This window comes from Arenibacter algicola, assembly GCF_018860365.1.
GTDB lineage: Bacteria > Bacteroidota > Bacteroidia > Flavobacteriales > Flavobacteriaceae > Arenibacter > Arenibacter algicola_B.
Genome location: NZ_JAHKPO010000011.1, coordinates 34,493 through 92,163, shown reverse-complemented (window position 1 = coordinate 92,163; position 57,671 = coordinate 34,493). Strand labels below are relative to the sequence as shown.

The window sequence follows — 57,671 nt, the reverse complement described above, 5'->3', positions numbered from 1 at the left end:
GGGAAGCAGATAATTGCCGTGGTTAATTTTCCTAAAAAGCAAATTGCAAATTTTATGAGCGAATGTCTTATATTAGGGGCTGTTGATGGATCCGATGTAATATTGTTACGTCCGGAAGCCGAAGTTGACAATGGACTTAAAATTTCATAACTTTTTGGTAACTACCCCCCTCGATAAGATACATATAGACTTTAACGAACAATCACTTTGGGTGCTTAACGTGGCTTTGGCCTTGGTGATGTTCGGTATAGCACTGGATATATCCATAGATGACTTTAGGCGTTTGGCAAGAAATCCAAAAGCTCTTTTTGTAGGTGTTTTGAGCCAGTTTATTTTATTGCCGGCGGTAACCTTTGTTCTGGTTTTGCTAGTGGAGCCCTTGCCCAGTATTGCACTGGGTATGTTTATGGTCGCCGCTTGTCCCGGGGGTAATATTTCTAATTTTATTACACACTTGGCCAGGGGAAATACGGCTTTGTCCGTTAGCTTAACAGCTGTAGCTACCTTATTGGCAGTGGTGATGACCCCTTTGAACCTTCAATTATGGGGGGCATTATATGGCCCTACCGCTTCAATCCTTAAAGATGTTGCCATTGACCCTTCTGCTATGATCAAACTGGTGGCGTTACTCTTGGGGTTGCCACTAATTTTGGGCATGTGGATAAACCATATCAGGCCAAAATTTGCGTTCAAAATAGCCAAAGTTTTAAAGGTACTTTCCCTGGTGTTTTTTGTAACCCTTATTTTTATTGCATTATATGACAATAGGGATATTTTTATGGAATATGTGCTCTATGTATTCTGGATAGTAGTTATGCATAACCTCTTGGCTTTTGCTACGGGCTATTCGGTGGCTAAATTTTTAGGGCTTTCCCAAATGGATAAAAGAACAATTGGCATAGAAACCGGGATTCAGAATTCAGGCCTGGGACTCTTGTTGATATTTACTTTTTTTGACGGAATGGGGGGGATGGCTCTTCTGGCTGCTTTTTGGGGTATATGGCACTTGATATCTGGTTTGGCGATAGCTACGTTTTGGGGGTATTTTCCAATTGATAAAGAAGAACTTGTTTGAGAAGAATAGGATATCTTGTTATTTGGGTTTGGATGCGTTTGGCATTGACTTTCTATTTTTCCAAAATAAAAATTGAAGGGTTGCACAATGTGCCTTCGGGTAAACCCATTATGTTTTTGGCAAATCATCAAAATGCTTTGCTTGATGCCTTATTGATAGCAACCCATTGCAGTCGGAAGCCTTATTTTTTAACTAGGTCCGATGTATTTAAGACGGTGTTGTTGAAAGTGTTTTTCGAGTTTTTACAGATGATTCCCGTGTATAGGATTAGGGACGGTAAGGATTCCTTGGCGAGAAATAACGCCATTTTTAAACGTTGCTCCGAACTGCTGCAAGGGGCTGAGGCCATACTTGTTTTTCCAGAGGGGAACCATTCTTTAAAACGTCGGGTCCGACCATTGAGTAAAGGATTTACCCGTATTTTATTTCTGGCTTTGGAAAACAATCCGTCATTGGATATAGGTATTGTTCCCATTGGAGTAAATTATGCCAATGCCGCAAAGTTTCCGGATAAGGCCGCACTACATTATGGTAAAGAGATAAGGGTCCAGGAATTTTTTGACAAAGAGGATTTATCAGGATCGGCAAGCAGACTGAAGTCGGAAGTGTATCATCACATAACAAAGCTTACCACCCATATTGAAGGGGAAGCAGGTTATGAGGATACAGTGCGTAAATTGGATAACGCCAAGGTGGATTATTTGGATCCTGTGGAGGTAAATCTAATTTTGGAAAAAGGAGCTTCACCAGATCATAAAGCATTTGGACAAGAAAAAGTTGAGCTAAAGAAGTACATTTTTAGAGGGGTATTTTTTATTTTGAATTTTCCTATGACCATTTTATGGTCAAAGTTCATTAAACCAAAGGTAAGCGAACCGGAATTTTTGAGTACAACCCGATTTATGTTTGCTTTATTGTTTTATCCCTTCTTTTATCTTCTAATGATATTGGGTGTGCTAACGTTCCTCAATTGGCCAGCTACCTTAACTATCTGCATTGCCCATTTAACATTAAACGTCGTCCTGGTTAAATTGTGGAGGGAAGGCTGAAACAGGGTAAAAATAAAAACGGCCCCTATTTACAGGGACCGTGATGTTTTTAAAAAAAATAAGTCGATTATATATCGTCAAAGCTTACATCTGTAAAACTATCCGTAGAACTGATAGATCCATTTTCTTCAGAATCTTCCTTCTTGAAATCTTTTTGGTGACGTTCGGAAATAACCTCTGAACCTTTTTCATCGATAATGTAATTCATCATCTCATCCAAATTCTCCTTAAAGGCGGTAAAGTCTTCTTTGTACAAATAAATCTTGTGTTTTTTATAATGAAAAGAACCATCATCATGGGTGAACTTTTTGCTTTCAGTAACAGTTAAGTAGTAATCTCCTGCCTTTGTGCTTCTAACATCGAAAAAATAAGTTCTTCTTCCTGCTCTTAAAACTTTAGAATAAATTTCTTCTTGGTCCATTAAATCTTTATCGCTCATTTCGTCTAGTGTATAGTTAATTTTTCATAGGTATATATCTGTCAAAAGTGGAAAAAAAAACCTAATATAACAACATTTTTCTATTTTTCTTTCTCAGAAAGTTGGTGCATATAAAGCTCTTTGTAGTATCCTTCAACGGAATTTAATTCTTCATGTGTACCTTCCTGCATTAATTTTCCGTCCTCCAAAACTATAATTTTGTCTGCGTTTTTAGCTGATGAAACCCTATGGCTTACAATGAGAGTAGTCTTGTTTTTGGATTCTTTTTTCAGTTGGTTCAAAATCTCTTCTTCCGTTTCGGTATCCACTGCGGAAAGGCAATCATCAAAGAGGTAGATCTGAGGGTCCTTAAGTAGGGCGCGAGCAATTGAAACACGTTGTTTTTGTCCTCCACTTAAAGTGATGCCCCTTTCTCCCAAGATAGTCTCGTACTGTTTGTTAAAGCCCATGATATTCTCATGTACTACCGCTTTCTTGGCCACGGCAATAATTTCCTCATCAGTTGAATTTTCTTTACCAAACTTAATATTGTTCTTTATGGTGTCGGAGAAAAGGAAAGCATCCTGGGGTACTGCCCCTATGGATTGTCTCAGGCTTTGTAGATTTAATTCCTTAATTGGAATATCATCTATCAGAATTTGTCCGGAGTCAATATCGTACAAACGGGCAATCAGATCCAATATGGTAGATTTCCCGGATCCCGTTTTTCCCAATATGGCAACTGTCTCGCCTTTGTTTATGGTAAATGATATGTTGTTTAGGGCCGTAATGTTGGTGTCCTCGTAGGTAAAGGTTACATTCTTAAACTCAATTTTCCCTTTTATAGGGGTTTCCTCCTTAACTGTACTTACAATGTTGGGTTCTTCCTGCAAAAATTGATTAATCCGCTTTTGCGAGGCTTCCGCCCGTTGTACTATAGAGGTAACCCAACCTACAACGGCTACCGGCCAGGTGAGCATGTTTACATACAGAATAAACTCGGCGATGATTCCAATCGACGCTATTTCCCCATCTATATATTGTTTGCCGCCGATATAGATCACGAAAATATTACTGATCCCGATCAATAGGATCATCAGTGGGAAGAACCAGGCATTGACCTTGGCCAGATCCATACTTTTGTTTTGTCCGTCCAGTGCCAAATTTTTTAATTCGGCATTTACCTTGGGTTCCAAGGCATACGCTTTAATAACCGAAATTCCTGAAAAGGATTCCTGGGTAAAAGTGGAAAGGGTTGACAAAAACTCCTGTACAATTGTACTGCGTTTATGAATTACTTTACTGATCTGATAGATCAATACAGAAAGAATAGGTAAGGGCAACAATGCATATAAGGCAAGAACGGGTGCCTTTATAAACATCAGCGGAACCAGACAAACAAAAAGAGTTAGTGTTTGTATGCCGTACATAATGGCCGGTCCGCCATACAATCTTACCTGGTTTACATCTTCGCTGATCCTGTTCATTAAATCCCCTGTTCTATTTTTTTTGTAAAAATTGAGACTCAATAGTTGATAGTGGTCAAATACTTCATTCTTTAAATCGTACTCAATGTACCTAGAAACATTAATAATGGTCTGCCTCATCAGAAATGTAAAAAAACCTGACAGCAATGCCGCGCCCACAATAATCAGGATGTATTCCATAAGCATTTCCTTGGCATCTGCCTTCAGAATATCATTACCTATAAAACCTTCAACAACTTCAATGGATTTTTTCACATAAGAGGGCATGACCAATTGGAAAACACGGGCTATCATGGTAATTATAATACCAATAAGGAGTTTAAATCGGTACTTCCTAAAATATTTATTTAGATGTTGAAGTTCTTTCATTATATATGAAACAGAAATTGCAGGAATTTGGATTACAATTCGGCAAAGATAGTTTTTTGGATCTAAACCAAATGTTATAAAACACATAAGATAATACCCAAAAAGGTAGTTCGGATTAAAAAATATAATCCTATTTTTGTACCCGAATAGTTTTATATATTTTACTAAAGTTCTTTAAAAATGCTTACAAGAAGGCACATTAGGGTTAAAGTTATGCAATGTATTTATGCATTGACACAATCGAAGGATGATTCCCTTGAAAAACAAGAGAAATTTTTGAAAGTAAGCATAGAGAACATGTACACTCTTTACCTGTTAATGCTGAGTCTTTTTATAGAGTTACATGAAAGGGCGGAGAATCAGTTAAGCCTTTCCTCAAAAAAATATCTGAAAAACAGCGCGGATTCCTATCCCAATAAGGAAAAATTCCTAAGGAATAAGCTTTTGCTTCAAATTGCCGAAAACAAGACATTAAAGGATGAATTGTCCAAAAGAAAATTGAACAACTGGTATTTGAACGAAGAGTACATCAGGATAATTTACAATGAGGTCATGGAAAGTGATATATATGCCAAATATATGTCCAATCCCGATAGTACTTATGAGGAGGACAAAAGGCTGATCATCGATTTGTTCAGGGATATAATTGCGCCCAACGAAAAGATTTACGATTATTTTGAAGATGATAAATTAACTTGGGTAGATGATATCCCCATTGTAAATACCTTTCTCCTAAAGCAGTTTAAAAAAGTAAAGGAAAGTACTGTTCCTTCATATTTTTTACCACCTCTTTTTAAGGATGAGGACGATATGGTATATGCCAATAGGCTTTTGACAAAAACATTGCTTAACAATTCCAAATTGGAACAGGAGATCGAAGGTAAAACCCCTAATTGGGACAAAGATCGAATTGCGGATATTGATGCCATACTTTTGAAAATGGCAATTTGCGAACTACTCAATTTTCCATCGATACCGGAACGGGTTACCATAAACGAGTTTTTAGAAATTGCAAAGGAGTATTCCACACCTAAAAGTAGCATATTCATCAATGGAATTCTGGATAAGCTGGTGAGGGAATATAAGGAGGAAGGGAAACTAAAAAAAGTTGGTAGGGGTTTGTTATAAACAAATATTCCTTAATTTTGCGCAAATAAAAATTAATAGGGATGAAATGAGCCTTAGTAATTCTTGGAAATAACCAAGATAGTTAATGGCGATTTGCATCTTACCTCTTAATAAATAATTAAATTTAAACAGATGAAAAGAATATTCTTAACCTTAAGTATTATTTCTGTTCTTGTCCTTTCTTCCTGTAAGGAAAAGGCCTCCAGTAAAATTGAAGCTTCCAATGTAGAAGTTGCTGCCGAAAGGGATGCAGCTGCCAAAAGTCTTCCTGTGATGGAGTTCGATAAAGTAGAGCACGATTTTGGTTCAATCGATCAAAACGCACCACAAGAAACTATTTTTACATTTACAAATACTGGTGATGCTCCATTGATTATTACCGATGCAAAAAGTAGCTGTGGCTGTACTATACCGGAATTTCCAAAAAATACTCCTATAGCTCCAGGTGAAAAAGGTGAAATGTTGGTAAAGTTTAACGGTTCCGGTCAAAACCAGGTTACCAAAACTATAACTGTTACGGCCAATACCAGTAAAGGAACTGAAACACTTAGAATAAAGGCATTTGTAACTCCAAAAGGAGCAGGTCCTGTAGGTCCTGTTAAATAAGTAGATAAAATTATGTTAGAACAATATCCATATCTTCCGCTAATATTAATGTTTGTAGTGGTGTATTTTTTTATGATCGCACCACAGAGAAAACGTCAAAAACAAGAGAAGAAATTTACCGAAGAATTAAAAAAGGGAGATAAAGTTGTTACCAAGAGTGGTATGCACGGAAAAGTAGTCGATTTAAATGACAGTGATTTTTCTTGTGTTATAGAAACCATGGCGGGAAAAATAAAATTTGATCGTACTGCCATATCAATGGAGATGAGCAAAAAAGTAAACGCGCCCGAAAAGAAGTAATTTTTTTCCTGAATGATTTAAAAAGCACCAACCAAAAGTTGGTGCTTTTTTGTTATAATATTTTGTACATTAAGGGTTTATAAATTCCATATTACCATGATACAGAATAGAAGAAAATTCATAAAAAAGAGCTCGCTTTTGGCCATGGGTACAGGGGCTGCATTTTTAATTCCAATGGACCTATTGGCTTCCATTAGAAGGAATATTAGTCCAAACGACAAAATCGGGGTGGGGTTGATCGGTTGCAATGGCATGGGATTTAGCGATTTGAGTTCCATGCTTAAAATGAGCGAAATTGAGGTTGTAGCCCTTTGTGATGTGGATGATAGTGTACTGAAAAAGAGAACGGCCGATTTGGAAAAGGCAGGAATAAAAAAACCAAAGTTATACAAGGACTATAGAAAATTATTGGAGGATAAGGATGTTGATGTGGTAATTATTGGCACTCCGGATCATTGGCATTGCCTACAACTTTCAGATGCTGTAAAGGCAGGGAAAGATGTGTATTGCGAAAAACCTTTGGCCAATTCCATAGAGGAATGTAACCTTATGTTAAGTTCTGTACAGGCAAGTGATCGAATGGTGCAAATAGGGCAATGGCAAAGGAGTCAGCCCCATTTCGTGGATGCCATAGACTTTGTCCATTCCGGAAAATTGGGGGAAATTCGTTTGGCAAAAGCCTGGGCCTATCAGGGTTGGATGGGGTCTATCCCAGTTTTGCCGGATACCGCTACTCCTGCTGGAGTGGATTATGATATGTGGTTGGGGCCAGCACCCAAGAAACCTTTTAATGCCAATAGGTTCCATTTTAATTTTAGATGGTACTGGGATTATGCAGGAGGATTAATGACAGATTGGGGAGTGCACCTTATGGACTATGCACTATATGGAATGAAGGCCAATACTCCAAAATCGGTGATGGCCCTTGGGGGCAAGTTCGCCTATCCCGATGATGCATCGGAAACACCGGATACCTTACAGACCGTTTATGAGTACGATGGTTTTTCAATTTTGTGGGAACATGCTACAGGGATAGATAATGGTAATTACGGACGTAACCATGGTATATCTTTTATTGGCAATAATGGAACCCTAGTTTTGGATCGCGGTGGTTGGGAGGTAATATCGGAAAAGGATAAGATGCAAAGTATACCGTTACAAAAAAACCAAGGGAACGGATTGGATAAACATACTGTGAATTTTATTGAAGCCGTGAAATCCAGAGATGGCTCCAAATTAAAAGCTCCCTTAAAAGTAGGATATGATGCGGCATTGGTGTGCCATATGGGAAATATAGCTTTTAAAACAGGTAATAGGATATACTGGGACAATTATTCCGGACAGTTTTCGGATGATGCTTCAAATGCATTGATAAATGCCCGTTACCATAACGGCTGGGTGTTGCCCAAGGGATAATAAAATCATCCAGATTTAGATACTTTGGGTTGTGGACATGTTGATCGGGTTTTGCCTTGCCAACTGCCTTTATTTTGAACGTTATGGCGTAAAATAAGTGAATTGAAACAATTTCTTCTCTTTTGTTTTCTACAATTTCCGCGATACTTTGTAGTCTATATCCATCAGGATTGTTGCCGATAAAGATTGTAAGGTAACTTCGCAATTGGAGTATAAGTAAAATTTTGTCTAATTTACCCAGGAAATAGAGACTGAATTTGAGATCCTATTGTCTCCATGACAAACAAGTGTTTTTAAAACAATTAAAATAAATTTTTATGAAATATTTAGTTCTGATTTTGTGCTTCTTCGGTATAAATTTTATGATATCCCAAGATTTGTTACTGGAAGCGGAAAGTTTTGACGAAAAAGGGGGGTGGGTCGTTGATCCTCAATTCATTGAACAAATGGGTTCTTCCTATCTCCTGGCCCATGGTATGGGTGTACCTGTGGAAAATGCGCAAACCCAGGTAAATTTTAAAAAGAATGGAGAATATAAGGTTTGGGTACGAACCAAGAATTGGGTACCGGGAGAATGGGAAGCACCGGGAAAATTCCAGATAAAGGTGAATGGCTTGGTGTTGGAAAATACATTAGGCCTCCGTTCTGGATGGGGTTGGGAGTATGCCGGAGCTGTTCAGATAACGAATAAAAAGAATATTTTGGAACTTGTAGACCTTACAGGTTTTAATGGTCGATGTGATGCCATCTATTTTACTACTTCTGACGTTGAACCACCTTCATCCATGAAAAAGTTGGCTACTTGGAGGAAAACTGTAGTTATGGAGCCGTTGGCACCCAAAATCACCAAGAAATATGATTTAGTTGTTGTTGGTGGAGGAATTGCTGGTTGCGCAGCGGCTATAGCGGCAGCAGAGCAAGGGCTTCAGGTTGCGCTAATTCATGACCGACCTGTTTTGGGAGGTAATGCCAGTAGTGAAATTAGGGTACACACTCTGGGTATATATGGCAATTTTGAACGGATCCTAAAAAAGTTGGATACGGAACATTATCCCAATGGCTCTCCCGAAGCACATAACGACCAAATAAAAAGGGATAACAATGTAAAAAGTTACGAGAATATTTCCCTCTTTTTAAATTGGAGGGCCTATGATGCAAAAGCAGTTGAAAATAAAATCAGTTATGTGGATGCACGTCAAACTGCATCAGCGGAACGCATTCGCTTTGAGGCCCCGCTATTTGTAGATTCAACCGGAGATGGTTGGATAGGTTTTTGGGCCGGAGCAGAATTTTCTTATGGTAGGGAAAGTGTGGACCAATACGGGGAAGAATGGAAAGAGCATGGGGAATTATGGAGTCCGAAACAGCCAGATAATGCCGTGATGGGATCTTCCGTACTTTGGCGTTCCTATGAGGCAGAAGAAGTGGCAGAATTTCCAGAGGTACCTTGGGCAATGCCAGTGGCTAGGGATTATGCCAAGGTGAAAGGGGAATGGCAGTGGGAGTTTAGCCGTAATGATCTTAATCAAATAGACGATGCCGAGGAAATCCGCGATCATATGCTAAGAGCTATATATGGTTCTTTTGGTAACGCGAAAAAACTACCTGAACATGCCCATCGAAAATTGGAATGGGTATCTTATCTAGTTGGTAAACGCGAATCCCGCAGATTGGTCGGGGATTATATTTTTACATTGAACGATGCCAAATCTGGTCGCACTTTTCCCGATGGTGTTGTTGAGGAAACCAGGGAGGTAGACGTACATTATCAGACGGTGTTGGAGGATGAGAAAAATCCTGACTTTATTTCCGAGGCCCTTTTTTATAAGACTCCTAAATATTATATCCCTTACCGAAGCTTGTATTCCAAAAATATAAGTAATTTATTTATGGCCGGAAGAAATTTCAGTACCAGCCATGTTGGGCTGGGTGGACCAAGGGTTATGAGGACAACAGGGCAAATGGGGGCAGCTGTAGGTTTTGCAGCATCACTTTGTAAAAAGTACGATGTAAACCCTAGGGATATTTATACGGGGTATTTGGATGAATATATGGATTTAATTGAAAATCAAAAATATACCCCTATTCCAGAATCCAAGAAATAGTAGGGTTAACCTTTAAAAGATCCATGTAACTGTTCCCATTCCATAAAAGGAGTAAGTAAATTATCATGAAAATAATAGTTGTCACCATATTAATTTGCGGATTCGGACTTTTATCGACCCAAAAATTGGTCAGGAACTACAGCATTGATGAGCAAAATAAAACTTTGAGCAAAAAACCGGAGTTCTTTGCAATGGAATGGCAGGAGGGTGTGGTGTTAAAAAATAAACCAACTCCATTTTTTATTGAGGTAGAGACCATGGGTAATCAAAATATTGATATTCTGGTTACCCAGCAGAATAGACCAGTACTTTATACAGCTGATATTTGCACTCCGGTCTGTGCGGATGGGGAATGCAGGTTAATGTATATTACACTTTATTGGAATTTATTAGGAGCGTATGCGGGTTATGATAAGGTGGAGGGCCAGACATTGACAAAACATGACCATGTGGAATTCTTGGAACAGGATTATGAAAAATTGCACCATTTATTAATGGATGACAATTCAATTCTGAAAAGAAAGAAAATTGATGAGTTGGTTTTAAAACCAAAAGAGTCCGAATTGGATGGTGTAGATGCCATAGCGGGTGCCACCATAGCAGAGGTAAAGGAATCTGTGGTAGATGGAGCGCTCTATTCCTGTTATGTTGCTTGGAATATTGCACATGGACCAATTAAGGCAGAGCTACAGGAATATACCACCTCCATGTTCGATAATAAATTAAAGGGTTACATGCTCATGAGCAGCGAGGTGGATTATCAAATGTATGCCCTTAATTCTTTGAGCGAATCGGAGTATCTTGATTATAAGGATCGAATAGTACAAATCTTTAAATTAGGTATTCCCTTGGTACGTACTTATATTGTACAAAATCTTCCTAAATTGTTCTGGGAAAGCGAAAGCTTACAAAGACCTTTTTGGGAGAGCTTTGCCGAGGTTGATATAAATAATAGAAGCTTGTTGCTGAATCATATTCAGGAAGCTCCGCTTGAGGTTTTGGTGTTATTGGCCAGCAATTTGGAGATAATGACAAAAAATCAGTTGAAATTATATCTTTCGGCCATTGAAAATATTGCAATGACCAACCCTGATATTAACGCACAGCTTTTACGCTTCGCCGAGTCGGGTAACCATATATACGCTTATATTGTAGCCGAATTTTTGGAGGAAATGGAATAGGGGCATCAGGGGTATAACGTTTGTGATAAAATTAAAATTATAAAATTTTTTAGATGATATCATTTTTATTATCAATTGGAGTTTTAATACTAGGTTATTTTACCTACGGCAAGTTTATGGAACGGATATTTGGCGTGGATAAGGATAGGGAAACCCCGGCCATTAGGCTTAGGGATGATGTAGATTTTATGACATTGCCCACTTGGAAGGTTTTTCTGATCCAATTTTTGAATATAGCAGGCTTGGGGCCAATTTTTGGCGCTATCGCAGGAGCCATGTTTGGACCAGCGGCCTTTTTGTGGATCGTTTTAGGAAGCATATTTGCAGGGGCAGTTCATGACTATTTTTCAGGAATGTTGTCTATAAGACACGATGGATTGAGCATTAGTGAAGTGGTCGGGATATACCTTGGACCTACTGCAAAACAGTTTATGCGTCTTTTCTCGGTAGTGCTTTTAATATTTGTTGGGACCGTCTTTTTGGTAGGTCCGGCGAAAATAATAGATGGTATGACAGGGAATATGTGGAATGTTTGGATTTGGGTAGCCATTATTTTGGTTTACTATATTCTGTCTACTTTATTGCCTATAGATAAATTAATAAGCAAGCTCTACCCAATATTCGGAGTGGCTATGTTGCTAATGGCAATAGGACTGCTATTTGCACTTTTTTTTGGAGACTATAATATTCCCGAATTGGTACCAGGGAATTTAAGAAATATGACCAGCGATCCAGAGGCAACACCCTTGTTTCCTATTCTTTTTATAACCATTGCATGTGGTGCTATTTCCGGTTTCCATGCAACCCAATCCCCACTAATGGCGCGCTGTATGAAGAACGAAACTCTAGGGAGAAAGATATTTTACGGTACTATGGTCACAGAGGGCATCGTAGCCTTGATATGGGCTGCGGCTGCTATGACGTTTTTTGGCAATGTAGAAGGTTTAAACGGTGCTATGATAGCCAATAACAACAATGCAGCTTGGGCGGCCAACGAAATATCGCTTAACATGTTGGGCCAAATAGGGGGAGTACTGGCTTTATTGGGAATTGTGGCTGCACCCATTACATCTGGCGATACCGCTTTCAGGTCTGCACGTTTAATACTATCCGATATATTTAAGTCCAACCAAAAGAAAATAGTGAACAGGCTACTTATAAGTTTGCCTTTGTTTGTCATTGCCTTTATACTGACTCAGATCGATTTTGGAATTATATGGCGTTATTTTGCATGGAGCAACCAAACCCTGGCCATGATCGTACTTTGGACTATAACTGCCTATCTAATCTATGAAAACAAGGCATATTGGGTTACCCTTTTGCCGGCAATTTTTATGACAATGGTGTGTAGTACCTATATTTTAATTGCCCCGGAAGGTTTCCAATTGCCAAACGAAATTTCTTATATAGGAGGTACACTAATAACCTTGACCATTACTATTGCTTTTTGGGTATATACTTCCCAAAAGAAAAAAGTTTTTGTTGGGGTATAAGAATTATAGGTCATATGGTTCATATGAAGATGGGCAACAAATCTTCCTTATAAATAGCTCAACCACCATTTATCCCGATTGTTTGCCTTATAAATCATGTATTTTTTGCATAGGGGATAGAGGGCAAGTATTATCCCGATCCAAACCATATAGGTGATCCAAAGGGGATATCCATAGGTAGCCAATGTTTCATTCATAAATACATCGGCAGTTAATATCATGTCTTTCCAATTGCCGCCAAAAATTAGAATTCCAATTATAGCCACAAGATGAATTACAAGTACATGTAGAAAATAATAGAAGAAGGGAACTCGCCCAAAGACCATAAAGAAATTGGAAATAGAGTTTTTTACATTTTCTATGGCATATAGGAAAAGAAGGGCCGGACCAATGGTAATAAGAACAAATGCCAAGGAAGGAGGGTACTTGGTAACGTTAAAAAAGGAAATAATTGTTTTAGTATTGGTGTCCTCAAGGGTCCATGGCACCAAATCCCCGTAGACATTCAACCCCCGGATTACAAAGAATAGGGTCAAGGCTCCTAAGCCCATGCGCAACAGCCATGTCCGTCTTAGTTTTGCATCAAAGCCTTTTATGTAAAGCTGTCCCAAGCAATACCCCAATGCCATCAATCCAATCCAAGGGATAACAGGGTAATGAAACAAAATCATTTTATCGGGGCCGATTACCAAGGCGTGGTTCTGGTGCAAAAGATACCAGATTATAGATTGCAGACTGTTCCCCTGCATTACAACACCGTCCAAAAGATTATGTCCCACAATAATAACCAAACCAATAACAAGGATAATTTTTTTTGGTAAATAGATAAGAAATGATAAACATATCATACTAAAGCCTATGGCCCAAATAACTTGGAGTATGGGAAAACTGTAAGTAAGGTCAAAGGTCCAGATTAAGTTGTTGACCACAATTTCCATAAAAATCAACCAAATGCCCCTAGTGAGCAGGAATTTGAAGAGCTGTGGTCTTGTCTTGTTTCTTCCGTATAGAAAAGCGGAAGTTCCGGCAAGAAAAACAAATACCGGGGCACAGTAATGAGTAATAAAACGCGTAAAGAACAAAATGGGTGTTGTGGTTTCCACATCGGTAGGGTCAATAAAAAATGAACCATAGTTAAAATAATCGCGAACATGATCCAAGGCCATAATAACCATCACCAAACCTCTTAATATGTCAATGGATTCTATTCGGTTGGTTTTTGGTTGCATAGATTAAGTGTTGTGTTCAATACATGGCTTCAGCTAAACCAAGCTAAATATAAAGGCGGTCATATTTTTCAATTATTGTATTTTCTAGGATTCGTTCTGCTTTCATAGTTTTTAGATATTGAACAGGGGTGTTGTTATGATTTAAAAATCACATTTTGCTCGGCTTCGAACCAAGTTTTATATAAGGGCTGGAATACCCTTTCCAAACTGTTCCTTTTTATTTTTAACGACGGAGTGGAGAATCCATTAGCTACATTCCATTCCTCTTGCATTACTACCACTTTGGCTATTTTCTCATGTTTTTGCAGACTTGGATTAATTTCCAAAATAGATTGATACAAACTTTTGCTTAGATCATCTTTAGATTTGGACTTCCCTAAGGATGAGACCGTCACTAAAGCTATAGGCTGAGGTATACCGGTGCCAACAACGCAGATCTGTTCAATGTCCGTATTTTTTGAAATTTGCAGTTCAATGGGGGCAGGGGATATGTATTTACCTTTATCGGTTTTAAATTGATCTTTTACCCTGCCGGTGATGGTTAAATAACCTTCATGGTCGTATTCGCCAATATCCCCGGTTTTAAAATATCCTTCTTCATCAAAAACTGTTGCTGTTATCTCTGGTTCTTTAAAATAACCTTTAAAAAGACAGTTATTTAAAATTAAAATTTCACCTTCCTCAGAAAATTTAATTTTCACCCCTTCCAATGCTTTGCCTACAGTACCTATTTTACTTTGATTGGATAAATTGGCATGTGAAATACAACAATCTTCCGTCATACCATAGGCTTGTTGAATGGTGATACCAATAGTATTATACCATTTAACCAAACTGCTAGCAATGGGTGCAGCCGCCGAGGCAATGAATGATGCGTTGGACAATCCCAATTTGGTCTGGATTTTTTTCTTTACTGATTTGTTTACGAATGGGATGGATAATAGTAAGGACAATTTCCTTTGTGGAAGGCTTTCCAAAATTTTTTCTTGAAATTTGGTCCAAATTCTAGGTACGCCAAAGAAAATATCCGGTTGTAATTTTTCTAAGTTCCCGGCGAATGTTTCCAAGGAATAAGGAAAGGTTATCTGGCCGCCATAAAAAAGTATTCCATTACAAAAAGCACGTTCCGCAACATGTGCCAAGGGCAAATAAGAAAAAAATTTGGGATTTTTTGGGAGATTTATAACCTGTGTAAATGTAGTTGAACTATTGGTGAAATTCCCTGAAGTATGCATTACTCCTTTAGGTTGTCCCGTAGTTCCGGAGGTGTAAATAATAGTTCGAAGGTCTTCAGTTTTAGGTCTATTCAAATCCATCAACTCCAATTCCTGGTTCATAATGTCTTCCCAAGATTTACCTGTATTTCCTCCAAATGTTTTAACACTGATAATGGGAATATTGGGAATGCCTTCTTTCTGAGATTCAAAATCATCCAATTTGCCAACAATGATTGCTTTGGATTCACTATGTGTTAAAATTTGGTTTATCCCTTCAGAAGTTAAGGTGGGATAAATTGGAATGGAAATAAATCCTGCCATGGATATGGCTAAATCTGCCATAATCCAGTGGGGGCAATTTTTGGACAGCAAGGCAATATGACTTTTTTCAGGAAGACCTAATTTTAATAAATAAGAGGCTAATTTTCTCATTTCAATCCCGGCATCGGAATATGAGATGGTCTTTTGATGGCTCTCAAAATTCTGAATCAAGAACGGGTAACTTGGTGTTTCCTTTTCCCAATAGAGAAAAGCCTCTATTGAAGAATTGAAATTATTCATGACGGTTCTTTTTAATTAAAAATTATTGTCGTCAACATCTTTAATGAATCTTATCAATCCATTGAAATAGGTCTTTTGGTCATCGTATTGCGATAAATGGCTGCCATTTGGGCATAGCAAAAATCGACCCGTGGGCAATTCATTGGACATCCATTCCATGTATTTTGGATCCATGGTATCATGGGTAGCACCTATAACCAAGGTAGGAACTGTAATTGTCTTTAATCTCTCGGAGACATCCCAACCCTTTAGGGATGCATTTCCAGTTACCCCAAATTCACTATATCCTTGCATAAAAACATAAATATTGGGGTTGAGGTGGGCCATGGCCCTATTAATGGATTCTGGCCATTTATCCACAGGCAATCTTAAAAAGTGTTCCGTATAGTAATTTTGTGTTACGAGTTCCGAATATTTGGGATTTTCAAAATCATTATTCGCCTCCATAGCCTTGATTTCCTTATAGACATCAGGGGGCAATTGTGGACCTAGAACTTCAGCGGCATACTTCTCATATTCTGGGATGCTGGCCATCATATTGGAAATAATAAGTCCTTTTAAATTATCCTGATATTTTAAGGCATATTCCATTCCCAAGATACCGCCCCAAGATTGCCCAAGAAGATAAAAGTTATCTTTATTTAGGTTTAGGGCTTTTCTAACTTGTTCCACCTCCTCAACAAAATGTTCTGTAGTCCAAAGAGTGGAGTCATTGGGCTTGTCGCTATAATAGGAATCCAGTTGGTCATAATAAATATATTCAATTTCTTCCTTCGGCAAATAACCATCAAAACATTCAAAAAATTCGTGTGTACCCCCTGGACCGCCATGAAGCAATAAAACTTTCATTTTTGGATTGTTACCTACCCGTTTGGTCCATACCTTAAAAGTACCTTTGGGTGTAGTGATTGGTATCATATTAATACCGCCTGTAAATTGATCTTCGCTGTTGGAGTAATCCATATAGGTGGATGTAGGCTCCGTTTCCAATTTTGATTGTTGATTTTCCGCACAGGAAACTAAACAAGCCAAAAAAATGTTGGTGAATAAAAATACCGTTCTCATAATTACAGCATGTTTTTATTTTATGGCTATCGCCGCACTTGTTGGTCCTTTCAATGGCATTATTGAAGTTGATTTAAATCCGGCTTCCTTGACAATTTTGTCAAAATCTGAAAAGGAGAAATCATAGCCTTCTTCTGTCTCAATTAGCATATTCAAGGACATTAAAAGTCCAAAGGCATTTTTACTTCTGTCATTATCTATAATATTTTCGATGACGACAAAGGCACCACCTTTAGGTAGGGCATTATATGCTTTTTTTATAAGGGTCTTTTTATCCTTGGTACCCCAGTCATGTAAAATGTTACCCATGGTAATTATGTCCGATTTTGGAAAATCATCCGAAAAGAAATCCCCTGAGGTAATTTTCACCTTATCCTGTAAACCCATATTCCGGACGTTTTCCTTTGCAATTGGTTCTACCTGGGGCAGATCCATGGATGTACATTGCATATGTTGATTGTTCATGGCTACGTGAGCCGCTAAAAATCCTCCCGCCCCACCAATATCGCACAGGGTTTTGTAATTCGAAAAATTAAATACTTTGGCAAATTCTATAAAATTTCCCATTTGTACCCCGGCCATAGCTCCAACAAATTCCCGTAGTTTCTTAGGATCTGCATAGACCGCTTCAAAAATGGGTTTCCCGCCATTTTTAGTTTCATTTTGCGGCAACCCTGTTTTTAACCCATCCTCCAAATCATTCCAAAAGGGGTACAGACGGTTGTTGCACATTTCCAGCATACCCCCCATATAACTTGGTTTGTTCTTGTCCAGAAAGAAATTGGTATCCTCTGCATTGCTGTAAAGGGCACTTTCCTTTATTCCTTTTCTTTTTAAAAAGTCCATGGCTACCAATGCATCCAAAAAATCATAAAGACTTCGCGAATGTAAACCTAGTACGGATTGAATATCCTTGCCAGATAATTCCCGTTTGGCCAAAACGGTAAATAGTTCCATATTCACTGCCGTGAGCAAGGTCTTTGTGCCGAAAAATCCGGTACCGACCTGCATAATTTTTGAGGGATCTACTGTAACCTGTGTTGTTGTTTCCATGATGCATAGTATTTAGGTTAATATGTCAGTTGTATTTTTTAAAAGTTGGTAATCACTATTAAATATGTCCTGTATTTCTTCTGAAATTTTCATTTCATTAATTGTAACACCACAATTTTTAAATATCATCTCTAAATCCTGTGCTTTCTTGCCTTTCCAAAAAGCGGCTTTTGTATAGCCAATGGCACACACTTGGTTATTTTGTTCAAAAACCTGACTGTGATATACCCATTTGTCATCCCATCCTTCCAGGATAAGGGTGATTGTGAATGTTGACCACATTTGTAAAGGTTTTTTATAGATGATTTTTTGAGACCCTAAAACAGCATACATCCCTTTTTTTACAGTATTATCAAATAGTTTTGACCGAAACATTTTTTCAAATCGAATGAAGTCCATATAATAAGCGTACTTGGCATTGGACATATACCTGAAGGTGTCGCAATCTAAAATGCTTACCCTTCGTTTTCTTGTTTGATTTGAAGTAAGATCAACTTCCTTCCAGAATAATTTGGAACCTATAAAAATATATAATAGATGCAACCAATAATAAACCATTTAAAATTTGTTATTTTTCTATTCTAGTGGATTCAATTGTGGATTTTATATTTTATTCTATGGGGGAGGGTAATGCAATCTCTTTCAATTTAGTACTTTGTTTTTAAATCATGAATAATATTGGGATTTAAGATTTGTTTTATAGGGTTATTTGCATCGACAATATAATTGGTTCCAAAACGGTATACCGATTTTTAATGGCTTTATACTAGGGGTCGTTAATAATAGGTACCGAAGTAACCATTTGGTTTTAGAATACAATACAGGCTTAAAGCATAGTTGGTTTAATCATGATTTTATGGATTTACCTTAATGTTATTCCGCTTTATGAACCTCCAATTCTATTTCGATCATAAATTCCGGAAGTGCCAGTTCCTTGACGCCTAGCCAAGAACCTGTTGGATATTGATTTTTATAAATCTCATTTCTATAGGCGGCAACTTCTAGAAACTTGGGCATGTTAGTGGTGAAAACATTTTCTACCACTACATCTTGAAAGGTACATCCATAGTGCGCTAAAACCTTTTCCAAATCGGAGTAACAATTTTTCATTTGCTGTTCAAGATCACCTATTGCGGTCGGGTTGCCTTCATCGTCCATACTCACTGCTCCGGAAATCTTTATTTCGTTCCCTATTTTTACGGCATGTGAGTAGCCATAGGCCTTCTCTACTTCAGGACGGAGTAGAAAATATTCGGGAATTTCCTTTTCTGTAGTGTGTTTTGGCAGCTCCGCTTTTTCTTTGATAATTTTTTCCTTGCAACTTAAGTTTGTTGTCAGGACAACTATTAAGAAACCAACTGTTAAATTCCATTTAAGGTTCATTGTGTTATTAGCTTTGCTGGGTTTTTTATTTTGGCATGGGCATTGAATACCCCAACTGTTCGTAAACTACGAGATTGTCATAAAAGGCATCCTCTCTAATGGCCTTGTTTGCCTTGTCGAACATCCAAACACTAAAACCATGGGTTTTAATTTTTTTGTTGGTAGGCGGGTTTCCCATGAATTCACCTTTGTTGGTCCCGGTACATGTCCAGTTGAGATAGGCCTTATTGCCATCAATGACCGTTTTGTCCAAGCTTACCTTAAAATCAGGAAATGCGTTGTGGTAGATATCCATAAAGTCTCCGTAATCGGATTGTTTTTTGGCGATGGTGACCCCATTGGCCGTTCTCGTGACATTTTTGGCCAAATTGGCGTACATTAATTCCTTGTCATTTGCATTCCAAGCCTTGGTGACATTGTCTATGGTAGTCTGTATAGCTTTTTCATCGGCGGACATGCTGTTTTTCATCTCCATTTCCTGAAGGGCATGCATTATCGCGGTGGGATCCCACATCCCAACTTCCCGAACAATTTTGCCATCTGCGAAACGATATGTTAAGTGGATAGGGATATTGACTACCTGATCATTTCCTGCAAGGGTACCTTGCCAGTCCAACCAACAATTTACCCATGTTTCGCCATCATCAGTGAGCACCATTTCATATTCTTGGTCCTTATCAAGGAAACTTCTATTGGAATAGGCCATATCCCTTTCTTTGTGGTAGGCAATTACCTCTTTCGGCGACAAAGGGTTTTCCTTGGCATTGTAATAAGTCTTTGAAGTATCAGCATAGATACTGGCGTCATAGGTTTTATTATTGTAATTGCCTATCAATTTCTTTACGGTATTAATTTCAGGAGAATTTTGAGTGTAACGTTGTGGTGCCTTTTCTTGACAGGCCGTTATAAAAACTACTGCAAGCCCAATAATTATATATTTTTTCATGACGCTTTAGTTTTTTATTTGTACCTGACGGGATTATAACTCCCGTCAGGTTTTGAACCAATACTATTTTTTGGTCAATTCCGGATTTTCTTGATATATCTCGTCAGAATGGGTAATCACGTATTTATTCCAGGACTTAAAAAAGGCATTGCGATCTTCCTCCTTGGGCCAGGCTTTATTGATTAATTCATTTTGCATATTGGAAGCGGCATCAATGTCGTTCCAAGAGGCATGTTCACTAATGATGACCAAATCCCGTAAGTCTGCCCCGGATATATGATGTAGCACCCGTTCACTGATGATCTTATCGTTCTTGAAGGATATTTTTTCAGTAAATTCTTTTAAAAGTCCATTGAGCTCGGCCCGGGTACCATTTTCAGGTATACTTAGCTTCCAAGTGGTTACCGTGAAATAGTTTCCTTCTTGTGCAGATCCTAAAGTAGGGATAAACAGGGCAACGATCATTAGTGCTCCTAAAATTGATTTCATAGTTCTCATACTGTTGTTTTTAATGGTTATTACTCTTATTTAATTGTTTTAAAAACAGGTAGGGGGGGCTGTAGTAATGGTTTGGTCTATTTTCTTTACGAAATTGCTAATTCAAATTGAAAATCTGCAAACTACTTGTTACCCTGAGGTTTTTTTTGAAACCTAGCGCCTACCTGTTTATGAATTTAATTTGAAGGTGTATAGGCTAAATCGGGATGCATCTGTCCGCTCTCCGTTTCGTATTTTTGGACATAGCTGAACACTTCATCAAAAAGCTTTTTCCCTTCTTCCCCCAATAAGGCTTCATTTTCTTTGGATTTTTTGGCATAGTCTTCAGCGTCTACGGCCGAAATCACAGCGAGATAGTAATCGCCCATATTACCAAACCCATTGTGGTATATGCGATAGTACTCCTTGGATCCTTTTGAAGTATAAAGGGCTTTTAATTCCTTCAGCTTTCCCTTAAGATTCTGAATGTTGCTTGGGGTAACATTTAAGAAATGCCATTTTCTGTAGTTCTGACCCTCGGTGGTGGTACTGATTCCTTCTGGCATATAGGTGAGCTCTTTGTTCAGATAGATAACGTAATCCCCGTGTTTGTCATAACATTCATTATACCGCTTAAAAAGATTTCTAAAAGCTTCCTCTCCCATTTTTTCAGCCAAGGGGGCCATAACGTTCTTATCCAGTTCCGCCATATTTTCTATAGGGGAAATGTTAAAATACCTTCCGGTGTCGGTAGAGCCTACCTGCCAGCTCATGTCCCGTAGATTATGTTTTTTACATGCTTCCATAAAATCCTTGGATACTTGGTTGTATTTTTGAATCATGGAAGGTTTTACTTGGTCCTCATGTACGTAGTACGCTTGGTTTTTTTCGCCCTGTGCTGTGCTTGTAAGTGGTAATAATGTAGCTGCCAGGGCAATAAAAATGGTTTTTCTTAGTGTTCTCATGATATTTGTTGTTTTATGGTTTAGACATTTAATTTTACTGAGTGGTTTATATGTTGAACTACTTTAGAATAGGGGCTTCCAACGAGTACCCCAATTGTTGCAAGAATTCCAGTTCATTGTAAAACATATCCTCTTGGTATATTCGGCCTTCCTCATTAAAATAGAAATGTGAAAATCCGCTTATTCTTACTTTTTTGCCGGTGGCCATTACTTCGGCAAATTCACCGGTATTGGTCCCTGTAAATATCCAGTTAACATAGCCTTGGTTATTACAAACAATGCTGTTGTTCAAGGTTATATTATAGTCTGGAAATCCATTACCGTATAACTTAAGTCTTGCTTTTAGCTCTGCTTTATTGGTAACAACGGGTATTCCGTTCATGTTTCGTAAATAATCTTCGGTGACCAGACTATCAATTTCTTTTTCTCCCTTGTGGTTCAGATAGGCGTTAATGGTTGTTTCAAGGTTGTTTTTTGTCGCAACCATTATGTTGTTACTGGATATTTCCAGGTTTTCATTGCCTTTTTGAGCCTTGTTGTTTTTACATGAAACACAGCCTATAACCATAAAAATTAAAAACATCATTGGTGATTTCATGACTTTCAAATAACTACATACTTTGAACTAATTAATTGTTTTTTATGTTGATCAACAATTTGATTAGGACGGAGGCCGTGTTTTAATGTCCGAACAACTAGTTTTATTTAGCCTGTGATTTATGCCAATAATATCGTATCTTGAACTTCCCCGGATTTTTAAGATATATCATTGTTTAAAAAAAATGGGCAATCAGCACTTCATAGCAATTTTCATCAGTATTCTTTGCAGCCCTTTGTTATTTGGTCAACTCATAGACTTTGATCGAGAGACTCCATATGAAAAGGTATTTGTTGATACCGATAATTTTGGAGTTTCCTATCTACAACAATTGGAAGATTTTTATGCACAGGCTCCATCCGATGCCCTACAGTTCGAAATACTGAATGATCTAGCCTATTATTGGCATACCCGTAATTTAACAAAGGCCCTAAATTTCACCGAGGAAGGGTTGAAGTGTACATTGGCAAAGGATGATATGCTTTGGCATGGCAGATTTCAAATTACCCAAGGTGCCATTCTATTGCGAATGGAAAAACTGGATGAAGCCCAAGAAGTTTTGGAAGAGGCAAAAGCAAAGGTACTTACCAAAGATCTACCTTTTTTAAATACACAATTGGGCTATGTTTATGAACGTCGAGGGCAGCTGGACAAGGCCGCCGATTATGCCATGGAAGCATTGGGATTAGGGGAGGAATTAAACGATAAAAGGGCTATAGCCCTTGCTTATAGCGACTTAAGTAATATTTTTTGGAAACAGGCAAAATATGATAAGGGTTTAAAATACGGGATTAAATCCATTGTCATTTTTGAGGAACGGGGAATAATTGACCTGGATTATGATTTTACCTTGTATGTGGTGGCCAACAATTTCTTGGAACTTAATAGATATGACGAAGCGCTGAAATATTACGAACATTCTTTGGCAATAGGTGAGCGATACGGATTCTATAATAATTTAAGTGATGTTTATATATCCCTTGTAGATCTCTATGCCTATCTAGGCCAGTACAGGAAGGCGGAAAGTGCCGGCAACAATGCGGTTAAGTACGCCACCATCTTGGATAATGATTTTATGTTGATGAGATCTTGGCTTTCTATTGGAAAACTGCAAAACCTTCAGGGTAAATATAAAAATGCTATAGAAAGTCTTCAGAAATCCCTGGATGTGGCTACCACCGAATTCGGAGATGAATACTATTTGAGTCAGTTGTATGAAGCCTTGGGAAAGGCTTACGCCGGGGACCATGATTATATGGAGGCCTATAAGGCATTTTCCAAGTATGATGGGCTAAAAAAGGAAATCTTTACTGCAGAATCCGATCAACGAATAGCCCTATTGCAAACGGAATTTGAAGTTGCCCAGAAGGAAGACACCATACTTCTACAACAGGGTACCATCCGCAAGCAAAAAAGCAACCAGATGTTAACTTCCACTATCACGGGACTATTGTTGTTTCTCCTGATTTTGGGCTTTGTAGCTATTAGAGTTAACCGCAGAAAGAATAAACTACTGCAGCAACAAAACCAGGAAAAAGAATTTCTTATAAAGGAAATCCATCACCGGGTAAAGAATAACTTGGAGGTTGTCTCCAGTTTGCTTTCGCTCCAATCTACTCATATAGAGGACAACAAAATAAAGGACAATATGCTCCAAATCCAAAATCGGATTCAGAGTATGAGTATGATCCATCAAAATTTGTATCAGGGAAAGAATCTAGGAAGCATTGAGATGAAGAATTATTTCAAAATCTTAGGGGATTATGTATTGCAATCCTACGGTGCAGGGCAAAAAATAGTTATGGTTTATGACATGGAGGAGATAGAACTAAATGTAGACATAGCAACCCCTATAGGGTTAATAGTTAACGAGTTGATTACAAATTCTTTGAAATATGCCTTTCCTAAAAAACTAAACGGAATAATTACAATTGGTCTTGTGCAGGGGCCTGCTCATTTGGAGCTTAAAGTTACCGACAATGGTATAGGTTACCAAAATGGCAATAAGGTAAATGGAACAGGGTTTGGCACTCAATTGATATCACTTTTAACCAGACAATTGGATGGCAAAATGGTACTTCACCATGAAAAGGGAACTTCTGTTTCCTTTGAATTTCAATATCATAAAGCAGCATAATTATGGAACAAAAGACCCACATTTTAATTGTAGAGGATGATATGATCATCGCTGCCAATATTTCTGTGCAACTCTCCAATTTGGGTTATGAGGTAATGGGAATTGAAACTAGGGGAGAGGAAGCAATTTTACATGCTACTACCAATTGTCCCGATATTATTTTGTTGGACATTAACCTAAGGGGCAATATAAATGGAATTGAAGCAGCCAAACAAATCCAGAAATACAAAAGGATTCCCATTATTTATCTCACGGCCAATAGCGACGAGGCTACTTTTACCAAGGCCAAGGCTACACGCCCCCATGCTTTTATCTCAAAGCCATTTAATAGTCTAAATCTGCAACGGACAATTGCCTTGGTAGAAGATCAAATAAGGGATAAGGATTTGGGGTCCAATGTGGAGTCTGACGATTTGGAGGTTCTTTTGGATCGAATTTTTGTTAGGCATAATGGAAAAATGGTAAAACTGCTTCTGGATGATATTTTATATATAGAAGCGGATAGGAATTATAGTAATATAGTTACTTCAACCGGAAATTATTTGGTGAGTACCACCCTTAAGGCGGTGGAGAATGAAATGAAAAATCACATGTTTCTTAGGGTCCACAGATCTTATATGGTGAATATTTCCAAATTGGATGTAGTTGCGGATAACCATTTGGAAATAAACAGGAAAGTAATTCCCCTTAGTAAATCCTTTAAGGAACATCTACTGAAACATTTGCACACTATTTAATTTAGTTAATTCAAAACTTCGGTAAATTTAAGTTTATCTACGGACAATAGTAACCTTCATTCGTCCTGTCCTTCTACATATATTGGGATTTATTGATTAATATAATAAGATATACGGTTATAGCCAGCCTTATATCCAAATTCGCTTTTAGGGTATTATTCTAATGCAGTGTTAATAATCCCAAAAGAACTTTATTAATCCATAACACCTGATTATTATGAAAAATCTATTAATTTTTATCGCATTATTGATGGTGGGCAATACGGTCGTGGCCCAGGAAAAATTGTATCTGCTTTTTGAGTTTATGCATGTAGACAATGAGCAGGAGGTGGAGTATAGCGCAACGGAAGAGTTTTGGGAGAAAATTCAGGCCCAGCGCGTTAAAGGTGGTGATATTATGGGTTGGGATCTCTGGGCCCTTAGCCCAGGGGGCGAGATGCAAGACTTCCAATATCTCACGGTAACGGTTTATAACGATCCCGTAAAGATGATGGATGGCAGCAGTTGGGCACATCTAATGGATAGGGCCAAAGCAGCCTATCCCGGCATGTCCGAAGCCGATCTGAATAAAAAATTAAATCATTCCTCCACTACTAGGGATTTGGCGGTAAGAATATTTTCAGAAGAAATAGCTACAACCAAGGGAGATTTTGATATGCCGATTGGTACAATAGCCCAAATGGATATGATGAAGGTAGGTTTAATGGAGTATGAATCTTATGAAAAAGCAGAAATGGAAATCTTTCAGCCCATCCACCAAAAGGCAGTCGATTCTGGAGGTAAAGCCAATTGGGGATTAATCCGCTTTATTTCTCCAATAGGAAGTGATACTTATGCTTCGCATATGACTGTAAGTATGTTCAAGGATTATAAGCAGGCCCTAAACCAAAATATTAATTGGGCTGAGGGGGCAACGCCGGCATCCACCAAGGCAATGCAGGATGGCATAGCGTTGAGGGATATGAAATATGTTTATATGGCCAAATTAATACGCAAGGTGCGTTAATGATTTATACTTTCTTTCACATAAATAATAATAAAACCTATAATTTTAATATTATAGGTTTTATGTTCATGAAAATAATGGATCCTGTTTATGGCCAAGCACCTTTATATAGGAAGGTGATGTCGACTTACTTTTTTAGGGTAATGGTAGTTTCTCCTTTACCAATTATTATGATATCGGCCATATCTAAAAATAGGCCGGTCTCCACAATACCCGGAATTTGCTTTAGGTTGCTTTCCAATAATTGGATATTTGAAACGTGTCCAATATTAAGGTCCAAAATAAAGTTACCCTCATCGGTGACAAAATTTCCCCCATCCTTTACTCTTAATTTTGGCTGTAGCCCCATTTTTTGGAGCAACCGTTCAATTTTTTTGGTAGCAAAAGGAATGGTTTCCACGGGCAGTTTAAAATCGCCCAACCTTTTTACTTCTTTCTGGGAATCTGCAATGATGATGACCAAATCGGAATTGTAGGTCAATATTTTCTCCCTTAATAGGGCGCCACCCCCTCCTTTAATAAGTTGCATATAGGGATCAAATTCATCGGCACCATCAATATAAACATCAATAGCATTGGTTTCTTCCAAGGTAGTAAGGGGTATCCCTATTTCCGTTGCCAATTTTTTGGTGTTTTCAGAGGAAGGTACCCCAACTATTTCTAGTCCGTTTTGTACCATACTACCTAGTTCTTTCACCATGTGGGCTGCGGTGGAACCAGTACCCAAACCAACGGTCATTCCACTTTTAACAAATTTTACGGCTTCTTTGGCTGCAAGTTGTTTTTCTCTATCCAGATTCATTTCTATATTAATTGTGTATAAGAATTTTAAATACTATTCTGCTATTATTTTTTTTGTTTTATCATGTTTGCAATTTCATGGGAACCTGGATTATTGGTCTTTTGTAATTCCTCGATTATTTTTGGATGGTCCTCTGGCCTTGTTTGCGATAACTTATAGGTTGCTTGTATGTCAGATATAATGATTTGGAACCCGACAATGCCCTTAATTTGTTTCATGGTTTTATGGGACAGATTATGGATCGAAATCGGGTTGGTGGATGCTTTTTCGTATTTGTCCACTAATTTATGCAAGGAATCCAAGACCGCCTCATCATTTAGTATTTGTATTTTACCATAGACATGTACCGCTATATAGTTCCATGTAGGTACTTCCTCCTCCTTATACCAGGATGAGGAAACGTAGCTATGCGGACCATTAAAAATGGTTAAGACTTCTTCGTTATCCACAAAAGATTTCCATTGGGGATTGGCCTTGGAGATATGACCGACCAAAACATCCTCTCCTCCGGCATTTGTATCCAATTCCAAAGGGATATGGGTTGCCCAAGGGCGGCCATTGGTCTGGTTGATCAAAATGCCAAAACTGTTGTGCTTAAGGAATTCCCGAACTTCATCCAGGTTTTCGTTTCTGTAATGGGATGGGGTGTACATTTTTTAGGTGTTTAGTAGTCAAATGTTATGGACCCAATTTAATCCTTTACGGTCATCAAAACGGGCAAATGGTCCGAAATATGCATGTTATTGGGCATTCTGTCATCAATATGGGTGTAGGACAGGACGTCTATATTATTTACAAAGATATAGTCTATTCTATTTTCCATAATTCTGTCCTGATCAAAACCATTAAAAGTGCCTATTGGTCCATAGAAAGGTTTTTGTGATATTTCCAAGGCATCTGTCAGGTTCTTTTTCAAGAATTGTATAGGCTCGGTGTCAGGGGTTAAATTTAGATCTCCCATTAGGATTACGGGAAGGTCGGTAGTGTTTATTTCCTTAATATTTTTATAAATGAGTTGGGCAGAATTTACTCTGGCCTGCTTTCCCCTGTGATCAAAATGGGTGTTAAAGACCCAAAATTGTTTTTTGGTCCTAACATTTTCAAACAAGGCATAGGTACAGATTCTCTCCAAAGAGGCATCCCAACCCACCGATACTTTCTCTGGGGTTTCGGATAACCAGAAGGTATTCGTTTTTAGCACTTTGAATTTATCACTATTGTAGAAAATTGCCGAGTATTCACCTTTTTGCTGACCATCGTCCCGACCCACTCCCACATAGGAATAACCATTGAGGGCATTATTCAAATAATCCACCTGATTGTGCAGGCCTTCCTGAATACCTATAATATCGGCATCATAGTGCTGAATTAATTTTGCTAATGAGGCCTTACGTTTGTTCCAATTATTGATCGTATCAGACGTATTGTCGTATTTTATGTTAAAACTGATAAGATTGGTGGTTTGGGAAAATGAGGCTTCCGGAATTATAAGGAAGGCCAATCCCATCAGTACGGTAGTAAATAGGTTTTTCATTAGATATTTATTTTTTGACTTCAAGGGTAAATCCTTTAAAAGAATAAATATCCTGAATTTTTTAAATACCTACTAATCCTTTGGGGTATATATCATTAAAATAAAAGAAAAAAGGGAACTGATTTTTTTAAAATCAATCCCTTTTTGGTCTATTATTCCTGTTTCTGTTACGGTTGTTATTTCTACCGCCTCTAGGATTGGAGTGTCCAGTCCTTTGTTTTTGTCTATTATTGTGATGTTTTTTCTCTTCCAAGGGTATCTCTTCCGATCCATCATCCACATAAGGGTGGTCCGTAATAACGGGTACCTGCTGGTTAATTAATTTTTGAATATCCTTAAGGTAAGGTCGTTCTTCAGCATCACAAAATGATAGTGCAACCCCACTGGCGCTTGCCCTTCCTGTTCTACCTATTCGGTGTACATAAGTTTCCGGAACGTTGGGCAGGTCGTAATTGATTACCAATGAAAGTTCTTCAACGTCTATTCCTCTAGCCGCAATATCGGTTGCGATTAGGACCTTTAATTCCCCATCTTTAAAATCGCCCAGAGCTTTTTGACGTGCATTCTGCGATTTATTGCCGTGAATGGCATCTGCCTTTATATCGGCCTTGGCCAATTGTTTTACTATTTTGTTGGCACCGTGCTTGGTACGGGAAAAAACAAGGGCGGAATCATTTGGATCTTTTTCCAAAAGATGGATCAGGAGGCTGGGTTTATTTTTTTTGGTAACAAAATAAACGCCCTGTTCTACTTTTTCCGCTGTGGCTTGCTGAGGTTTTATGGTAACGCGTTCAAAATCTCCCAATATTTTCTTTGAGAGTTCCACTATGGCAGGTGGCATGGTAGCGGAAAAGAAAAGGGATTGTCGATTTTCCGGTAGTTTGGCAATTATCTTTTTAATATCATGGATAAAGCCCATGTCCAACATTTGATCGGCCTCGTCCAATACGGCATATTTAATATCCTTTAAAGAAATAAAGCCTTGGTTCATTAGGTCCAATAACCTTCCGGGAGTAGCAATAAGTACATCTACACCCTTTCTAAGGGCATCCGTTTGTCTTCCCTGTTTAATACCACCGAAAATAACGGTGTTTTTTATTCCTGTGAATCGTGAATATGAGGTGAAATTTTCCCCGATCTGTATGGCCAACTCCCGTGTAGGAGTTACCACCAAGGTTCTTATTTTTCGCTGTTGTTGATTGGCTTCCCTATCCATCACCAATTGTTGTATGATGGGTATGGAAAATGCTGCCGTTTTGCCGGTTCCTGTTTGTGCGCAACCCAATAGATCCTTTCCTTTTAGTAATATGGGTATGGATTTTTCTTGTATTGGGGTTGGATTTGTATAGCCTTCAGCCGTCAAGGCTTTTAGGATAGGCTCTATAATACCTAATTCTTTGAATGTCATGTAGTATGTAAAATAAGCGGCAAAGGTAGGGGATTAGTTTGGATAAACCGTTTAAATGCAAAAATAGACCTTAGAATCCAGCTGCAGCGGCCTCTGCACATCGTTCCCCGTCCATAGCTGCCGATACAATGCCCCCAGCGTAACCTCCACCTTCCCCACAGGGAAAAAGTCCTTTTATTTCCGGATGTTCCAATTTTTCATTTCTTGGAATATTAACAGGGGAGGAGGTCCTCGATTCCACCCCCACCACATTGGCCTCCGAAGTGTAATAGCCCTTCATTTTTTCCCCAAAGGCGGTAAAACCCGAGCGCAGCCTGCTGCCAATCAGTTTGGGTAAAAGCGAATGCAGAGGAGCGGATTTTAAACCTGGTTGATAAGAGGTTGGATTCAGATCGTTGGACAATTTGCCTTCCACAAAGTCGGTAAGTCGCTGTGCAGGCGCAGTTTGTGTCCGCCCACCTGAAGTAAAAGCCAATCGCTCCAAATCCTTTTGATATTCAAGGCCCTTCAATGCGCCATGGTGCTCATATTTGTGAATATCGAGATCTACATTTATTTCCACAACTATACCGGAATTGGCGAATAGGTTATTTCTTTTGGAAGGGGACATACCGTTGACGACTACTTCTCCCGGCGATGTTGCTGCGGGAACAATAAATCCGCCAGGGCACATACAGAACGAGTATACGCCCCTGTCCTTCACCTGTTCTACCAGACTGTAGGAAGCAGCTGGTAGCAATTCGTTGCGTTGCCCTTTACAGTGGTATTGAATACTATCTATAATATGTTGAGGGTGTTCTACCCGGACACCCATGGCAAATGATTTGGCCTGTATTGCAATTTTTTTGTTGTTCAATAAATAGTAAATATCCCTTGCAGAATGCCCAGTAGCCAAAATAATCCTGTCAGCAGGCATTTCGGAACCATCTTGCAAAACAATGGCCTTTATGGCGTTATTGGCAATGGTGAAATCGACCACCTTGGTTTGAAAGTGTATTTCACCACCATATTTAATAATGGTTTCCCTTATGTTTTGCACTAGCTTGGGCAATTTGTTGGTGCCTATATGGGGGTGTGCGTCTATAAGTATTTGTTCAGTTGCGCCGTGAAAGACCAAATTTTCAAAAATTCGCCGTACATCTCCTCTTTTAAGACTTCGGGTGTACAACTTGCCATCGGAATAAGTACCGGCACCTCCTTCTCCAAAGCAATAATTGGAGTCCTCATTTACTATATGATCCCTATTGATGGCCTTTAGGTCCCGTCTACGATCTTTTACATTTTTGCCCCTTTCAAGGACTATGGGCCTATATCCCAATTCGATACAGCGCAGAGCGGCGTACATTCCGGCGGGTCCAAAACCTATGATATGTATTTTTTTTGCTTTGGAAACATCCTTGTAATCAAAGTTGTACTCCTTGTTTTTAGGAGCAGGTTCATTGATGTAAACCGAAACCTTATAATTGAAGTAAATGGTGGATTTACGGGCATCGATCGATTTCCTAAGTACGTTTACCGTTGAAATTTCCTCCATGGGAATTCCCAAATATTTTGAAGCTTTCTTTCTTAGGATATCATCTACCGATTCTTCCAATAAAGTGGTCCTGAGCTGAATGTTTCTTACCATAGCGCAAAATTACTTTAATTAAAGTAATTATTTATTCAAAAAAACACGACCGGCCATTGTGTTCTAGGTTTGTTTATGAGCTATACTCCTTTTTATAGGACAACGGGGTTCTCTTGGTAATTGCCTTGAACTGTTTGTTGAAATTGGATAGTGTTTGAAATCCGCTCTCATAGCATGCCTCGCCAATATTCATTTTATTTTCGATCAGTAATTTACAGGCATGGCCAATTCTAATTTCACTTAAAAATTCGGAAAAGGTCTTATTGGCATGGATCTTAAAGTATCTGCTAAAGGAGGTAGGGGTCATATTGGCCAAAGAGGCAACCGTGCCCAATTCTATCTTGTCTTTGAAATTCTTCATCACATAGGCGTGTACATTATTCATCCTTTCCGTATCCCCTTCCTTTAAAGAGTTGGTATAGCCAGGACTGGCCAGTATGGTGTTTTCGGTGGTATTGGCAAGGCAGTTTAGAATTTTAAACAATTCCAAAACACTTTCCATTCCTTCAAGATGTATAAGGTTTTTGATCATGACACGAATGGTATCTGCGGTTTTGCCCATAACATCCAGGCCTCGCAAGCTCTTTTGGAATAACTGCCTTAATTTGATCATTTCTTCCTTTTGCAATAGACTCTGGCCAATGAAATCGTCGTGAAAGTAAACTACGATTCCCTCGGACCATAAATTTTCCTCAACAGCGTACCCTTCATTATCGCTACGCCACATATGAGGTAAATTTGGTCCTGTAAAGGTGATATCCCCTTCCTTAAAATGTTTTACGTGGTCACCAATAAAGCGGGTGCCACTACCTTTTAAAACCATAAACAGTTGATATTCCGGATGGAAATGCCAAATAGGGTCAAAATTGGGCTGTCTCAACAATTTGGCCACAAAGGCATGGGAATTGGGAATGGGCGATTTTTGTAATGCAGATTTCACTTATGGGCAAGGATTTAATTATTCATAAATATAGTGGCCAATCCTAGTTATACATCTACAATCTTGTAGTTATTTGTCAATAAATATAAGTAAAATTCATATTCAATGGTATAATACAGTCAATTGTAGATAACATCGAGGATTCTTTGTGCTGTATTAATTGTTATAATTGTTGAACATAAATACAACTAAATCATGAAAACCATACAGGCCCGTATTTTTTGTTTGTTTATCACTATCATTACTCTTTCAGGTTGTAATTCTTTCGAAAAGAAAAAAAAAGACGACCAGCCAAGACGTGTGGAAATGTTGTTCCTAGGGCATGCCTTAGAGCACCATAATTCACGGGTATATATGCCTATTTTGGCCTCAGCCTTAACCAAAAGTGGTATAAACATTACTTATACGGAAGAGGTGGAAGACCTTAATCCAGAAAATTTAGCGCTTTATGATGGAGTAATAATTTACGCCAATCATGAAAATAGGTTTCCAGAACAGGAAAAAGCCTTGCTGGATTATGTTGCAGCAGGCCATGCATTTGTGCCTATTCATTGTGCTAGTTTTTGTTTTAACGAGTCCGAACAATATGTGGACCTTGTGGGTGGACAATTTAAAACCCACGGCAAGGATACTTTTACGGCCAAAATTATTGATAAGTCGCACCCCATCATGCAAAAGTTTGAAGAATTCTCCACATGGGACGAAACCTATGTTCATGATAAATTGGCCAGTGATATTACCGTTTTGATGGAAAGGGTGGAAGGGGAACATCATGAACCATGGACTTGGGTAAAGCAATTTGGTAAAGGGAAGGTATTCTATACAGCTTACGGACATGATGAACGAACTTGGAGTAAACCCGGATTTCATAATCTCATAAAAGAGGGTATTTTATGGGCAGTGGCCGACCGGGTAAAAAAGAATTGGGAAGAATTTGCCAAAGACATACCAACCCTGGAATATAAGGAAATGGCCAATATCCCCAATTATGAGAAAAGGGATCCTGCACCTAAATATCAAATGCCTTTAACGCCGGAGGAATCGGCAAAATTAATCCAGGTCCCAAGTGGGTTTAAGTTGGAGCTGTTTGCTTCGGAACCCAATATTATTAACCCTATAGCTATGAATTGGGATGAAAAAGGTAGGCTATGGGTAATAGAGACCGTAGACTATCCTAATACGGTGCGCGACGATAAAGGCTCGGGAGACGACAGAATAAAAATATGTGAAGACACCGATGGGGATGGCAAAGCGGACAAGTTTACCGTATTCGCCGAAAAATTAAATATCCCTACCAGTTTTACTTTTGTAAATGGGGGTATTTTGGTTTCCCAGGCACCGTATTTTTTATTTTTAAAGGATACGGATGGAGATGACAAGGCAGATGTAAAGGAAGTTGTAATCGATGGATGGGGTGTATTCGATACCCACGCCGGGCCATCGAACCTTCAGCGTGGTATAGACAACAATATCTATGGTGTAGTGGGTTATTCAGGATTTAATGGAAATATTTCGGGTGAAAACTTCGAATTTGGTCAAGGAATATATCGTTTCAATAGCGACTTTGGCAATTTTGAATTTTTGACCAATACGAGTAACAATACTTGGGGATTGGGGATAACTGAGGATAATTCCATTTTTGCTTCCACAGCCAATAATACCCATAGTGTTTTTATGGGCATACCCAATAAGAGCTTAAAAGATGTGGCAGGTATTTCCTTGAAGGGGAGTGTAAAAATAGACGGCCATTACGCCATGTTGCCTATTACCCAAAACGTTCGGCAAGTTGATGTTTTTGGAGGCTTTACGGCTGCCGCAGGACACCATTTTTACACCGCCAGGAGCTTTCCAAAACAGTATTGGAACAAGTATGCCTTTGTGTGCGAACCCACGGGAGGGGTAGTGCATATTGCTAAAATTGAAAAAGATGGTGCTGGGTATTTGGAAAAGGATGGGGGCAATTTAATAGCTAGTTCGGATGAATGGTTTTCCCCGGTGGAGGCGAAAGTAGGTCCGGACGGTGCAGTTTGGGTATTGGATTGGTATAATTTTATCATTCAACATAATCCCACGCCCAATGTAGATAGAGGGGGCTATGATGCTGTGAACGGACTAGGGAATGCCTATGAAAATCCCTTACGTGATAAATCCAAGGGACGTATTTGGCGCATTTTTCCTCTAGATAGTGAGGACAAAAAATCCGTTACCTTGGATAAGGGCGATTCAAAAGGCTTGGTAAAAGCCCTTTCCAATGATAATATGTTTTGGAGAATGACCGCCCAGCGTTTATTGGTTGAAAATGGAAATACCGATATTGTGCCAAATCTTATCAAATTGGTTAAGAACACAGAATTGGACGCTTTGGGGCTTAACCCGGGCGCCTTGCATGCCTTATGGACTCTTAATGGACTTGCTGTTGTTTCTTCCAATGCCGAAGCTATGGAGGCGGTGAAGAGCGCCTTAAAGCATCCATCAGGAGCGGTTAGAAAAGCCGCCATTCAGATCTTGCCAAAAAATGAAACTGTAGATGCGTTGCTATTGGAATCCAATTTGTTGACAGATCAGGATCCTCAGGTGCAATTGGCAGCACTTATATATTTTTCAGAAAGGGAGCCTAGTGCTGAAATTGGGAGTCGATTGTTTGAGTTGAGTAAGAACGAACAAGTTGTGGCCGATGATTGGTTGGCAAAGGCTCTTTACGTAGCCGGTAGCAAGCATCATCAAGGATTTATCACTGCCTTCATGGCTTCCAATCCTAATTTTGAAATAGGATCTTCGGTTAAAGATCAAAGGCAAGCCGTAGGGCTAGATGATTCCAAGTGGGAAACAATGCTCCTTCCACAGCTTATAGAAGATGCTGGGTTGCAGATGGATGGTGTAATTTGGTTCCGCAAAAATGTTGATGTTCCATCCAACAGAGTTGGTAAGTCGGGTACTATTTCTTTAGGACCCATTGATGATTCTGACAAGGTGTATATCAATGGTACGTTGGTTGGGGGAACCGAGAAGGATTATCGGGCCAATAGGGTGTATCAAATTCCATCAGGGATTTTGAAAGCTGGTAAAAATTCCATAGCCGTCCGGGTAGAGGATACTGGCGGTGGCGGAGGGATCTGGGGCAAAAAAGAACAAATGTTTTTAAAGACAGGCCAATATCAGGTCTCGTTGGCCGGGGATTGGAAATATGAAGTTGAATTGGATTTCTCGAAGGCTGCACAGAACCTCTTTTCAGATAAGTCGCTAGCGGAACAATTGGTGGAAACCTATATAAATGAGGTTGAATTAGGTGCTGATAATAGTTTGTCCCGTAATTCGCATGCCATTGTTGTTAATGTCAAGACTATTAAAAACGAAATGAAATACGACCTAACCGAATTTGTGGTAGAAGCGGGAAAGGCGGTTGAGCTAGTTTTTGAGAATACGGATTTTATGCAGCACAACCTGGTAATTACCAAAGCCGGTGAAAAGGAAAAAGTAGGTATGGCAGCCGATAAATTGGCTATGGAACCCAATGGAGCAGAGAAAAATTATGTTCCAGACATGGCTGAAGTACTATATGCCACCGCCATTATTAACCCTGAAGAAAAGGTTGTCTTAAAATTTACAGCTCCCGAAGAACCAGGAGATTATCCTTTTATCTGCACCTTTCCCGGCCATTGGCGAATTATGCAAGGGGTTATGAAGGTAGTCAAGGCAAAATAGATGGTATAATGGCCTAAAATTTATTAGGTATACTATTGTATGGTAAACTATTACTATAACTTATTTAAAGTAATTATTCTATAATGACAAATGATATAAAATACGGTGTAAGCACCTGGCTTTGGGAGTCACCTTTTAATACACAATCCATTGCCCTGTTCCCTAAAATTAAAAAGATGGGGTATGATTTGGTGGAAATCCCAGTGGAGGATCCGGAACTTATCAATGGGCAAATTGTAAAAAAAGCATTGAAAGACAATGGGCTGCAAGCGGTTGTTTGTGGAGCCTTTGGGCCAACAAAAGATCTGACCCATAAGGATACCGCAGTACATCAAAATTGCTTCAACTACATAGAAAAGTGTTTTCAACTATGTAATCTATGGGAAGTAGATTTTTTGGCTGGACCCATGTATGCTGCCGTAGGTAAGGCTCGAATGCTTCCAAGGGAAGAGCGCAAACGGGAGTGGTGCCTAGCGGTAAGCAATGTTGCCAAGGTTTGTGCCATGGCCCAGGATTATGGGGTGTCCGTAGCCTTGGAACCGTTAAACCGTTTTGAGTCGGACATGATCAACACGGCGGAAGATGTAATGCGTTTTATTGCAGATGTTAACCACGGTTGTGCTAAAGTTTTACTAGATGGTTTTCATATGACCATTGAGGAAAAGAATATTGCGGAAGCCATAAAGACTGTAGGTGACAAGTTGGTGCATGTGCAGGTTTCTGAGAACCACAGGGGAATTCCTGGTACCGGATTAACACCTTGGGCTGATTTTGCAGATGGCTTAAGGGCTATTGACTATAAAGGGGCTATCGTCATCGAAAGTTTTACTCCGGAGATCAAAGAGTTGGCTGGAGCCGTGTGCATTTGGAAAAATTTGGCCGAGAGTCAGGACGAATTCGCCTCCCAAGGGATTGATTTTTTAAAAAGGACATTTAATTAAATATAGAAAAAGATGAGCAGTAAGAAAGTAAACATCGCCATTGTAGGCTTGGGATTTGGAGCGGAATTCATCCCTATCTACCAAAAGCACCCAAGCGCCAATTTGGTGGCTGTATCCCAAAGGAATCCAGATAAACTAAAACAGTTGGCCGATGCGTTCAATATCGAAAAAAGATATACTTCCTATGATGAATTATTGCTGGATCCGGAAATAGATGCGGTACATATCAACACACCTATTCCAGATCATGGTATACAGTCCATTAAAGCGTTAAGGGCAGGGAAACATGTAGCTTGTACCGTACCCATGGCAACTTCGGTAGAAGAATGCGAGGAAATTGTACGCTTAACGGAAGAAACAGGACTCACCTATATGATGATGGAAACCGTGGTCTACGCCAGGGAGTTTCTGTTTATGAAGGAGTTGTACGAAAAAGGCGAGCTGGGCAAGGTGCAGTTTTTAAAAGCAAGCCATCAGCAGGATATGGACGGATGGCCCAATTATTGGCCGGGTTTGCCGCCAATGCACTACGCTACACATTGTGTAGGGCCTGTTCTGGGCCTTTTGAGAGGCGAAGCTGAATACGTTTCCTGTTTTGGGTCGGGAACTATACGGGAGGAGTTAATACCGCATTACAACTCACCATTTGCAGTGGAGACGACGCATATTAAATTTCGGAATTCCGATCTAAGCGCTCAGGTATATCGTTCGCTATTTGATGTAGCCAGACAATACAGGGAAAGCTTTGAGGTGTATGGTTCGAAGAAATCGGTAGAGTGGCCCCTTATCGAAGGAAAGCCATTGGTGGTGCACACGGCCAAAAAACCGGAACCTGAAATTCCGGAGGAAGTGGAAAGCCCGGATTTCGCAAAATTATTGCCGAAGGAAATACAACACTTTACGACCCAAGGCGTGTATGATTCAGAAGAGCATCAACATCTTTCATTTACACAGGGGGCTGGTCATGGGGGCTCCCATCCACATTTGGTGCACGAATTTGTAAATGCCCTGATTCAGAATAAAGCGCCATACCCCAATGCCAAACAGTCCGCCAACATTACCTGTGTTGGGATCCTGGCACATGAGTCGGCCCTAAAAGGGGGCGAGATAATAAAGTTGCCAGAGTTTACTTTTTTAGGTAAATAGTTTATTTACAATTTTTTAAAAAGTGAAATATAAAGTTCTGTTTTAAGTTCAATGAGGGGTGTTGAAGAGATTTTTTTTGGGAAGGAATTTCGTTTTGAGTTAATCTTTTTTCAAAAAAAGCGTTATTTATTTGAAAATAATCACTAAATTTAATATTCATAAGTAAGACTTAAAAAATAAGTTATTTGGTAAAAAGCCTATTTTTTAACTTTTAAAAGAGGACGTAGGGGTGCGTCCTCTTTTTTATTTTAAGGATTTACATCTCTTCTGGGAATAAAATTCTGGATCATGCTTATTTGTTGTGTTTCTTCAAAAATTAGGATGAACATAATATTTTGTGTTTTTTGATTTTAGCTTTATTTATTGGGCAAAATCGAATGAAATTATTGTTAAAATTATTCTTTCATTTTCTTTGCTTGTCCAAAGAAAACGAAACAAAAGAAAAGACCCTTCTTCACTAGGTGGCCCCTAAAATCTTGGGGTTTTATGGACCGCTGCCATGGCCTAAATTATCTCCAAGGCTTCAATAATTCTTAACGGCCATGACATCTCCACTACGGAAGAAGACCAATCAGACCATAGGCTTTGAAGACAATGTTCAATAGCATTAAATTAATGATAATGATTTATCTACATTATTTAGGTTTACGGAACATAGGAACGGCCTATTATCAATTTCGTTTTAAACCAAGCGGTTTCCGCGTTGGGTGTTGGTAGCCGTCCAAAGAGCATTTCACCCAAGTGAAAGCGGTCTGGACGATGCGGCCGTGGAAAGTGCGTAGATTTAAAGAAATTTAAAATCAGCCTAGCGTTTTTTGGTTCGTTTTTTGGGCGATGCAAAAAATGAACAGAACACAAACTATGGGCAAGTCTATCCTATCTTTTTCTAATTCACACACAGCTTTTAGGATTGATCCAAAATTCTCCTAACTTGTATTAGCTGGCGTTGTAATATTGCTGTCCGTTCTATCGGTGTCGATTAATGGGTGGAACCTCCTGTTTTGTGGTACCAACTACCCTTCTGTAAGTATTAATCTATGTAGTGGGCAAATACAGAATTACGGTTTGAGTTAATTTTTTTTCAAAAAAGAGCTTTTCGTAGGAGAATAAATGTTAATTTTAACATTCATAAGTTAAGACTTGAAAAATACGTTTTGTTATACGAAACTATTTTTTAAAACTTCAAAAGAGGACGTAGGGGTGCGTCCTCTTTTATATTTATGGTCATTTTATCTCCAGCTCATCCCATTAAATCTACAATTCGGTAGATTCAATTTTCCTGCCTTTTTTATTTAAGTCACATTTGCCCAATGAAAAACTCACTTAAAATTGAGCTATGCATAAAGTCATATTGATAATCCTGGCAACCGTCGTCAATGAATTGGCGGCGGCTCATAATGAAAGTGAATTAGTAGATAATTGCACTTTTTATACTGTAAATCAATGCAGTAATGAATCTAAAGTGATGCCGGAAATATTTGCGGCGGAATCTTTGTACAGTAAACAGGGTGTCCGTTATGTTACAGTAGATCTTGAACCGTCGTGGAAACTTTTTGCTAACTTTAAGCCGGGTGCCTTCCATATGTGTCGATAACGGAGGGATGAATTTCCGGGATTATGTTAAAATGGATTACAAATAAGACTTAATGATGCGGTTTATTAAACATATAGGAAATGCACTGTTTATAGGTACATTGTTATATTTTGTGTTTCTCGCTGTTTTCTTTTTTATGGGAGAATTCGATGGCGGCTTTAGTGTTGAGCGGGCTTTTCAGGAGTATTACGCCAATATGATTTTTACTGTAATCCTTTATATGGTGAATGCGTATTGGATTCAATTTCTTATAATTAAATATGGGCAGCAGATATACAGGGGGAAACGCTTGTTATTTGCGATTTCCGGCAACATTGCGTTCTCCTTGGCGGGGATATTCCTCTCCCGTTTAATTCTTAGGGTAGGGATTGGAAAAATGCCTCTGTTGGATTTTTTGGCAAATGAGGAGCCAGGGCAATACAAAGTTTCGCTGTTTTTGGCGATTTTAATTTCTGCACTGTTTTATTTGGCTTGGTACTTTAAACATCGGCAGGAGAACAAGGTAAAGGAGCAGAAAATAATTGCAGGTACTGCCTCTGCCAAGTTCGATGCCCTTAAAAATCAATTGGATCCACATTTTTTGTTCAATAGTTTAAACGTGCTTACCAGTTTAATTGAGGAGGATCCCCTTCAAGCTCAAAAATTCACAACTTCCCTTTCAAAGGTATATCGATATGTATTGGAGCAGAAGAACAAAGACTTGGTAACCGTGGACGAAGAACTTGCCTTTGCTGAAACTTATGTAAGGTTGTTGAAAATGAGATTTGAGGATAGTATAGTTTTTGATATCCCTGGGAAATGCAGTGATGCCGAGGCAAAAATAGTTCCCTTGTCCCTACAGCTCTTGTTGGAAAATGCGGTTAAGCATAACGTGGTAACGGTTGCAAGACCCTTGCGGATACGCGTATATGAGGAAGGGGGTATGCTTTGTGTATCGAATAATCTACAGGAGAAGCAGGTCGTTAAAAAAAGTAGTGGGGTTGGGCTCAGGAATATACAGGAACGTTACCAAATGTTGTCCAGTAGGGAGGTTCAGGTCAATAAATCTGCTTCGGAATTTACGGTCAAGCTCCCAATACTAACGGAAAGAATAGGGATTAAGGAAACGCATGAAACATTTTTAGAGGACAAACGCTATCAAAAAGCCAAAGAACAGGTAGAGGCGATTAAGGGGTTTTATGGCAATCTAATATCCTATTGTGTAGTATTGCCCTTATTGGCTATACTCAATTATAACACTACGAGTTTTCCATGGGTACTTTTCCCTGCTGTTGGATGGGGATTTGGTGTAGCGCTTCATGGTATGGAAGTTTTTGGTTACAATCCGCTCTTAGGGAAAAACTGGGAGGAAAGGAAAATTCAGAAGTATATGGAAGATGAAGATTTTTAGGGTTACGGTCCATCCTATAAAATCAACATTTCAGGATCTTATTTTTGAAAAATACTATACAGGTCACGAATTTTGAATAAAAATCAAATAATGGAAAATATAGATAAGGAAAACAAATATTTCAGGGCCAAAGAAAGGGTTGGTGCCATTAAGAAGTTTTATATGAGCCTAATGTCCTATTTTGTTTTTATCGGGTTTCTGGCGGCCCTTAACTACTGGACCAATCAATGGCGGTACCCCTGGTTTCTTTGGGCGGCCTTTGGTTGGGGAATTGGCTTGGTGTTTCATGCCGTAAAGGTTTTTGGTTTGAACCCTTTCTTTGGAAAGAACTGGGAAGAACGGAAAATTCAAGAGTATATGCAGGAGGATGAAAGAAAAAACAGGTGGAAATAATGGATATTGATAAGCAAAATAAATTGGAGCGCGCCAAAAAACACGTAGCGGAATTAAAGGGGTTTTATGTTCATCTTGTGGTATATCTTGCTGTAAATGTATTTATTACAACGGCTAAGATTATAGGTGACATCAGCAATGGCGATTCCTTTCTGGAGGCATTTTGGGACTTTGAAACTTTTGCAGTGTGGTTGTTTTGGGGCGTAGGTTTACTGTTTCATGGCTTAAAGGTTTTTTCTTATAATCCATTTTTCAACAAGGATTGGGAAGAAAGGCAGATCCAAAGATACATGGAGAAAGAGAAACGGGAAGTTGAAAAATACAAATAGCGCAAATGGATAGGAATAACTTGGAAAAGTACATTAAGGCTAAAAAGCGAGTGGATAATCTTAAAAATTTTTACGCACATATTGCTATTTATCTGGTTATGAATGCTCTTCTTTTGATTTTTAAAGGAAGGCTCCTTGATTTTTTTACCGCCAACGGAGTTGAGGATCAGGGTTTTTTAAATTGGATGGAATGGAATATGGTTCTTATTCCAGTTATTTGGGGGGTGATCCTCGTGGTGGTCGGAGTTTATTTTCTGAAATTGAAACCTGGATTTTTTAGGAAGTGGGAGGAAAGGCAGATGCGGAAATACATGGAGGAATAAGAAGATAATATAGTGCCATAGCAATCAAACAAAAACCAATTAGCCAATTAAAATGAATGCAATCATTATTGAAGATGAAAAACCGGCCGCAAGAAGATTAGGTCGATTATTGACCAATTTGAAGGTAGGGGTGTCCACTATGCTCCATTCTGTTGAGGAGGCCATTATTTGGTTTCGGGAAAACAATCATCCAGATTTAATTTTTTTGGATATTCAGCTTTCGGACGGATTATCGTTTGAGATCTTCGAGGCCGTTGATATACAAAGTTCGGTAATTTTCACTACTGCATATGATGAATATGCGTTGCAGGCATTTAAGTTGAATAGCATCGATTATTTGTTGAAACCCATAGATGATGAAGAGTTGGAAATTGCCGTAAAAAAGTACCTTGTTTTTAGGCCTGAAAAACAGAAAATGACCCTCGATTTTGAAGACATAAAAAAGTTGTTGGTAAACCCTTTGGAGCGGGAGTACAAAAAGAGGTTTACTGTGAGGGTAGGGCAGCATCTAAAAATTATCAATGCAGAGGAGATAGAATGTTTCTACAGTGAGAACAAAGGTACCTATGCAGCCACTATCGATGGTAGAAATTATCTATTGGATCTTACCCTGGAAAACTTGGAATCGGAACTTCACCCCAACTCCTTTTTTAGGGTGAGCAGAAAGTTCTACGTGAACATAAGTCATATAAAAGATATTGTTTCTTACACCAATTCTAGGTTGGAAATCAAATTAAACCGCTATAATGAACAAGAAATAATAGTAAGTAGGGAAAGAGTGAAAGACTTTAAGTTATGGTTGGAGTAAGTATATTTAAATAATTGATTTTAAGTATATTAAAGTTGAAAATAATCAATTATAGGTTTTTCTTATAGTAGTGTTTTTGAGCAATTTTGGGCTATTCTTCAACCCTGTTGTCGTCAAAAGAGGAAGGTAGTAGTTTCGGAATTAATTTAATGAATATGGGTAATAAAACTGCTCCGCCGGGAAGTATGAAAATGGCTAGCGAAGGAATACTTTTAAAAATATCAACGAGTTGATTTTGCACTTTTTTCTTCTCTTCCGGGCTAAGATCCTTCACCGTTGATTTGGATAATAGGGTAACCAATTCCTTACTTTCAGAAAGTTCCTTTTGTAGACGTTTGCTATTTCTGAGGATAAGTTTGTTTACTATTTTGGACATGCTATCGTAAAATTGGACAGCTAAATTGTGGTCCTTAAGATGGGGTATTTTGTCGGCATTCAATTGAAAAAATCCGGTAACATCCTGTAGTGATTTTGCTATTTCATTTTGGTCAAAACCAAGGTCCCTGCCCAAGCCAAAAATAAAGTCGGATTCGGTGTAATCCAATGACTGGTCTTCCCATACCGTTAAGCAGGCAACATCCAGAAAATACCTATTTTCCGAACCGGAATATTTGTTGACCAATTCATCTCTATAGGAGCCATCAAAATCCTGTTTTACGCTTTCAATAAAGGTCAGCGAGGAGGCAAAAAGTTGCGCCAGTTTTTCGTCACTCTTATTTTTCTCTTTGGAATTTAAGGTATGATATGTAACATTTATGGTGATATGTTCCAGGCGTTGGGCATATTCCTTTATTGAAGTTTCACCTTCAAGATATCTTTTAAAGCTTAGAACATCTATAAAAAGCAACGAATTGGTTATGATTTTATTGAAGGTCTTACTTATTACATTGTCCTCTAGGTAGATTCTTGAGTTCAAAAGGTTTTCCAGTTTGGAAGACGTTTTTTTACCCGTAAGAAATTTGTTCAAAAACGAAATTCTGTTAATCCCCAAATCTTTATAGAACTTAAAGATATAACCAAGGAAAGCTTCGAAATTGGGTTCGTTGTTTTTAAGCTTGTAGGTGAAATAGAGTGCGGTTATTAAATTGATCTTGGCTTTTTCATCCTCGGACAAGGGAACCTCTCTAATTATAAATGGGGGTATATCCAGATTAATCCCATAAACAAATCCGGTACTCTTGAGTAGGGCATATAATTCTTCAAAGGAGTTAAAATAGTCGTTATTGTCCTTTACCAGATACCCAAACTTATCTATCCAACCGGTGGCAGAAGGGTTCATAGATTCAAATATTAGTGGGTAAAATTAAATTAAAATATGGGACTTCATTCTTATTGGAACTGTTTTTTCGGTAAAAGGCATTTTTAATGATCAACATAAAATTCGATCTATGATGAAGGTTGTCATCACCTAAACTTTGTTCTTAGGGAAATTTTTTATTGAATTTTGTGTGATATTAGGTGGTGGAAGGCAGAGGAAGCCGGGATATGGCAACCATATTTTAATTTTATAGGAACAATTTGAAGCTGTCTTAGGTAGGGAACTTAATAAAGACGATATGCGTTTATTTGAAGAGAATGAAAAGAGTTGCAACGAGAGTTAATGCTATAACAAGAAAAATAAACATTTCTCTATTACGATCTTTAAGGGCCCTGTTTTTTATCCGATCCTTTATTTTTTTTAATTCTATTTCGGATACTTTCTTGAAGTTCAATTTTGTAAGTGCCGGCACGGTATCGGAATATATATTATCCCTATTGTTATCCTTAAACCGTGCTCGATTGGAAGGTTTTAGAGAGCGATTCTGATTCACTCTATTGTTCATGTCCTGAATGCTTCCGCTCATATTAAATTTTTTGGGCTACTTTCATGTTATATTAAAAATAGCCCAAAAAAAATTCAAATACAAAGTTTTATTCCCATAGGTTACTCCCATTCCGTATGGAAGATGCCTTCCATATCTGTCCTTTCATAGGTGTGCGAACCAAAGTGATCGCGCTGCGCCTGAATAAGGTTTAAAGGCAACCTGCCAGAGGTGTAGGCATCAAAATAGATTAAAGAGTTGGAAAGACCTGGCAATGGAATGCCATTTTTGGCCCCATATGCTACAAGATTCCTAGTGGCCCCTACAGTAGATTGCACCTTGGGAACAAACTGTGGGGATAGCAAAAGGTTTGGCAATTGCTTGTCCTTGGTAAAAGCCGCGGATATGTCTTCCAACAAACCGGCGCGGATAATACATCCCGCTCTCCAAATTTTGGCTATTACAGAAAGATCTAGATCGTAGCCATATTCCTTGGAGGCATCTGCCAATTGATGGAGTCCTTGTGCATAAGTGGTGATAAAGGAAAAGTAAAGTGCTTCCTCCGCCCATTTTGCCATTTCCTTTTTGTCCATTATTGCTGGCTCTGGCCTATTGTATAGCTTATCTGCCAAAACCCTTTCTTCCTTCAAGGCCGATATTTCCCTCATACTTACGGCTATATCTATACTTGGGATGGGAATACCCAGGTCCATGGCATTTTGGGATGTCCATTTACCGGTACCCTTTTGTTTGGCTTTGTCCAATATCTTGTCTACCAATCTGCCATCGCCCTTGTCATCTTCCTGTTTAAAAATCTCAGCGGATATTTCTATTAAAAAGGATTGTAATCTACCCTTGTTCCAGGAATCAAAAATGGCATGAAGTTCATCATTATTGTACTTGCCCGCCTTTTTTAGAAGGTCATATATTTCGGAAGTAAGTTGCATTAGACCATACTCAATGCCGTTATGTACCATTTTTACATAGTTTCCGGCAGATTTAGGGCCTAAATAGGCTACGCATGGCTCTCCTTTAAATTTGGCAGAGACAGCCTCAAATATAGGCTGCACCTCCTTGTAGGCTTCTTTGTTTCCGCCCGGCATTATACTGGGGCCCCGCCTGGCACCTTTTGCACCTCCGGAGACACCAGAGCCGAAAAAGTGAATTCCTTTACTTTGTAAATAAGTCTCCCTACGATCGGTATCGGTAAAAAATGAATTTCCACCATCTATAATAAGGTCGTTCTTGTCCAAATATGGCAAAAGACTTTCAATTACGGAGTCCACTATTTTACCGGCAGGCACTAAAAGCATAATTTTTCTAGGCTGTGATAAGGATTGTACGAAATGTTCAATATTGGTGGAGGCATTTACTCTTTTGGTGTCTTGTCCTTCTTCGATCAGTGCATTTACTTTTTCATCATCAAGATCGTATCCCATGGCCGAAAAGTTGTTATCCGCAACGTTTAAAATAAAATTACGTCCCATTACCCCTAGGCCAATCAATCCAAAATCATATGTGTTTTCCATGTTTTTTCCTTAAAGTTATTTAACAAAATAAAGTGGCTTTTGTTAAGTGTCCTTGTTTATAAATGAATAATCTAAATTAGTTTTATCTTCGCACGATAATTCAAAAATCAAAAATAGTCAATTAAACGGTTTTTAGAACCAAAGTTTTAAATTCCCAACAAATTGAACAAAACTTCCAATAATTATATTATGAATAAAACGGCAAATCAAATGCTTGTTATTTTTGGGGCATCAGGAGATTTAACTGCTAGAAAGCTGGTACCAGCTTTATTTAACTTGTACAAGGCAAAACAGCTTCCTGAGAATTTCGTGGTTTTGGGAGTAAGTAGGAGTAACATGACCGATGGTGAGTTTAGGAGGAAGGTAGTCCAGGAGAGTACTTACCTCAAGGATAAGGTAAAGGACGCATCTTCTGATTTTATAAATACTTTTGCCGACAAGTTTTTTTATGAGGATCTGGGCGAGGATTACAATAAGGAATACAGTAAGTTGGCCACCAGGATATCTGATTTAAATACTAAATTCAGTACCGAGGGCAACTATATTTTTTATCTTTCCACTCCACCCAGTCTCTACGAGTTAATTGCAAAAAATCTTTCCGAGCAAGGTTTGAATAACGAAACCGAAGGTTGGAAGCGAATCATTGTTGAAAAACCATTTGGCTATAGTTTGGAGACGGCCAAAAATCTAAATATTGGTCTGCAAACTTATTTCAAGGAGTCCCAGATCTATAGAATTGACCATTATTTGGGCAAGGAAACGGTTCAGAATTTATTGGTGACCCGTTTCTCCAATAGTATTTTTGAACCACTTTGGAACAGAAATTACATACACCATATAGAAATTACCAATGCCGAAAGTGTTGGCGTGGAAAAAAGGGGTGGGTATTATGATAAATCCGGTGCGCTTCGGGATATGTTCCAGAACCATTTATTGCAGATAGTCTCGTTAATTGTGATGGAGCCACCAATAGATGCCAGCGCTCAGGAAATTAGGAACGAAAAGGTCAAGGCATTAAAATCATTGCGAATTATGCGCGATGAGGAAACCTTGTATAATAATACGGTAAGGGCGCAATACCTGTCATCTGTTATAGATGGTAAAAAAGTTAAGGGGTATAGGGAAGAGGAAGGTGTTGATCCCAATTCCAAAACGGAGACCTATGCCGCCATTAAATTTTTCGTGGATAACTGGAGGTGGAAAGACGTTCCTTTCTATGTGCGTACCGCTAAAAGAATGCCTACCAAGGTAACAGAGGTGGTGATACATTTTAAATCGCCGCACCACCAAGTGTTTAAAAATTCGGATATGAACAACAAGGACAACCAGTTGATCATTCGGATTCAACCGGATGAAGGCATCCTTATTAAATTTGGGGTGAAAGTCCCAGGGCAGGGCTTTACCGTAGAACGCGCCAATCTGGACTTTTACTATTCCAATCTGGCAGATAACAATGTAATGGACGCTTACGAAAGATTGTTGTTGGATGCCATGCAGGGCGATGCTACCCTTTATGCCAGAGCGGATGAAGTGGAAGCGGCATGGGAGTTTGTTGATCCTATATTGGACTATTGGAAGAATGGTTCGGATGTTAACATATATGGTTATTCTTCCGGAGTTTGGGGCCCAACCAATTCGGACCGTTTACTGGAAGGGGACTTAAAGTGGAGGAATCCCGGGGAGAACTTGGCCGATGATCCTGGTTTCTGTGTTATAAAGTAATTATTAATTCAATAAAATATAATAGATGCATATTAATATATCTCCTACCAAAACGGAAGTTGCCAAAAACTTTTCCGATTATTTGGAAGAACTGATAAAAGAAAATAAAACAACCCATATAGCTTTGTCCGGAGGTAGTACCCCTAAGGTGGTCTTTGATTATATGTCAGAGCATTATAAGGATGTGGATTGGTCAACGGTACATTTGTATTGGGGAGATGAACGATGTGTTCCACCTACCGATTCGGAAAGTAATTACAAAATGACGGTAGACCACTTATTATCCAAGATCAATATTCCCAAAGATAATATTCATCGTGTCCGTGGAGAAGACCTGCCGGAATTGGAGGCTGGAAGATATGGAAAAGTGCTAGAAGAGGAATTGCCCATAGTGGAAAGCATACCTCAATTTGATTTGGTTATCCTAGGTATGGGCGATGACGGACATACAGCATCTATTTTTCCACATGAAATAGGCTTATGGGACTCAACGAATAACTGTGAAGTAGCTATTCATCCAGATTCGGGACAAAGAAGGATTACCATAACCGGGAAGCTGATCAATAACGCCAAAATGGTTGCGTTTTTAGTGACAGGTAGTAGTAAGGCAGAAAAAGTCAGGTCCATAATTACCAAGGAAGAAGGCCATGAAAGTTATCCGGCTTCTTTAGTAGCACCTTCATCTGGGGAGTTGATTTGGTTCTTGGACGAGGAGGCCGCAGCCCAAATCAACTAGGCGGGATCCAGATTAATTTTTACATTCTCGTTATCCAGATCTTTTAAGTGGTCATTAATTTTAAATTGTGACGATTCAAATGTACTGCTTCGTGACATTGATTGTTTTTTTCGTTGAATGCTACGTGCAAACCTGCGAACCCCCTGTTCGTCTTCAATGATCAAACCTGGTACAGGAGTGCTTCGGCCATCTGCATCTTTGGCTACCATAGTAAAATAGGAGGAATTGCAATGTTTCTTTTTTCCTGTGGTTACATTTTCGGATTCTACCCGGACACCAATGACCATGGAGGTTCGTCCCGTGTAGTTTACGGAGGCCTTCAACGTAATTAATTCCCCGACCTCAATGGGATTTAAAAAATCTACCTTGTTCACTGATGCTGTAACACAATACTTTCTGGAGTGTTTGGAGGCGCAGGCAAAGGCTATTTGATCCATTAGGTTTAATATGTGGCCACCGTGTACCTTTCCCCCAAAATTGGAATGGGAAGGCAGCATTAATTCGGTTATGGATACTCTGGATTGTCTGGCAGTTTTAAATTTGTCCATTGTTTTTAGTTTAAGTGTGGAGAGTTTTCCTTTTCTACAGAAGTGACAAAATATTTGGTATCTCCCAACCAAAAGAAGGTCCTGTAGCGCTCTATATAGGTCACTTTAACATAAGATCCCTGATATTCCTTTAACTTGGCAATTACATCGTCCTTTAAAACCGAAAAGGAAAATATTTGTGCGCCCGATATTCCTTGGCTAATCTCGCCTTCCCATGTTTTTATAAGTACTCCTTTATGGCTTATTTTTATAAGTTCCCCTGAGCGGATACCTTCGCTATAGGGAACAAAATATACAAATAAAAAATAGGCGGTCATCACTAAGACCAGGCCGAGCAGGGTTAATCCGAGTATTTTTTTCATACTGATTGTTTAAGTTAACTATAGTAAGGTCAAAGGTTCCTCATTCTCATCATCATCATCCTGAGCTCTTTTCAGGAGAGATTCGGGGATGGATTTTTTAGCCTTGGCGCCCATTTTCTTTAATTTCTCTATGCTGGTAATTATATTCCCTCTGCCATCGACCAATTTGTTCATAGCTCCCTTGTATTCGGACTTAGCTTCATCCATTTTTTTGCCAACTTTCATCAAATCCCCAACAAAGCCTTCAAACTTATCATATAGGGCTCCTGCCTGACGTGCGATTTCAATGGCATTGCGTTGCTGTTTTTCATTGTTCCACATGGTATCAATAGTACGTAAGGTAGCCAATAGGGTGGAAGGGGTTACTATGATTATGTTCTGTTCAAATGCCTTGTTGTACAGGTTGTTATCGTTGTTTATTGCAATGGCAAATGCAGGTTCTATAGGAACAAACATGAGTACAAAATCCGGGCTCTCCATTTCGTAAAGGTCCTCATATTTCTTGGCAGAAAGTTGGTCCACATGCCTTCTCAGGGAATTGATATGATCTTTTAGAAATTTCTCCTTCAGTTCATCCTCGGCATTTACATATCGTTCATAATCTGTAAGGGAAACCTTGGAATCCACGATCATCTTTTTGCCATCGGGCAGGTTTATGATAACATCGGGCAGCACCCGGCTTCCGTCTTCACGGGTAAAGCTTTGTTGTACCGTATATTCCCGATCTTTTTCCAGACCCGACTTCTCCAGAACGCGTTCCAATACCAATTCGCCCCAATTGCCCTGCATTTTACTGTCCCCTTTTAGGGCTTTGGTAAGGTTTTCGGCTTCTTGGGTGATTTTAAGATTTTGAGTTTGAAGATTGGCCAATTGTTCCTTTAGGGCGGAATGCATGCCTACACTTTCTTTTTGACTGTCCTCGACCTTCTTTTCAAAAAGAATTATTTTCTCTTGTAAAGGAGTCAATATGTTTTTAATGTTTTCCCTATTCTGTTCTGTAAACTTGGTGCTTTTTTCATCTAAAATTTTATTGGCCAAATTCTCGAACTCCTTGGTAAACTTTTCCTGTAATTTTTCTACTTCCCCTTTTTGTTCCCGATTTTTAAGGTCCAAATTCTCCATTTCCGCCTGATAGCGGACAATTCTATTCCCCAATTGCTCCTTTTCGGATTGTAATTGGGTTTTGTGCTCTTCTGCATCAATAAGCCTCTGTTCCAAGGTGCTGAGGTTTGTTCTCAATTGTTGTTCCCGCTCCAAAAGGGCACTTTGACTGGATTTCGTTTTTAGATTTTGGATATAATTCCCTAGAAAATATCCAATGGCAAGGCCTACTAGGGCAAGGACTGCATATACTAGCAATTCATTCATTTAGTTATTGATCTTTGCTGTAAAGATAGTGGATTGTGTTAAAAAAAAGTGATGTTGACTTTTATTACTTATTAACTCTAAAAGAACCTGTTTGTGCATCGAAAGTAATAATGTCTGCGGGGAAAAGATTTTCAAAACTTTTCTTTTCTATCAATTCGCAAGGTGATCCAAAGGTACTCTGGTTTTTTTCCAATATCAACATTTTGTCGCACAGCTGGATGGCAATTTCAATTTCGTGGGTAGTAAAGAGAATGGTCTTTTTTGTTGTATGGGCAATAGATTTGAGCAATTTCAATATTTGGACCTTATGGTATAGATCCAAATGTGTCGTAGGCTCATCCAGTAAAATTAGCTGGGTGTCCTGGGCTATGGCCCTAGCGATCATTACCCGCTGTAATTGTCCATCACTAAGTTCGTAACACTTTTTAGACTTTAATTCTGACATCTGGACCATGTCCAATGCTAAGGAGATCTTTTCCTTATCATCCTCGGTAAGGGTCCCTATCCAATTGGTGTATGGCTGCCGACCTAGACTGATGAGTTCCAGCACCGTTAAATTTTTGGAAGCGATGGGTTCTGTTAGTACAACACTTACTTCAGCGGCCAGTTGGGCTATAGTGTGCTGTTCCAAAGGAACTCTGTCTAAAGTGATACTGCCGGATAATTTGGGCTGTATATTGCCAAGGGTTCGCAATAAAGTAGACTTCCCAATACCATTAACGCCAACAATGGCGGCAAGTTCACCTTTAACTAGGGAAAAATTAATATCCCGGGCAATGTAGGACTGTTGCTTCTTGTTGGTATAACCTATGCTCAGGTTTTCCGTTTTTAGGGCGATATGGGGAGTACTTGTATCTATCTGAGGTGAATTTTTGTTGCTAAGTTATTGGTTTTTCCTGTTTTAATATCTCTTTTTAGGCTACTTATTCATAGAAGCTACTCCACCGCTGCCCGATACTGATCGGAAATTAAAAAATCATTTTCCTTTTCCTCAAGAGCAGCCAAATAACCACTGGCGCCCCAATGATGGATGTTATGGCGTTAATGGGTAAAACACTGGCCGAATTGGGCATTTGTGCAATTGTATCGCAGATCAGCATTAAAATGGCACCGTAAATCAACACGGCCGGTACCAAAATTTTATGATCGGTGGTATTGAAAATCTGTCGGGTCAAATGTGGAACTGCCAGGCCTATAAAGGCAATAGGGCCTGCAAAAGCGGTTACACCACCGGCCAATAATCCTGTGGCAACAATTATAGCATACCGGGATTGCTTCATGTTTACGCCCAGACTCCTGGCGTAACTTTCCCCTAATAGTAATGCGTTCAAAGATTTTATGGAAAAAATACTGATCAAAATTCCAATCGCTATGATCATTAACAATAACAAAAGCTGATTCCATGATAAATTACCAATGCTTCCAAAAGACCAATATACATATTGCTGTAATTTTTCGGCCGTGGAGAAGTAGGATAGCACACTTACTACTGCAGTGGTAATGCTACCGAACATTAGGCCTATGATAAGTAGTGCCATAGTATCCTTTACCTTGGATGCAACTACCATAACGGCCAATAGTACCAGAAAGCTACCGATACTGGATGCCAATGCCAAGGAAATATCATTTACCATGCCGAAGGCAAATATCCCGGAGAATAGGGCGGACCCTAAAATTAATAGGGCAGCACCTAAACTTGCGCCCGCGCTTATGCCCAATACAAAGGGACCGGCCAAGGGGTTTCTGAATAAGGTCTGCATCAACAAACCACTTAAGGCCAAACCACTACCTACCAAAATGGCGGTAAACGCTTTGGGAATTCGGTAGTTCCAAATAATATAGCGCCAAGAATCCACCTTGGTAGGTCTGCCCATTATAGCGTTCAATGTATCCTCTAAGGGAATGGATACCGAGCCCAAGCTAATGTTCACTATAAAACAAACCAACATAACCAGCAGCAGAAGGATAAAATAGGTTCTATATGTTTTTAGTTGTAGCACTTAATCCAAGGGTTTAAAAAAGGTTGGCCTATAGTTGGGAAGCAGCTCGGGGTGAAAAATATGGATAAGGTCTTTGAGGACCAAATCCGGTCTGTTTGGTGCCAATTCAAAATAGAGCAATCCCCCAGTTTCCCCTGTGGAATTGGCATAGGTGTATACCTTCTTATTTCTGAAAGCAGAAAATTGGGCATAATGTTGGTTGGCTTTACTTAGTTCCAAATAGCTGCCAAATTGTGAAGGGGAGATCCAAAAATCGGCATCATAAGCCCGCTCAATTACACTTTCCAAACTTAAAGATAGGCTTCCGGTGGAGGAGGTGCTGTTCCATAAATATTCGGCGTTTGCATCTTCTATAAATTTGGAGGCCCAGCTTTTTCCGCCCGGCAGGTACCATATATCCTTATAAAGGGCTCCGCTTAAAACTTTAGGTCTGTTATTTGCCTTTTTTGCCAAGGCCTTGGCATTATTATAATTGTCCTCAATGGATTTGAAAATACTATCCGCCTCTTTTTCCTTTTGAAAAAATGGGGCGAAAAATTTTATCCATTCCGCTTTTCCCAAGGGAGTTTCTTCTGTCCAATCCCCATTGTACACTACGGGAATATTGGATCGTTGAATAGTTTCGTAAGCCTTGTTTTCGTGGTTAATACTAAAACCTACCACTACTTCGGGGTTTAAGGCAATCACCATTTCTGAATTTAAGGATTCATTGTTGCCCAATTCCTGCACCAATCCTTCATTTATTCTTTTTCTGGTCATTGGGGAAGATACGTACTCCGTATCTGGGAATCCTATTAATTTATCAGCCTCTCCCAAAGCCTCCAGTGCAGGGATATGGGTTGTGGAGGTAACTACCATTTTTTCTACCGGAACAGCTATTATGGCGTTATAGGCGTCTTTGTCCAAGGTAATGCTGGCCAATTTTTCTTTAGGCACCAAAGCATAGGTAAAACTATCTTCCGATTCTGGCCAAGGTGAGGATACTTTAATAATGGTTATATCGGATGTTGTCCTCTCAATTGTAAATCCTTGGGCATAATCTATGGTTATGGGCTGCGATAAAACGGCGCTGGAAATATTCTCCTTTTTAGGCTGTTTGCAAGAACAAATACATAGAAGGAGTAGAAAAAGAAGGGCTTTGTTCAAGAGGCTAAAGGTTTGTTTAAAAATTCAAAAGTAGCATTAATTTCTTGAATCAAAATTTCTAAAAGCCTAACAATGGTCATAATTTATTGCGGCCAGAGTATTTATTTTTGGGCAAATCAAAAAATTATGAGAGGAGAGTCCAACACCCTAATATATATTATTGCCGCTGTCATAGTCTTACATTTTATAGTTGGTTTTATCTGGTTGGCCTATAAACTAAATAGAAAAAAGGACAGTGATACTTCCAAAAAAAAGTAGTAGTTTCGCTGCGAATTTTGGTTTCTATTCCCTAATGTTTGGGGGATAGGATTAAAAGGGAATTCGGTGAAACTCCGAAACTGTTCCCGCAACTGTGAGCTTAATCCATGTTTATTGGATGGCTATCATTTCTTCTAATACCACTGCCCTAAATTATGGGGTGGGAAGGTAAATGATAGTACGCAAGTCAGGAGACCTGCCATATTCATCACTAAATAGAATAGATCTTCGGGCAAAGGGTCTTCTTGGATATGGAAAAAAAGCGAATATTTTTATTTTCATTGGTACTCTTGGCTATTGCGCAGGTTTTTGGGCAAAGGGACAGCGTTATTGTTTTGGACGAGGTAGTTTTGAGCGATGCCAAACTGCTTCATTTTTCAAAAGGAACAAAAGTTAGGGTTGTCAATGATTCCGTTTATCAAAAAAGCGGCACATCACTTACCGATTTATTGAGGTATAATTCCAATATGTATTTTAAGGAAAATGGTTATGGAATGGTCTCTTCAGCTTCATTTCGGGGTACCAACGCCCAACAGACCGCTGTTGTTTGGAACGGGATAAATATAAATTCACAACTTACCGGCCAGACAGATTTCAATACTTTAATTCCAGGGAATTATGGGGATGTGGTGGTCAGAAGTGGCGGGGGCTCGGTGCAATACGGGAGTGGGGCCGTTGGGGGCACTATTCTTTTAAACGATAGCTTTAGGTTTAATAACGGCTGGAAAAATAGTTTACAGACAAGTTATGGTAGTTTTAATACCAGCAAACTTGCTTTTAATACTTCTCTTGGCAAAGAAAAAACGTCTTTTCATATCGGAATCAACCACATAGCTTCAGATAACGATTATAAGTATTTGGGTACTAATTTAAGGAATGAGAACGGTGCTTATGATCAATTTAATTTAAATGCCAATATTGGCATTATTTTGTCCGATCAGCAAATTATAAAGTTGTACCACAACACCTTTAGTGGGGACAGGGATTTTTCCGGGACCTTGACGGCCCCGGCCGATGAAAATTATAGGGATTTAAATCACAGGTCGCTCATAGAGTTGAGCAGCTTTAACGAACGTAAGGTCTCTCGTTTAAAAGTGGGGCATTTATATGAGCGTTATCGATATTTCCCAAATAAGCAAAGGGAGGAGTTTAGTTTTGGGCAAGCCAATACCGTCCTTGCCAACTACGATTATAAATATCAATTAAAGAAAATTACCTTAAATGGGATTATTGATTTTTCTTCCATATGGGCCAAAGGGACTTCTATTGAAAATGCCCAAAGAAATTTTGTTTCGGGCACTTTCCTATTCTCCCATGAACTTTCGGATAAATTGAGTTACGGTGTAAACTTGAGACAAGAAGTGGTCAGCGATTTTGATAGTCCTTTTCTTTTTTCATTGAACAGTAGTTATGAAGTAGCCAAAAACTACACCTTGGCTATTAATGCGTCCAAAAACCATAGAATTCCCACCTTCAATGATCTTTATTGGACAGGTGCCGGGGCTAGCGGTAATTTGGAGGTCTTGCCGGAAACCTCTTGGCAGGTGGAACTTGGGCAGACGGTTGCAGTGAAAAACATAGCACTTTCATTAAATGCCTATAGCATAACAACCGATAATTTAATTCAATGGCGACCCAATGCACAAGGAATTTGGATGGCAATGAATGTTCAGGATGTTTCCCAATATGGATTAGAACTGGGTTTTGATTGGAAGAAGAAATGGGAGAACCAAAATGTGGCCTGGGAAAGTGAATATAGCTTCACCAAATCTATAGACAATTCAACAAAAAATCAATTACTGTATGTGCCGGAGCATTTGTTGAGGTCAAACGTGGCCTATCAATATAAGAAGTTGGTAGCCTTTTATCAATTTTTATATAATGGTTCGGTCTACACTACCACAGATAACAGTGATAGTTTGCCCTCTTATACCATTGGCAATATAGGGATGGATTACCATTGGCCCGACATTCCCGAAATTAAATTTACTATAGGGGTTAGGGTGAACAATTTGTTTAATAAAGATTATCAGAATGTGGCCTATAGGCCTATGCCCAATAGAAATTTTCAATTACAATTAATTACTAAATTTTAAAAACAGCTAAAACAAATGAAGATTAGAAATGTATTTTTATCCTTGTTGACTATCGGTCTTACCTGGTCATGTTCCAATGATGATGAGGAGATTCAAGAGCCTATGGGCGATTACGCAAATGGAATATTGGTTTCCAATGAAGGTCCCTTTAGTAATGGCACGGGAACGGTCACTTTTATTTCCGAGGATCTGTCCGTAGTGAGTAACGAAATTTATAAAATGACGAATGATGAGGATCTTGGCAATGTTGTACAGTCTATAGGATTCACGGAGGATGAGGCGTTTATAGTGGCCAATGTCTCCAACAAGATAAATGTGGTAAATAGATATACTTTTGAAAAAATTGCTAGCATTACTGACGGATTGAACAACCCTAGGTATTTTATTGAAGCCAACGGCAAGGGATACGTTACCAACTGGGGTGATACCGCAGATGAAACAGATGATTTCGTAGCCATTATCAATCTTCAGGATTATACTGTGGAAGGCACCATATCCGTAGTTTTGGGCCCTGAGGCCATTTTGGCCAAGGACAATACGGTTTATGTGGCCCATCAGGGTGCTTGGGGACAGAACAATAAGGTTTCGGTTATCAATACCGCTTCCAATGAGGTAGTAAAAACACTTACAGTAGGGGATGTGCCCAGTTCCATGCAATTGGATGCCTCCGGAAATTTGTGGGTCCTGGCCTCAGGAAAACCCGCTTATACAGGGGATGAAACTGCAGGGGTGCTTTCCAAGATCAATACCGCTTCCAATGAGGTGGATAGCAATATCCAATTCGAAACTACGCAACATCCAGGGGGGTTGAATTTAGACGGAGGTGATTTGTATTATAAATTAGGCGATAAGGTATATAAACAAAGTTTGTCCGCTACAAGTTTGGATCTGGATGTAGCATTGGAAGGTGTCAGTTTTTATACCATGGTCATAAACAATGGGAGATTATACGGTACTGATGCAGGGGATTATGCCAGTAATGGAACACTTACGGTTTATGATCTAAATACCAAAATAGCCATAGAAACCCTATCAGTAGGTATTATTCCTGGTGGTATTTACTTTAATTAGGCGTTTTTACCTTTAGGTTCGGTGACTAAATTAGTTAGTTGTAATTATAACAGTCGTAACGGCTGTAACCTAAAGAAACAGAAACCCCTCTTTTA

52 protein-coding genes and 1 riboswitch (1 of these 53 cut by a window edge) are annotated in these 57,671 nt (G+C 39.0%); of the genes, 25 read left to right on the top strand and 27 right to left on the bottom strand.

Translation table 11 applies throughout. From position 1 onward, the window contains the following. The 3 genes in view from KO529_RS08685 to KO529_RS08675 are tightly spaced (each overlapping or abutting the next) and all read left to right on the top strand, a layout consistent with a single transcriptional unit that may run on beyond the window. A protein-coding gene (locus KO529_RS08685) for a tRNA-binding protein (protein ID WP_215947523.1) crosses the window boundary here: on the top strand, positions 1-150 show its 3' portion. Its footprint begins 189 nt before the window's first position; the window shows 150 of its 339 coding nt (coding positions 190-339); its start codon lies off the left edge, out of view; its stop codon occupies positions 148-150. Next, positions 131-1,075 (top strand): bile acid:sodium symporter family protein, encoded by a 945-nt coding sequence (locus tag KO529_RS08680; RefSeq protein ID WP_215947522.1) that lies wholly within the window; start codon positions 131-133, stop codon positions 1,073-1,075. The genes KO529_RS08685 and KO529_RS08680 overlap by 20 nt, the downstream gene beginning before the upstream one ends. Beyond that, entirely contained in the window at positions 1,072-2,124 is a 1,053-nt protein-coding gene (locus tag KO529_RS08675; RefSeq protein ID WP_215947521.1) for a lysophospholipid acyltransferase family protein, read from the top strand. The genes KO529_RS08680 and KO529_RS08675 overlap by 4 nt, the downstream gene beginning before the upstream one ends. A gap of 67 nt (positions 2,125-2,191) precedes the next feature. Here KO529_RS08675 and KO529_RS08670 read toward each other — a convergent pair whose 3' ends face one another. Both KO529_RS08670 and KO529_RS08665 read right to left on the bottom strand, forming a co-directional pair. After that, the gene (locus tag KO529_RS08670; RefSeq protein WP_215947520.1) at positions 2,192-2,563 is read right to left on the bottom strand and encodes a PUR family DNA/RNA-binding protein; all 372 of its coding nucleotides are present in this window, start codon (positions 2,561-2,563) and stop codon (positions 2,192-2,194) included. Positions 2,564-2,643: 80 nt separating this feature from the next. Next, positions 2,644-4,398: an ABC transporter ATP-binding protein gene (locus KO529_RS08665; protein WP_215947519.1), complete on the bottom strand. Its 1,755-nt coding sequence runs from the start codon at positions 4,396-4,398 to the stop codon at positions 2,644-2,646. 180 nt (positions 4,399-4,578) lie between these two features. Here KO529_RS08665 and nusB point away from each other — a divergent pair, with 180 nt between their 5' ends. The 7 genes from nusB to KO529_RS08630 all read left to right on the top strand — a co-directional run bounded on the left by nusB (position 4,579) and on the right by KO529_RS08630 (position 12,627). Continuing rightward, on the top strand, positions 4,579-5,526 hold the full coding sequence (gene nusB, locus KO529_RS08660) for a transcription antitermination factor NusB (protein WP_215947518.1): 948 nt from the start codon (positions 4,579-4,581) through the stop codon (positions 5,524-5,526). Between the two features lie 132 nt (positions 5,527-5,658). Continuing rightward, positions 5,659-6,132: a DUF1573 domain-containing protein gene (locus tag KO529_RS08655; RefSeq protein WP_215947517.1), complete on the top strand. Its 474-nt coding sequence runs from the start codon at positions 5,659-5,661 to the stop codon at positions 6,130-6,132. A 12-nt stretch (positions 6,133-6,144) separates the two neighbouring features. Continuing rightward, positions 6,145-6,432, top strand: a complete 288-nt coding sequence (gene yajC / locus KO529_RS08650; RefSeq protein WP_215947516.1) for a preprotein translocase subunit YajC — start codon at positions 6,145-6,147, stop codon at positions 6,430-6,432. Positions 6,433-6,528: 96 nt separating this feature from the next. Beyond that, positions 6,529-7,848 (top strand): Gfo/Idh/MocA family protein, encoded by a 1,320-nt coding sequence (locus KO529_RS08645; protein ID WP_215947515.1) that lies wholly within the window; start codon positions 6,529-6,531, stop codon positions 7,846-7,848. 317 nt (positions 7,849-8,165) lie between these two features. Then, on the top strand, positions 8,166-9,953 hold the full coding sequence (locus tag KO529_RS08640; protein WP_215947514.1) for an FAD-dependent oxidoreductase: 1,788 nt from the start codon (positions 8,166-8,168) through the stop codon (positions 9,951-9,953). Between the two features lie 65 nt (positions 9,954-10,018). Further along, a complete protein-coding gene (locus tag KO529_RS08635) occupies positions 10,019-11,134 on the top strand; it encodes a hypothetical protein (RefSeq protein ID WP_215947513.1) in 1,116 nt (371 codons plus the stop codon). Positions 11,135-11,187: 53 nt separating this feature from the next. Continuing rightward, complete coding sequence (locus KO529_RS08630) at positions 11,188-12,627, top strand: carbon starvation CstA family protein (protein ID WP_215947512.1); 1,440 nt, start codon at positions 11,188-11,190, stop codon at positions 12,625-12,627. A gap of 47 nt (positions 12,628-12,674) precedes the next feature. Here KO529_RS08630 and KO529_RS08625 read toward each other — a convergent pair whose 3' ends face one another. The 10 genes from KO529_RS08625 to KO529_RS08580 form a co-directional block, all read right to left on the bottom strand. Beyond that, positions 12,675-13,856, bottom strand: a complete 1,182-nt coding sequence (locus tag KO529_RS08625) for a DUF1624 domain-containing protein (RefSeq protein ID WP_215947511.1) — start codon at positions 13,854-13,856, stop codon at positions 12,675-12,677. Positions 13,857-13,990: 134 nt separating this feature from the next. Further along, complete coding sequence (locus KO529_RS08620) at positions 13,991-15,634, bottom strand: AMP-binding protein (protein ID WP_215947510.1); 1,644 nt, start codon at positions 15,632-15,634, stop codon at positions 13,991-13,993. A gap of 15 nt (positions 15,635-15,649) precedes the next feature. Continuing rightward, on the bottom strand, positions 15,650-16,699 hold the full coding sequence (locus KO529_RS08615) for a proline iminopeptidase-family hydrolase (protein WP_215947509.1): 1,050 nt from the start codon (positions 16,697-16,699) through the stop codon (positions 15,650-15,652). 15 nt (positions 16,700-16,714) lie between these two features. Further along, complete coding sequence (locus KO529_RS08610; protein WP_215947508.1) at positions 16,715-17,752, bottom strand: methyltransferase; 1,038 nt, start codon at positions 17,750-17,752, stop codon at positions 16,715-16,717. Between the two features lie 12 nt (positions 17,753-17,764). Further along, positions 17,765-18,310 (bottom strand): acyl-CoA thioesterase, encoded by a 546-nt coding sequence (locus KO529_RS08605; protein ID WP_289847758.1) that lies wholly within the window; start codon positions 18,308-18,310, stop codon positions 17,765-17,767. 315 nt (positions 18,311-18,625) lie between these two features. After that, positions 18,626-19,135: a RidA family protein gene (locus KO529_RS08600; RefSeq protein ID WP_215947506.1), complete on the bottom strand. Its 510-nt coding sequence runs from the start codon at positions 19,133-19,135 to the stop codon at positions 18,626-18,628. Between the two features lie 25 nt (positions 19,136-19,160). Further along, positions 19,161-20,081 (bottom strand): ester cyclase, encoded by a 921-nt coding sequence (locus KO529_RS08595; protein ID WP_215947505.1) that lies wholly within the window; start codon positions 20,079-20,081, stop codon positions 19,161-19,163. Positions 20,082-20,144: 63 nt separating this feature from the next. Further along, the gene (locus KO529_RS08590; RefSeq protein ID WP_215947504.1) at positions 20,145-20,579 is read right to left on the bottom strand and encodes a hypothetical protein; all 435 of its coding nucleotides are present in this window, start codon (positions 20,577-20,579) and stop codon (positions 20,145-20,147) included. 176 nt (positions 20,580-20,755) lie between these two features. Continuing rightward, positions 20,756-21,523, bottom strand: coding sequence for a hypothetical protein (locus KO529_RS08585; protein ID WP_215947503.1), 768 nt, complete (start codon positions 21,521-21,523; stop codon positions 20,756-20,758). A gap of 58 nt (positions 21,524-21,581) precedes the next feature. Beyond that, entirely contained in the window at positions 21,582-22,121 is a 540-nt protein-coding gene (locus tag KO529_RS08580; RefSeq protein ID WP_215947502.1) for an ester cyclase, read from the bottom strand. Positions 22,122-22,305: 184 nt separating this feature from the next. On the opposite strand from KO529_RS08580, the gene KO529_RS08575 reads away from it, so the two are divergent. From KO529_RS08575 to KO529_RS08565, 3 genes are all read left to right on the top strand, one after another. Next, a complete protein-coding gene (locus tag KO529_RS08575) occupies positions 22,306-24,258 on the top strand; it encodes a tetratricopeptide repeat-containing sensor histidine kinase (RefSeq protein ID WP_215947501.1) in 1,953 nt (650 codons plus the stop codon). A gap of 2 nt (positions 24,259-24,260) precedes the next feature. Beyond that, positions 24,261-24,995 carry a LytR/AlgR family response regulator transcription factor gene (locus tag KO529_RS08570; protein WP_215947500.1) on the top strand — a complete coding sequence of 245 codons (735 nt, stop codon included), beginning with the start codon at positions 24,261-24,263 and terminating at the stop codon, positions 24,993-24,995. 217 nt (positions 24,996-25,212) lie between these two features. Continuing rightward, positions 25,213-26,001: a hypothetical protein gene (locus tag KO529_RS08565; protein ID WP_215947499.1), complete on the top strand. Its 789-nt coding sequence runs from the start codon at positions 25,213-25,215 to the stop codon at positions 25,999-26,001. A gap of 127 nt (positions 26,002-26,128) precedes the next feature. Here the strand turns inward: KO529_RS08565 and rpiA are convergent, their stop codons facing one another. The 6 genes from rpiA to KO529_RS08535 form a co-directional block, all read right to left on the bottom strand. Next, on the bottom strand, positions 26,129-26,803 hold the full coding sequence (gene rpiA, locus KO529_RS08560) for a ribose-5-phosphate isomerase RpiA (RefSeq protein ID WP_215947498.1): 675 nt from the start codon (positions 26,801-26,803) through the stop codon (positions 26,129-26,131). 44 nt (positions 26,804-26,847) lie between these two features. Next, complete coding sequence (locus tag KO529_RS08555) at positions 26,848-27,456, bottom strand: FMN-binding negative transcriptional regulator (protein ID WP_215947497.1); 609 nt, start codon at positions 27,454-27,456, stop codon at positions 26,848-26,850. Positions 27,457-27,494: 38 nt separating this feature from the next. Further along, entirely contained in the window at positions 27,495-28,337 is an 843-nt protein-coding gene (locus tag KO529_RS08550) for an endonuclease/exonuclease/phosphatase family protein (RefSeq protein WP_252734351.1), read from the bottom strand. 133 nt (positions 28,338-28,470) lie between these two features. After that, entirely contained in the window at positions 28,471-29,745 is a 1,275-nt protein-coding gene (locus tag KO529_RS08545) for a DEAD/DEAH box helicase (RefSeq protein WP_215947496.1), read from the bottom strand. Between the two features lie 70 nt (positions 29,746-29,815). Further along, entirely contained in the window at positions 29,816-31,372 is a 1,557-nt protein-coding gene (locus KO529_RS08540; RefSeq protein WP_215947495.1) for an NAD(P)/FAD-dependent oxidoreductase, read from the bottom strand. 73 nt (positions 31,373-31,445) lie between these two features. Further along, complete coding sequence (locus KO529_RS08535; RefSeq protein ID WP_215947494.1) at positions 31,446-32,312, bottom strand: AraC family transcriptional regulator; 867 nt, start codon at positions 32,310-32,312, stop codon at positions 31,446-31,448. Between the two features lie 195 nt (positions 32,313-32,507). Here KO529_RS08535 and KO529_RS08530 point away from each other — a divergent pair, with 195 nt between their 5' ends. From KO529_RS08530 to KO529_RS08495, 8 genes are all read left to right on the top strand, one after another. Continuing rightward, positions 32,508-36,014 carry a PVC-type heme-binding CxxCH protein gene (locus KO529_RS08530; protein ID WP_215947493.1) on the top strand — a complete coding sequence of 1,169 codons (3,507 nt, stop codon included), beginning with the start codon at positions 32,508-32,510 and terminating at the stop codon, positions 36,012-36,014. A gap of 83 nt (positions 36,015-36,097) precedes the next feature. After that, positions 36,098-36,955 (top strand): sugar phosphate isomerase/epimerase family protein, encoded by an 858-nt coding sequence (locus tag KO529_RS08525; protein ID WP_215947492.1) that lies wholly within the window; start codon positions 36,098-36,100, stop codon positions 36,953-36,955. A gap of 12 nt (positions 36,956-36,967) precedes the next feature. Further along, a complete protein-coding gene (locus tag KO529_RS08520; protein WP_215947491.1) occupies positions 36,968-38,101 on the top strand; it encodes a Gfo/Idh/MocA family oxidoreductase in 1,134 nt (377 codons plus the stop codon). 1,646 nt (positions 38,102-39,747) lie between these two features. After that, positions 39,748-41,085 (top strand): 2TM domain-containing protein, encoded by a 1,338-nt coding sequence (locus KO529_RS08515; protein ID WP_215947490.1) that lies wholly within the window; start codon positions 39,748-39,750, stop codon positions 41,083-41,085. Between the two features lie 90 nt (positions 41,086-41,175). After that, positions 41,176-41,478, top strand: a complete 303-nt coding sequence (locus tag KO529_RS08510; protein ID WP_215947489.1) for a 2TM domain-containing protein — start codon at positions 41,176-41,178, stop codon at positions 41,476-41,478. Then, a complete protein-coding gene (locus tag KO529_RS08505) occupies positions 41,478-41,807 on the top strand; it encodes a 2TM domain-containing protein (RefSeq protein WP_215947488.1) in 330 nt (109 codons plus the stop codon). Before KO529_RS08510 ends, KO529_RS08505 begins: the two co-directional genes overlap by 1 nt. Before the next feature lie 5 nt (positions 41,808-41,812). After that, positions 41,813-42,130, top strand: a complete 318-nt coding sequence (locus tag KO529_RS08500; RefSeq protein WP_215947487.1) for a 2TM domain-containing protein — start codon at positions 41,813-41,815, stop codon at positions 42,128-42,130. A 52-nt stretch (positions 42,131-42,182) separates the two neighbouring features. Then, positions 42,183-42,938 (top strand): LytR/AlgR family response regulator transcription factor, encoded by a 756-nt coding sequence (locus KO529_RS08495; RefSeq protein ID WP_215947486.1) that lies wholly within the window; start codon positions 42,183-42,185, stop codon positions 42,936-42,938. Positions 42,939-43,029: 91 nt separating this feature from the next. Here KO529_RS08495 and KO529_RS08490 read toward each other — a convergent pair whose 3' ends face one another. From KO529_RS08490 to gndA, 3 genes are all read right to left on the bottom strand, one after another. After that, the gene (locus tag KO529_RS08490) at positions 43,030-44,217 is read right to left on the bottom strand and encodes an LETM1-related biofilm-associated protein (protein WP_215947485.1); all 1,188 of its coding nucleotides are present in this window, start codon (positions 44,215-44,217) and stop codon (positions 43,030-43,032) included. 283 nt (positions 44,218-44,500) lie between these two features. Further along, a complete protein-coding gene (locus tag KO529_RS08485; protein WP_215947484.1) occupies positions 44,501-44,782 on the bottom strand; it encodes a hypothetical protein in 282 nt (93 codons plus the stop codon). An 80-nt stretch (positions 44,783-44,862) separates the two neighbouring features. After that, the gene (gene gndA, locus KO529_RS08480; RefSeq protein ID WP_215947483.1) at positions 44,863-46,269 is read right to left on the bottom strand and encodes an NADP-dependent phosphogluconate dehydrogenase; all 1,407 of its coding nucleotides are present in this window, start codon (positions 46,267-46,269) and stop codon (positions 44,863-44,865) included. A 189-nt stretch (positions 46,270-46,458) separates the two neighbouring features. On the opposite strand from gndA, the gene zwf reads away from it, so the two are divergent. Both zwf and pgl read left to right on the top strand, forming a co-directional pair. Next, entirely contained in the window at positions 46,459-47,991 is a 1,533-nt protein-coding gene (gene zwf, locus KO529_RS08475) for a glucose-6-phosphate dehydrogenase (protein ID WP_215947482.1), read from the top strand. A 25-nt stretch (positions 47,992-48,016) separates the two neighbouring features. Further along, on the top strand, positions 48,017-48,727 hold the full coding sequence (pgl, locus tag KO529_RS08470) for a 6-phosphogluconolactonase (RefSeq protein WP_215947481.1): 711 nt from the start codon (positions 48,017-48,019) through the stop codon (positions 48,725-48,727). Here pgl and KO529_RS08465 read toward each other — a convergent pair. From KO529_RS08465 to KO529_RS08440, 6 genes are all read right to left on the bottom strand, one after another. Next, positions 48,724-49,275, bottom strand: coding sequence for an acyl-CoA thioesterase (locus tag KO529_RS08465; RefSeq protein WP_215947480.1), 552 nt, complete (start codon positions 49,273-49,275; stop codon positions 48,724-48,726). The two genes, pgl and KO529_RS08465, sit on opposite strands and share 4 nt — an antisense overlap. 5 nt (positions 49,276-49,280) lie before the next feature. Continuing rightward, complete coding sequence (locus KO529_RS08460; RefSeq protein WP_215947479.1) at positions 49,281-49,637, bottom strand: 6-phosphogluconate dehydrogenase; 357 nt, start codon at positions 49,635-49,637, stop codon at positions 49,281-49,283. An 18-nt stretch (positions 49,638-49,655) separates the two neighbouring features. Continuing rightward, positions 49,656-51,005 (bottom strand): DNA recombination protein RmuC, encoded by a 1,350-nt coding sequence (gene rmuC, locus KO529_RS08455; protein WP_215947478.1) that lies wholly within the window; start codon positions 51,003-51,005, stop codon positions 49,656-49,658. Positions 51,006-51,069: 64 nt separating this feature from the next. Further along, the gene (locus tag KO529_RS08450) at positions 51,070-51,771 is read right to left on the bottom strand and encodes an ABC transporter ATP-binding protein (protein ID WP_354667771.1); all 702 of its coding nucleotides are present in this window, start codon (positions 51,769-51,771) and stop codon (positions 51,070-51,072) included. Positions 51,772-51,973: 202 nt separating this feature from the next. Then, positions 51,974-53,005, bottom strand: coding sequence for a FecCD family ABC transporter permease (locus KO529_RS08445; protein ID WP_354667770.1), 1,032 nt, complete (start codon positions 53,003-53,005; stop codon positions 51,974-51,976). Then, the gene (locus KO529_RS08440; protein WP_215947477.1) at positions 53,006-54,151 is read right to left on the bottom strand and encodes an ABC transporter substrate-binding protein; all 1,146 of its coding nucleotides are present in this window, start codon (positions 54,149-54,151) and stop codon (positions 53,006-53,008) included. Positions 54,152-54,410: 259 nt separating this feature from the next. Beyond that, positions 54,411-54,627, top strand: a riboswitch (cobalamin riboswitch). Between the two features lie 33 nt (positions 54,628-54,660). Here KO529_RS08440 and KO529_RS08435 point away from each other — a divergent pair. Both KO529_RS08435 and KO529_RS08430 read left to right on the top strand, forming a co-directional pair. Next, entirely contained in the window at positions 54,661-56,505 is a 1,845-nt protein-coding gene (locus KO529_RS08435) for a TonB-dependent receptor (protein ID WP_215947476.1), read from the top strand. 15 nt (positions 56,506-56,520) lie between these two features. After that, the gene (locus KO529_RS08430) at positions 56,521-57,576 is read left to right on the top strand and encodes a YncE family protein (protein ID WP_215947475.1); all 1,056 of its coding nucleotides are present in this window, start codon (positions 56,521-56,523) and stop codon (positions 57,574-57,576) included. Positions 57,577-57,671: the final 95 nt, after the last annotated feature.

Bases quoted from the DNA above. Each gene is read 5' to 3' on its own strand.
- KO529_RS08610 (WP_215947508.1), bottom strand. From the start codon at position 17,752: ATGGAAACAACAACACAGGTTACAGTAGATCCCTCAAAAATTATGCAG.
- KO529_RS08570 (WP_215947500.1), top strand. From the start codon at position 24,261: ATGGAACAAAAGACCCACATTTTAATTGTAGAGGATGATATGATCATC.
- KO529_RS08495 (WP_215947486.1), top strand. From the start codon at position 42,183: ATGAATGCAATCATTATTGAAGATGAAAAACCGGCCGCAAGAAGATTA.
- KO529_RS08615 (WP_215947509.1), bottom strand. From the start codon at position 16,699: ATGAGAACGGTATTTTTATTCACCAACATTTTTTTGGCTTGTTTAGTT.
- KO529_RS08600 (WP_215947506.1), bottom strand. From the start codon at position 19,135: ATGAACCTTAAATGGAATTTAACAGTTGGTTTCTTAATAGTTGTCCTG.
- KO529_RS08665 (WP_215947519.1), bottom strand. From the start codon at position 4,398: ATGAAAGAACTTCAACATCTAAATAAATATTTTAGGAAGTACCGATTT.
- KO529_RS08540 (WP_215947495.1), bottom strand. From the start codon at position 31,372: ATGGTAAGAAACATTCAGCTCAGGACCACTTTATTGGAAGAATCGGTA.
- KO529_RS08680 (WP_215947522.1), top strand. From the start codon at position 131: ATGGACTTAAAATTTCATAACTTTTTGGTAACTACCCCCCTCGATAAG.
- KO529_RS08630 (WP_215947512.1), top strand. From the start codon at position 11,188: ATGATATCATTTTTATTATCAATTGGAGTTTTAATACTAGGTTATTTT.
- KO529_RS08430 (WP_215947475.1), top strand. From the start codon at position 56,521: ATGAAGATTAGAAATGTATTTTTATCCTTGTTGACTATCGGTCTTACC.
- KO529_RS08635 (WP_215947513.1), top strand. From the start codon at position 10,019: ATGAAAATAATAGTTGTCACCATATTAATTTGCGGATTCGGACTTTTA.
- KO529_RS08460 (WP_215947479.1), bottom strand. From the start codon at position 49,637: ATGAAAAAAATACTCGGATTAACCCTGCTCGGCCTGGTCTTAGTGATG.
- KO529_RS08645 (WP_215947515.1), top strand. From the start codon at position 6,529: ATGATACAGAATAGAAGAAAATTCATAAAAAAGAGCTCGCTTTTGGCC.
- zwf (WP_215947482.1), top strand. From the start codon at position 46,459: ATGAATAAAACGGCAAATCAAATGCTTGTTATTTTTGGGGCATCAGGA.
- KO529_RS08515 (WP_215947490.1), top strand. From the start codon at position 39,748: ATGATGCGGTTTATTAAACATATAGGAAATGCACTGTTTATAGGTACA.
- yajC (WP_215947516.1), top strand. From the start codon at position 6,145: ATGTTAGAACAATATCCATATCTTCCGCTAATATTAATGTTTGTAGTG.
- gndA (WP_215947483.1), bottom strand. From the start codon at position 46,269: ATGGAAAACACATATGATTTTGGATTGATTGGCCTAGGGGTAATGGGA.
- KO529_RS08565 (WP_215947499.1), top strand. From the start codon at position 25,213: ATGAAAAATCTATTAATTTTTATCGCATTATTGATGGTGGGCAATACG.
- KO529_RS08605 (WP_289847758.1), bottom strand. From the start codon at position 18,310: ATGGTTTATTATTGGTTGCATCTATTATATATTTTTATAGGTTCCAAA.
- KO529_RS08465 (WP_215947480.1), bottom strand. From the start codon at position 49,275: ATGGACAAATTTAAAACTGCCAGACAATCCAGAGTATCCATAACCGAA.
- KO529_RS08510 (WP_215947489.1), top strand. From the start codon at position 41,176: ATGGAAAATATAGATAAGGAAAACAAATATTTCAGGGCCAAAGAAAGG.
- KO529_RS08505 (WP_215947488.1), top strand. From the start codon at position 41,478: ATGGATATTGATAAGCAAAATAAATTGGAGCGCGCCAAAAAACACGTA.
- KO529_RS08595 (WP_215947505.1), bottom strand. From the start codon at position 20,081: ATGAAAAAATATATAATTATTGGGCTTGCAGTAGTTTTTATAACGGCC.
- KO529_RS08545 (WP_215947496.1), bottom strand. From the start codon at position 29,745: ATGACATTCAAAGAATTAGGTATTATAGAGCCTATCCTAAAAGCCTTG.
- KO529_RS08585 (WP_215947503.1), bottom strand. From the start codon at position 21,523: ATGAGAACACTAAGAAAAACCATTTTTATTGCCCTGGCAGCTACATTA.
- rmuC (WP_215947478.1), bottom strand. From the start codon at position 51,005: ATGAATGAATTGCTAGTATATGCAGTCCTTGCCCTAGTAGGCCTTGCC.
- KO529_RS08575 (WP_215947501.1), top strand. From the start codon at position 22,306: ATGGGCAATCAGCACTTCATAGCAATTTTCATCAGTATTCTTTGCAGC.
- KO529_RS08435 (WP_215947476.1), top strand. From the start codon at position 54,661: ATGGAAAAAAAGCGAATATTTTTATTTTCATTGGTACTCTTGGCTATT.
- KO529_RS08490 (WP_215947485.1), bottom strand. From the start codon at position 44,217: ATGAACCCTTCTGCCACCGGTTGGATAGATAAGTTTGGGTATCTGGTA.
- KO529_RS08655 (WP_215947517.1), top strand. From the start codon at position 5,659: ATGAAAAGAATATTCTTAACCTTAAGTATTATTTCTGTTCTTGTCCTT.
- KO529_RS08590 (WP_215947504.1), bottom strand. From the start codon at position 20,579: ATGAGAACTATGAAATCAATTTTAGGAGCACTAATGATCGTTGCCCTG.
- KO529_RS08640 (WP_215947514.1), top strand. From the start codon at position 8,166: ATGAAATATTTAGTTCTGATTTTGTGCTTCTTCGGTATAAATTTTATG.
- rpiA (WP_215947498.1), bottom strand. From the start codon at position 26,803: ATGAATCTGGATAGAGAAAAACAACTTGCAGCCAAAGAAGCCGTAAAA.
- KO529_RS08530 (WP_215947493.1), top strand. From the start codon at position 32,508: ATGAAAACCATACAGGCCCGTATTTTTTGTTTGTTTATCACTATCATT.
- KO529_RS08670 (WP_215947520.1), bottom strand. From the start codon at position 2,563: ATGAGCGATAAAGATTTAATGGACCAAGAAGAAATTTATTCTAAAGTT.
- pgl (WP_215947481.1), top strand. From the start codon at position 48,017: ATGCATATTAATATATCTCCTACCAAAACGGAAGTTGCCAAAAACTTT.
- KO529_RS08555 (WP_215947497.1), bottom strand. From the start codon at position 27,456: ATGTACACCCCATCCCATTACAGAAACGAAAACCTGGATGAAGTTCGG.
- KO529_RS08620 (WP_215947510.1), bottom strand. From the start codon at position 15,634: ATGAATAATTTCAATTCTTCAATAGAGGCTTTTCTCTATTGGGAAAAG.
- KO529_RS08520 (WP_215947491.1), top strand. From the start codon at position 36,968: ATGAGCAGTAAGAAAGTAAACATCGCCATTGTAGGCTTGGGATTTGGA.
- KO529_RS08625 (WP_215947511.1), bottom strand. From the start codon at position 13,856: ATGCAACCAAAAACCAACCGAATAGAATCCATTGACATATTAAGAGGT.
- KO529_RS08580 (WP_215947502.1), bottom strand. From the start codon at position 22,121: ATGAAATCACCAATGATGTTTTTAATTTTTATGGTTATAGGCTGTGTT.
- KO529_RS08485 (WP_215947484.1), bottom strand. From the start codon at position 44,782: ATGAGCGGAAGCATTCAGGACATGAACAATAGAGTGAATCAGAATCGC.
- KO529_RS08500 (WP_215947487.1), top strand. From the start codon at position 41,813: ATGGATAGGAATAACTTGGAAAAGTACATTAAGGCTAAAAAGCGAGTG.
- KO529_RS08550 (WP_252734351.1), bottom strand. From the start codon at position 28,337: ATGAAAAACCTATTTACTACCGTACTGATGGGATTGGCCTTCCTTATA.
- KO529_RS08525 (WP_215947492.1), top strand. From the start codon at position 36,098: ATGACAAATGATATAAAATACGGTGTAAGCACCTGGCTTTGGGAGTCA.
- nusB (WP_215947518.1), top strand. From the start codon at position 4,579: ATGCTTACAAGAAGGCACATTAGGGTTAAAGTTATGCAATGTATTTAT.